Genomic DNA, 55,028 nt, shown 5'->3' on the forward strand with positions numbered 1-55,028 from the left:
TTGACGCTGAGGAAATCACACCCTGACTCAGTCGTTTTTGTCGTCAGGTTCACCCGGTCCAGTTCAAGCGGGAGGCCCGCCTCCGCGGCCACGATATGAGGGGCGAGAGAGCAAGCTCCTGACGAATAATAGAGCTTCATGATGTTTTCCGGCTCAGCAGCTGATCTTCAAAGCGATCTGGAATTGGCAGAAGCTAATATGACGAGTGAAACGTAGCAATATTCTCTTCTATGTCTACGCAAGGAAACCTTGCAAGGATGCAAGAATTCACAGCAACTCCCGTTCCGCTCCCTCCGCCTGCGTGCCGGCGGATACCTGTGAGCCGGAGCCGACCCGCAGCTCGGCCAGCAGCGGATAATGATCGGATGCGACACGGGTCAGCTCGTTTCGCACCGGCGCCGCCGCGATGATGTCGACGGACTTTGTCACGAAAACATGGTCCAGGCGCAGGACGGGAGCCCGGGTATGGAATGTCGGCTGCGGCTCGCCGGATGGGTTCGACAGCTGGGCATCCTTGAGACGGCTCGCAAAAAGTCGGTAGGAACGCGAATAGGGCGGCGCGTTGAAATCCCCGAGCAGAACGGCCGGATCCGCGCAGTCGGGATGGCCGATCCAGTTTTCCCCCAGAAGCGCAGCCGCCTGGGCTCTCCGCTCCCGGGAGCGCAGGGACAGATGGGCGTTCACCACGTTGAGACTGACACCCTCCACATCGACGCAGACCCAAAGCGCGCTGCGCTTCTCGAACGAGGGCCCTGTGGAGAGGCTCGGAAGACGTTCGGCCCGAATGATCTCCGATGGATGACGCGTCAGGATGGCGATGCCATATTGCTCCCCGAGGATCCGGATCGTCGGCTGGAAGTGCAGATCCATCCCTAAGAGATTCGCGACGATCTCGGCCTGATCCGGATGGCCCTTATGGACCCGTCCGACCCGGACCTCCTGAAGAGCGACGATATCGGGCTGGCAGGACGCGATCACTTCGGCGATGCGTCCCGGGGAGATCTGCCGGTCCGTTCCGAGCCAGCGGTGAACATTATAGGTGAGAATCCGGACGTTCCGCCCTGGCTTGTCAACGTGCTTCAAAGCTTGGTCTCGATCATCTGCGGACCTTGGCGTCCGTCTATGAAAAGTTCGTCTTGGCTCGCGCGCAACTGTGCCGGAACAATGGCCGGAAGAGGCCAAGGTTCCGGGCGAGATTTTCACGATGGCACGGCAAGCCCCGTCACGCGCCCCCAACATTAGGCGAGTTCCGCAGGAAATTAAGCACATCCTGAGTAGACACGGGGCTTTTCGCAACGTAATCTTATAGTCGACGAGGCGTTATCCGAAATGACTGTTTCGGTTTCGGATCGTTTACCTTAACAATGACGCTGCGAAACATGAGGTTTCGCTTCTGCCAAGTTTGATTCGCATGTTCGACCGTTCTGACAAACGCCCGGGCGAGGATATCTTGGCACGCATTCTGGATTGGGCCGGCTTGTCCTTCGGCCTCGGCGTGCTGATCATCTTCGCGACCTACACCATTCAGGTGCATTAGGTTTCTCCGCGCATTTCCGACCGAAGCACGACGGCGTCCTCATTCCCCGCCAGGGCTGTGGCCCTTGGGAAACGGCTGTCGCGCCGGCACAGTGCATTCATCCTTGACCTTCCCATGATGGGAAGGATCATAAAGTCGGCCAGTACGTTGAATCAGGAGATTCGCCATGGCCGAAGCCCATTCATCCAGCGACGTCGTTCTCGACATTCCGGTCGAGGGCATGACCTGCGCGTCCTGCGTCAGCCGTGTCGAGAAAGTTCTTCGGGCCGTGGATGGCGTGACTTCCGCCAGCGTCAACCTCGCGACCGAACGGGCCCGCGTCTCCTACGCCCCGGCCCGCGCCGCGCCCGAGCAGGTGGTGGAGGCGATCAGAAACGCCGGTTACGAGCCCCGCAGCCATAAGATCGACCTTTCCGTCGGGGGCATGACCTGTGCCTCCTGCGTCGCCCGCGTGGAGAAGGCGCTGCGACGCGTGCCGGGCGTCCTGGAGGCGCACGTCAATCTGGCTACGGAGCGGGCGACCATCCGTTATCTCGGCGGGGCGGACATGCCGGCCCGGCTCATCGCGGCCATCGCCGACACCGGTTATGACGCACGCCTTGCCGGCGGGGCGGAGCATCAGGCCGGAACGGAAGCGGCGGCCCGCGAAGCGGAAACGGCGGCGCTCCGGCGCTCCCTCATCCTGGCCGCCATGCTTGCCCTCCCGGTCTTCCTGATCGAAATGGGCTCCCACTTCGTGCCGGGTGTCCACGAATGGGTCCTTGCGACCATCGGACACCAGGAGAGCTGGTATCTGCAATTCGTTCTCACGACGCTCGTCCTCTTCGGCCCAGGTCTGCGCTTCTTCAAGAAAGGCATTCCGGCGCTGCTTCGCCTGGCCCCGGACATGAATTCCCTGGTCGTGCTCGGCACCAGCGCCGCCTACGGATACTCCGTCGTGGCGACATTCCTCCCTGGCCTCCTGCCGGCCGGGACCCACAACGTTTATTACGAGGCCGCCGCCGTTATCGTGGCCCTGATCCTCCTCGGACGCTTCCTCGAGGCGCGAGCCAAGGGACGCACGTCGGAGGCCATCAAGCGGCTCATCGGGCTTCAGGCGAAGACGGCGCGGGTGCTGCGGGACGGCAACCCGCAGGAAATCCCTCTCGACCAAGTTCGCACCGGGGATGTGGTTCAGGTCAGGCCGGGGGAAAAGGTCCCGGTCGACGGTGAGGTCGTCGACGGCTCGTCCTTCGTGGACGAATCGATGATCACGGGCGAGCCGGTCCCGGTCCAGAAGGCGAAGGGCGCCCTTGTCGTGGGCGGCACCATCAACAAGACGGGCAGCTTCACCTTCACCGCGACCAATGTCGGTGCCGACACGGTGCTTGCTCAGATCATCCGCATAGTCGAGGAAGCCCAAGGGTCGAAGCTGCCGATCCAGGGCATGGTCGATCAGGTCACGGCCTGGTTCGTTCCAGCCGTGATGGCGGCTGCCGCCCTCACCTTCCTTCTCTGGCTCTGGCTCGGCCCCGATCCGGCCCTGTCGTTTGCCCTGGTGAACGCCGTCGCGGTCCTGATCATCGCATGCCCCTGCGCCATGGGTCTTGCAACGCCGACTTCGATCATGGTGGGAACGGGACGCGCCGCCGAGCTCGGGGTCCTGTTTCGGCAAGGGGATGCGCTCCAGAAGCTGCGGGACGTGAAAGTCGTGGCTCTCGACAAGACCGGGACCTTGACCCTGGGAAAGCCGCGCCTGACGGACCTGGCGGTCGAGCCGGACTTCCCCGAGGATGAGGTGCTGCGCCTTGTCGCGTCAGTGGAGGATCAATCCGAGCATCCCATCGCCGAAGCCATCGTCGAGGCCGCGCGGAGCCGGGGCTTGCAGCTCGCCAAACCCGATCGGTTCGAAGCGGTCCCCGGCTTTGGCGTCACGGCCTCGGTGAACGGGCGGCTCGTCGCGATCGGCGCCGACCGCTTCATGGCCGAGATGGGACTTGGGGTCGATACCTTCGCGGACACCGCCACGCGCCTCGGGACGGAAGGCAAGAGCCCGCTCTACGCGGCCATCGACGGCAAGCTCGCGGCGATCATCGCCGTCGCGGACCCCATCAAGCCGACAACGCGGGAAGCCATTGCGGCCCTGCACGAGATGAAGCTGAAGGTTGCGGTCATCACGGGGGACAACCGGCGCACCGCACAGGCCATTGCCCGTCAGATCGGGATCGACGAGGTCGTGGCGGAAGTGCTGCCCGATGCGAAGGTGGAGGCCGTGCGGCGTCTCCGGGCGCAGCATGGCAGCGTTGCCTTCGTCGGCGACGGCATCAACGATGCTCCGGCCCTTGCGGAGGCCGATGTGGGTCTTGCCATCGGGACGGGGACGGACATCGCCATCGAGAGCGCCGACGTGGTGCTCATGTCCGGCGACCTGCGCGGCGTCGTCCACGCCATCGCCCTGTCCCAGGCCACCATCCGCAACATCAAGGAGAACCTGTTCTGGGCGTTCGCCTATAACGCCATCCTCATTCCGGTGGCGGCCGGGTTTCTCTATCCGATCAACGGCATGCTTCTCTCACCCATGATCGCCGCTGCCGCCATGGCGCTTTCCAGCGTGTTCGTCGTCGGCAATGCCCTGCGCCTGCGCCGTTTCCGGCCGAGGATCCACCCGCGCGCGGCCGAGGGGCACGCAGAACTCGCAACCGGAGTATCTCGATGAACATCGGACAAGCGGCGGAGCGCTCCGGCGTTTCCGCAAAGATGATCCGCTATTACGAATCCATCGGCCTCATTCCGAAAACCGTGCGCACGGAGGCGGGCTATCGGGTCTATTCCGATACGGACGTTCATACCCTGAAATTCATCCGGCGCGCGCGGGACCTGGGCTTCTCGGTCGAGCAGATCGGGGTTCTGGTCTCGCTCTGGCAGGATCGCGGGCGGGAAAGCACCGATGTGAAGCGCATTGCTCTCGGGCACATCCACGAGCTGGAACGGAAGATCGCCGAACTGCGCTCCATGGCCGAGACCTTGAAGCATCTCGCGCAGCATTGTCACGGCGACAGCCGACCCGAATGCCCTATTCTCGATGAGCTTGCGGGTGAGGATCATCTTCACAATTGCGCGAAGCGTGACGGCAAGATTCTCGCGTCTGCGCCTCGGGGGCCGCGTAAGAACAAGGTGACGTCTCATTCATGACCGAGACGAAAAAAACACTAAGTCATTATTTCTGCTTGAGAAAATTATCACCCCGGGAGCATCTGTGATGTGAACGCAACAGGAGGGGCGTCGCCTTTTTTTGGCCATGAACGATCCACTTTCCGGCCATGCGTAGGTTTTGAACCTTTTCTCCAGTGTTCCTGCCCTATCTGCTCGAACCGAGAGCGTTCTCAAAACCAAGAAACGATGAGTCTCCACTGATGTTTGTTGCCGCCCCATTCCTCCGCGTCATGCGAAAATTCCGTGCGCGTTTCGCTGTTCTGATCCTGCCGCTGGCCATGGCCGGATGCGTATCGACCCAGCAGGCTCCGCAGCCGGTGGCCCGCGCCATCGATCCCACTTATGTGGCCATGTACGGCCCCAAGCCGGACGAGCAGTTCCCGTTGCCCGCGACGGATATTTCCGAAGTCGATCCCCGCTTCCTCAGGCGCGAGGTCGCCTACAACGGTCCGGAGCAACCGGGCACGATCGTTGTCGATACGGATAATCGCTATCTCTACCTCGTCCGTGAGAATGGCCGTGCCGTCCGCTATGGCATCGGCGTCGGCAAGGAAGGGCGCGCATGGGCCGGTCGCGCACAGATAGGGCGCAAGGCAACCTGGCCGCGTTGGACACCGACCCCCGACATGATCCGCCGCGAGCCGGAGCGTAACGCTCCCTGGGCCGGAGGCATGCCTGCGGGTCTCGGCAATCCGCTCGGCGCCCGGGCGCTTTATCTCTATCGGAACGGCCAGGACACCCTTTACCGGATCCACGGCACGTCTGAGCCATGGTCGATCGGGCAATCTGTTTCGAGCGGCTGCATCCGCATGTTCAACCAGGACGTGATCGATCTCTTCAGCCGAGTTCCGACTGGAACCCCGGTGGTCGTGATCAACCGCGGGCGTGAGCCGGCGGACGAGATGCAGGTTTCCGCCAACCGCGACGGCTTCGAGGGCTTCTGACCCTCTGGCATGGACGAAACGATGCAGGGCATCCGCCTCCCCTTTTGGCAAGGCGGGTGCCCTCCTACATCGGATCAATGCTGACCTATGCCATCGGAGACATCCACGGACGGCATGATCTTCTCGAGGAGCTTCTCGAAAAGATCCGTGATCATGCCGGAGACCGGGCACACCGGCTGGTTTTCCTTGGCGATTATATCGACCGTGGTCCGAACAGTGCAGGCGTTATCGCAACGGTTCGCGGATTGCAGCGCGACGATCCAGACCGCGTGGTCTGCCTGACCGGCAATCACGAAGCGATGCTGCTCACGGCGGTGCGCCATCCTTCCTCCCTGACCCATTGGCTGATCAACGGCGGCAGCACGACCCTCGGCTCCTATGGGATCTTGGATCCCCGGGAATTTCCCGCAGAGGTGATCGCATGGCTGAAGACCCTTCCCACCTTCTTCGAGGACGAGTGGCGCTATTTCGTGCATGCGGGGCTTAGACCTGGGCGCGATCTGCGCCATCAGACGGACGTGGATAGGATCTGGATCCGCGAACCCTTCCTCGACACGGATTACGACTTCGGAAAGCATGTGGTGCACGGTCACACGCCCCTTCAGCCGGCAACGCCCGAATCCCTGCCCTACCGCACTAATCTCGACACGGGCGCCGTCTTCGGCGGCGCGTTGACGGCGGGCGTTTTCGAGGACGGCAAGGGCCCTCCGGTCGAATTTCTGCAAACCCTGTAGAGATCCGCCCAATGCTCGGGCCAGCCGATCCGATCGGATGGGAAAAACCCTGGCGGATCACCAGCACAGGGCCGCCGTGACCTGATACTTGGTCCGGCACGAGGGACCGTCTCCGCTCTGGATATGATCGATCGTGCGCGGACGGCAGGAATTGACGCTTGCCGTGTCGATGGCGCGGCCCGCTTCAAATCCTTGAGCCTTGCAGATGCGGATGGCCGCTTCCCCGCAATCGGCCTCGCCATCGTCGGAAATCGTGCAGCGATCCGAGCCGTAGACCACCCGCGACATCCGGGGCAGGTCGGGCGCAGCGTTCTGAATCGCCTCAAGGCTGGATTTGAGCCTCGAGCCCAGATGACTGCTCCAGCTCGTCTTGTCGTCAACGGCCGCCTCGTCGGGCGCCGCGCAGCCGCCGGCGACCAGCAGCGTCGCCAGGATCGGCGTCCTTATCATTTGTCGCCACAAGGCCATATGAATTCCCCGGATCGACTTGAGAAGCCTTGCGGGAAGTTTTTCCACGGGCGGCGCGGGACTTCAAGTGAGGGCCGACGATCTGTCGCGGCCTGCCGACGCGATCCGCAGGGACCGAATCCGGCTGGGGATCGCCTCTCGAACGAATTGACGAAGCGCTCCGGTGTCCCGTATCGCCCGACATTCGATGACATTCGAGGTGAATATGAAGCTCTTCCGTTACTTCACGGGTCCTGATGATGCCAGCTTCTGCGAGCGGGTCACCGCCGCTCTCAACAACGGCTGGCAATTGTACGGCAATCCCACTCTCACCTACAGCGAGGACAAGAAGCGCGTGATCTGCGGGCAAGCGCTCGTGAAGGAGGTCGAAGGCGAGTACACGCCCGAGATCGACCTGTCGCAGCAATAAGCGGCCCCGCTCACTACGGAGAGAGACGGGCCGGACACATCAAGGCAAATCCTGTTGGTATGTCCGGAGTGCATCGCGTCTCGACGCTCCTCCGAAAGCGAGGTCGCGGCGGCAGGACATTGCGCCGCGCCGGACAGCTCGGCTGATCCTTCGGGAGCACTATCCTGTTGAGACAATTGCAGTTTCGTTCTCCGCCCATATGCTGCCTCCCGGCTTTTGAGCCACTAAGGGAGGACCATATGACTAAACTCTCATGGGCCGTTGCTGCTTCAATCAGCCTTCTCATCGCGACACACGCGATGGCGGAGGAAAAGAAGACCACCACCACCCAACAGGCTGCCGAAGCGAAGAAACGGGAAGGCCAAACCGGGACCTCGAACGAGAACGCAGCCCGACAGATGAAGCAGCTTGAGACACAGACGGGCACCGCTCCGTCACCAACCCCAAAGAAGAAATAGTCCAAGCCGACAAGGGGAAGGCTGCTCTCAAAAGCAGCCTTGCTTGTCGCACGCACCGCAGTGGTGCATCGGCTGGTTGATCGCCATCCTGACGAAGATCCGCACATCGGACGGGACCCGGTCCGGTTGCAGGCCGAGCCCACGTGACCGTTGTGGCAAGCATGCCTTCCGAGGCGGACGGCCGAACCCTGCCCTGATGTTTCAGGGTCTGCCCCTCGCAGTTTCAGGGTTTCGCCTCAGTGGCTCGGGCGGCCGGGAGGTATATCCTGTCGTAGGGCCTGGGCTCATCGGACCGGCCGCAAGTGTAAGGCGGGCCTGGCAACCACGTTCGGGAGGCATCTCGATGCGCCGTTATCTCTGCCTCGTCACCTTGAGTGCGTTGCTCACCGCACATCCCGTTAGCGCGCAGGAAACCGGCCGACCGGCTACGCCCTCGGGAGAGATTCAGGTCCCGTCCGGAGCGGCGATTGATCGGATGCTCGACAGCAACACCGTTCCGCCGCCGGACAAAGACTTCTCGGCCGATGATGCAAAGGCCATCCAACAGATGGATCAAAGAGCCAAGCGCATCGATCGCGACGTCATGAAGGGTATCTGCAAAGGGTGTTGATCACTGCCGCGTTGATCGTGACCGAGCTAGGATCATGAGAGTGCTGAACCGCCTCCTGCAACGCCTCATCATCCTTGGGCTGGGCATCCTCTCTGTCTGGCTGATCGTCTTTGTGGTCTTTGAGACGGCGGACCAAAGGCTGCCATGGATCCTGGCCACGGGCCTCACCTACGCCATCGGCGCCTACGTCATTCTCCCGTGGATCGTCCGCATGGGTCTCAAGCTTCTCCATCGGCAACGGGTGCCGAGCTTCACGATAACGAGCGACGGGCTGCCGGGCGATCCCGTCAACGTGGCGCTCATCGGAACACTCCCGCAGCTTCGCGCAGCCTTCGCGGCTCTGGGCTGGTCGGAGGCCGACCGGCTGGGCGTGGTCAGTTCCTGGGAGATGGTTCGAGCTTTCGTGTTCAATTCGCCCTATCCCACGGCCCCGTTCAGCACTCTCTATCTGTTCGGACGTTGCCAGGATGTCGGGTTTCAGAAGGCGATCGACAACAGTCCCCGCAAGCGCCATCACATCCGTTTCTGGTCCCTGAGCCTCGTGCGCGCCGAGAATACGTGGGCAGGAGGATCCGCAAGCTTCTGGCTGAATACCGATCGTCCGCCCGACGACGAACGGGTTCTCTGGATCGGAGCGGGCACGAGAGACACGGGTCTATCCCTGACGCGTCTCACATTCCAGGTCACCCACGCCACGGACTCGGACACGAATGTCGAGCGCGATTTCATCATCGCTGAGCTGGAGACCATCGGATCCATCGCAGACGTGAAAGTTTATCAGGCCGGCCAATGTCTCGCCACGGAGCGCGTCAACCACTACAGGTCCGACGGACGGGTGACGTTGGCCAACCTTGTGGTCCGGGCCAACTGACCGGCCACAGGGATGGCCTTCCCGTTGCATCTCACATCGATGCGGGCCCGCCCGACCCGATGCCGTCGTAGGATGCTCTCTTCAGTAGCAAGGCGGGTAAGGGTAATAGCCGCACAGACCGCTGTCGTATCCAAGGTTCGGGTACGCCGCCTCGGCCGCTCCCATGGCGGTACCGGCGGCGATCCCGGCCGCCGTGGCGCCCGCCCCATACCAGGCACCCCGATAGACCGGGGCATGCCAATAACTGCCGTGCACGACGTTGACGTCACCGACCCGTGCATAGCCGAAGCGGTCCCCACCGAGACGGTCGAAGTCCCCACCGCGGAATCCACCGGCGAATCCGCCATGGAAGCCTCCGAAGCCGCCGCCGAACCCACCAAAGTGGTCGATGAACAGCGCCGCCGGCCCGCTCGCCCCGTTCAGGTTACCCTCGAGCACCACAACGTCGAAGGTGAGATCGCCGCCCTCGAGCTTCGGCGATTTCAAGGTCACCACGGCGTCGCTGACCTTTGAACCGTCACCGCCCAGGACGGAAACGGTGGCATTCGGTGGATCCTTGGCGAAGTTGTCCTTGCCCTCGTCCCATTGCATGATGAACTGCTGGGTGACCACGTGCCCGGCCGCACGCACCGGCCGATCGGCGAACACGATGGAATTCGGTGACACGCCGGTCAAGGTCAGCCTATTGCCCTCGAGCTTCGCACCAGCGGCGTTGAGGACGGCGAGCGACGGGACCGGACCTGTAGGCGTGACCCGCCCGATGGCCTTCGTTAGAGGCATTTGTGGCCGGCTGTCCGCGTCCTGCGCGGCCGCTGCGCCTCCTGTCGAGCAGAGGCCGCCGGTCATCAGGATAAGACAGACGAATTGCTTGCTGGGCATGGCGAGAACTCCCTTTCATATGACCTGACTTCCGTCGGCTTCGCTCGTAACGACATCGGTGCGGGCAGGTGACAGCGCGGTCCGCCGCGGAGGCACGCGATCAGCGCGCCTCCGCCGGAAAGATGACCTTCCAATCGCGTTTCATGTCGACCACCGTCCAACGATCCAGCGCTGCGGCATCGAGCGCCTTGTCGAGCCGGCCGACCTTGGAATCACGGTCGTAGGCATATTCGCGCTCCGCATCGGTGTGATGCACCAGGACACCGAGGCGACGGCCGCCGGCCTCCGTCGTCCATTGCAGCATTTCAAGATCGCCGTCGGAGTTGCCGAAAGCCGCGACGGGACGCAGACCGATGTGCTGGTTGATGCCGATCGGCTTGCCGGGCCCGTCATCCACGAAGTTGACTTTCGGTAGCCGGAACAGGGTCGGCGCGCCATCGCGCCGCTCGAAGGTCGTGACGATGCTGGAACCCACGATCCGCTCGGACGGGATGCTATACCGCTCCGGTCCGAAGGCCCGCATGAACTCGACGCCGCCGCCCGAGACGATGAAAGTCTTGAACCCGTTGGCACGCATGTAGGCCAGGACTTCGAGCATCGGCTGGTACACGAGTTCGTCGTAGCGGCGGCCGAAGCGCGGATGCTTGGCGGTCGCGAGCCACTCCTTGGCAGTTTGTTTGAACTCTGTCGGCGTCATGCCAGCGTGGGTCGCGGCGACGATTTCGACCGCTCCGTGCTCACCGGCAGCGGCGACCGCCGCCATATCGCCTTCGAGAACGGCCTTGAAGGGCTGCGTGTCCCTCCATTCCGGATGCTGCGGCGCCAGCGCCTTGACCCTGTCGAGAGCGAAGGCGAATTGGGTATAGATCGGCTGTTCAACCCACAATGTACCGTCGTTGTCGAACGTGGCGATCCGCTCGGCCTCCGGGATGAAGTCCGGCGAACCCTCCCGGGTCACGTCCGTCACAAAGGCGATGATCGCCTGCTTTACGCTGCCATCGTTCCACGAGGGCAGAGGATCGGTCTGTGCAGCGGCAAGCGAAATCCAGACCGAGAAGAGGGCCAGCGACCATAAGGCTGCAAAGCGCAACTTCAGCAATCGGAGCTTTGTCATGTCATTCTCCATGCGTCGTCTGTCATGCGCCGAGGATCGATACAGGACGGCACATTCCGTTCGCCTGATAAACAGCGGTTCTCTGGCGCCTATCCGTGCAGCTGTTCCCTGGACGCCGAGGTCCTGAGACCCCGGCGTTCCGTATCCGATCCGAGGGACAGCTCACGCGTCGTCCGCTGCTATTTTATCGTCACCTTATAGTTGAGCACGGATGTACCGGGCTTCTGATCGACGCTCTGCCCTGATGCGGTGATCGCGAAGGCATCGGGGCCGCTGTAGCCCGGAGCCGCCGTATAGGTCCATGTATCCTTGTCGACCATGCTCAGGGTGCCGTGCTGCGGCCGCTGGCTGATCTCCGATGTGGTCAACGTGCCTTGAGGGCTGATGTCGGACATGCATCCCTGCCCGGCCTGCACATCGAAGGCGGCATTCATGTTCGCCCCCATGATGGGCCGGTTGCCCTCGACGACGCACATGCTCTGAGCAAGAGCCGGGCCAGCAGACAGGAACGCCAACGGGAATACCAGGATCGAAACCGGCTTCTTCATGACAATCTCCTCTCGATAATCCTCGACGAATCGTCGAGGTGAGCCCCCTTGTGCAGGATCTTCTTGTTGGCTTGCGCTCGGCGGGCACCTGGTCTGAGCGGTGCTCGCCGATCTCTCGCGGCTGATCGCGTGTCGGCGCGTCAGCTCAAGTCATTGGCTCGGGTGCGTCGAAGCGTTTTTCAGCTCATTCATGACCTGATCCAGGTTGTAACTCGCCGGATCCTGAAGCGGGGGGAACTCCCTGTAGGATTCCAGCTCCCTCAGCCACAGCGCCTGCCCGATCGGCAGCAGGTTCCAGTCGTACACCCAGGCCGTGGCCGGCGCGGCGAGCGCGCCTGCCATCCAGAAGTTCGCCTTCTTCCATTCGCCCATACCCGTCTCGAACGGATCGCGCTTGAGGTTGACCATGCCGGCCGCGAACTGAGTCTGGACGCCCGGGACGTTGAATCCCAGCGCGGTTTCGGGCGCGATCGCGAAATACATCTTCCAGTTCTTGTATCGCACCGCCGACGGATGGCTGCTGGAATAGTAGAAGAACGTGTCGCGAGCGGACTTGTCCGAACGACCACTCAGGTATTCGGTCTGATCGACGCCGTCGAGCTTGGTCTTGAGGATGCCTGGATAAGCGCCAGCCATGATCCGCTTGTTCAGCCCATCGCCCTTGTCGCCGCCGGCGATGTTGACAAGCGTGGGCAGCCAGTCAAGCGATGCGAAGATGCCGTCCTTGACCGTGCCGGGCCTGATCACGCCGGGCCAGCGCATGAGTGCCGGGGCGCGCATGCCGCCTTCCCAGGTGGTCATCTTCGAGCCCTTGAACGGGGTGGTGCCGCCGTCCGGGAAAGTGAACGTCTCGGCTCCGTTGTCGGTGGTGAAGACGACGATCGTGTTGTCGAGTTGACCCATCTCCTCAAGCTTCTTCAGCACGTAGCCGATATTATCGTCCATCTGCTTCATGCCGGCTTCGTTGACGCCCCAGTCCTTGCCACCAGGCTCGCCCACCATCGCCATGTACTTGTCCGACAGCACGGTCGTGATGTGCATGCGCGCGGGGTTGTACCAGACGAAGAACGGCTTGTTGGTCTTCCTCGGGTCGTTGCGGTCGAGGAAGTCGATGACCTTGGCCGAGATTTCCTCGTCGACTGTCTTCGAGCGTTCCAACGTCAGCGGGCCTTCGTCTCGGCACATCTGATTACCCGGAGTGCCGTCGGACGATCTGCACGCGATCACCGGCCGCGGTGGTGTCAGGCACGGGGTGGTTCTCGGATCGACCGCCGCGGGATCCTGAGCGAGGCCAGGGATCGGCGTGTTGCGGCAGGCCGGCGCCACCGTCTGCTGGGTCGGCGTCTTGTTGATGTCGGGGAAGCTCACGCCCTGCATCGCGTCGAGGTGATAGAGGTAGCCCCAGAATTCCTGGAATCCGTGCGCCGTCGGCAGTGCATCGGTGTGGTCGCCGAGATGGTTCTTGCCGAACTCGCCGGTGTTGTAGCCGAGATCGAGCAGGAACTTGGCGAGCGCCGGCGTGCCGGGCCGCAGATAGGACGGGCTGCCGGGCAGTTGCGGCGGGATCATGCCAGTGCGCAGGGGATTCATGCCGGTAAAGAAGGCATTGCGACCTGCCGTGCAGCTCTGCTCGGCGTAATAGGTCATGAACTTCGCGCCTTCTAGCCCGATCCGATCGATGTTGGGTGTCTCACCCACCATCAGACCCTGGTGGTAGATGCCCGGTTGCATCCAGCCGATGTCGTCGCCCATGATGAACAGGATGTTGGGCTTCTGCTGCGGCGTCTGGGCCGTGGCCGGACCTACTGTCGCGGCGGCAATCAGGGCCGTCGCCCCGATCAGCGCAGCCCTTGTCTTCGTCCGGCAGACCTTGAATTTCCCGTCTGACGGCCGTGAAGACGCACGATCACTGTTCATTGGTTGCTCCTCTCTGATGATGCACCGGAAGCCGAGATGACTCATGGAACTGGTGACTGGAACTGGCGACTGGAACTTTCGATCGGCTGCGGATGGCGCGGCAGGACGGTGATGCATGTGCGAATCCAATTCTTCGGAGCGGGTGCGCCTGGAACCCGCGGACTCGAGAAGGAATCTCTGTGACATAGCCGTAACTCCCGTCCTGACATGCCGATCGTGTCGGCCCTTTGCGCCGCCAACGGTACGAAGGTCTGCCCCGAAAACCATTGGGGCAGAGCATGATCGTGCGCCCTTGCGGGACCCAGTCCCGGCCCGGATTACTTCGGGGCTGTGATGGTTCCGGTGGTTGGCGTGATGCTGTCGCGGGCAAGAGCCGCCGCTTCCATGAGCCGCCGTTCGTCCTCCGCCGTCAGCCGCGGTCGGTCGATCGTGAGCTCGCCCGTAGCGCTCCGGCCAAGACCACTTATGTTGTCGAAGGTCACAGCGTGCCTGCACGGCGTCAGCGCATCCGTTCCCTCCCAGCGCTCGCGCTTGAGATCAAGCAGGTTCCACGTGTACGTGGGCATGCACACGTGGGTGTACATGGGCTTGCCTTTCAGCAGGTAGAGACCCCAGTCGGAGGTGACCGGCGCACCGAAACCGACATTGATCTTGCCGCCGAAGGGCTGCGGCGGGGTCGGTAGGTAGCGGCCGTCCATGGTGGTCGCGTCGGTAGAACCGGGAACTCCGGATGTCTGCTGGGCCTGCGCGCCGGAAAGCGCCGGAATGCCGATGGAAGCGACAGAAAGGACGAGGCGAAACGCTTTCATGGCTTTCTAATCCTTGAAACCACCGAGGCACAAGCGGCATTCACACAAACGGAACGCTGGCATACGGCCGCCGTGTTGCCCGGCCGTCGCGAACATGGCGTCAGAAGTCGTCGGATCCATCCTTGCAGCGGTAGCCGATGAAGCATTGCGGGTTGTTGGAGCTCGGAACCCAAGCCGGCTCGGGAAACTGGTCGACCAAGCACTCCGCTCCGCTCCTGACGAAGCGGGCATAGGTGGTGGGTCCGGTATCGAGGACGACGGCACCATCTCGCAGGACGAGCTGACGGTTGGCCCCACAGGTTCGCTGCGACGTCGGCGGCCCCACCTGCGCGATCACAGGGGTCGCAACCGCGACGAAAGCAAGGATTGTCAGCACGGATTTCATCGCTGCTTCCTCCCCTGGTTCGAGACGTCGGCACGTCGGCATTCATCGTGCGGCGACAATGTCTTGTAGCCGCCGCGCTCGGGCTCAAAGGCCGGACCTGATCGTTCGAACGGCCATTGATCCCGCCCGACGCGTCGCGAAAGCCCGGCCGAAGGGATGCTCCTCACGGGCCGAATGGCACCGTGAGGCGATAGCCCTGAGGCGTGTGCTTGCGACAGTGCTTGCGACCTGGCGTCTCTCCTGGCAGCCCATAGTATCGTTCAGTGTCCCGGTACCGGGCTATTGGGGTCTGTCCTGAAAATGTGGGAGGCAAACCCTGATTTGCGCCGTTCGGCGCCGACAGCCGTGATGGAGGCCGCCGAGGCCGACCAATGCCTGACACGCTGACGGTGCCGATCACGGGTCGACAGCAAACAGGCTCAGGGTTTAACCTCGGCAACTGGATCGGGGCTGCCCGTCGCGCTCCCTGTCCCGTTGCGTTGCCCTTGCGGCCGGAGGTCGTCGTGGTGACCCAGGGCACCGCCCCGATGGTTGTGCGATCCCCCCAGGGCCCGCTGCCGCGTCTGCGGAGCCGGCTTGCCCTGATCTTTGCCGCCGTGATCCTTGTCACGTGCCTCGTCGCGGCGACACTGATGCTCACGATTGCGCGGAATGAACGCCAGGCGATTCACGATCGCGTCGTGAGTGCGGCAGTCGCGCTTTCCTTCGGGTTCGACCAGGAGGTAGCAGCCGGCAACGCCCTGCTGAAGGGCTTGTCCTCGTCGCCGGCTTTGAAGTCCGGCGACGCGAAGGGCTTCTACGACCAGCTTAAGGCAACAACGCTCCCGGAAGGATCCTGGCTGATCCTTCAGGATCTGGAGGGGCAGGTCGCCAATACGCTCCGCCCCTTCGGGTCACCACTGCCCAAGCACCGCGACTTCCCAAATTACCAGGAACAGCTCGATCGGATCCGGGGACGTGGCTGGTCCGTGTCGGGTCGCATGGCAAGTCTCCTAAAGCCTGGAACGACGGCCATCGCTCTCAGTCTCAGGTTCGATGAGGACGATGGAGCGATGAAGGGTTTCATCACCACCGTGATCTCGCAGGAGCGTCTCGGTGCTATTCTCGACGACCAGAAGGTTCCCGAGGAATGGACGCGGGGTCTCTACGATCGCAAGCTTCAACCCATCGTAACAGGACGAGGGGGTACGACGTCGTCACACATTCCCATGCCGGATGCCCTTGCGGCGCACCTCTCCACCACCGGCGGGAACGAGACGGTCGACGGCTTTGTCGAAGGCGTCGATGAGCGCGGGATTCCGGTCCTGATCGCATACCGCAGTTCCGGGGCGACGAACTGGACGACGCTGGTCGCGGTTCCGCTTGCCCTGGTCGACGCACCGGTCACGGGAGCTCTGCAACAGATCGCCGGAATGGCGACCTTCCTCATTCTGGCAGGCGGTCTTGCGGCCCTGTTCACGGCCCGTCAGGTGGAGCAGCCTCTCCGGGTGCTGTCCGATCAGGTCACAGGAGCGAAAAGGCAGGTCAGCGAGCTGTCCAGCCAATTGCTCGCATTGCAGGAGGACGAGCGGCAGCGGATTGCCCGGGAGCTGCATGACTCGACAGCCCAGCACCTGGTCGCCGCGAACCTCGGTCTCGCGGGCCTTGAGCCGGAGGTCCGGCACAGTTCGCACGGCCGCAAGGTCTTGGCCGACGTCGAAAACCTTCAAAGCGCGGCGCTCCGGGAGCTTCGCATCTTCACCTACCTGCTGCATCCTCCGAACCTGGCTCATGATGGACTCCAGGCGACCTTGCGGGACTTTGCCGAAGGCTTCGCCAGGCGCGCGGGGCTCGACGCAAGGATCCGGATTCCCGAGGAGGTCGATGATCTGACGCCGGACCTTCAACGTGCCGTCCTGCGGGTGGTACAGGAGGCTCTCACCAATGCCCACCGCCATGCCGGAGCCTCCCGCGTGACAGTGGATGTCTGGATCCGGTCCGGACGGCTGCTGGTCCGGATTCGCGACAACGGACACGGGATGACGGACCGGGATCGTCCCGACGGTCCCACCCGGCTCGGTGTCGGCATCGCGGGCATGCGCGCCCGCCTCGAGCAGTTTGGCGGCGGATTGCGGATTCGATCCGGTCCGGGCGGCACATCGGTCATTGCGGTTGTGCCGGTTTCGGCCACCGCTCGAGCCCTGGCCCAGGCGCGGCGCATGCTCGATCCATGGCTCCCGGGCTCGACCAGGATCGATGGCGAGGCCTCCTCCTGATGTTTCAGGGTCTGCATCCAGCAGATTCAGGGTTGTACTCAGCTGGGTTCGGAAGGCCGGGTGGTGTATCCTGCCTCGGGTTCCGGCTTGCCGGAAAAGCCGGGGCCACCGCCGAAGGACGTTGCATGATGACGCGCATCCTGATCGCCGACGATCATGACGTGGTCCGCTCCGGCGTGCGGACGATCCTGGAGGGGCACGACGGCTGGAGCGTGGTCGGCGAGGCCCGGGACGGCAAGGACGCTATCGCCCAGGCTCAGGCGACCCGGCCCGACATTGTCATTCTCGATTACGGTCTTCCGCTGGTGAACGGGGTCGAGGCCACCCGCCAGATCCGCACCCGCGTGCCCGGCGTGGAAGTGCTGATCTTCACCATGCACGACACCGACAGTTTGGTGCGGGATGTGCTCGAGGCCGGGGCCCGAGGCTTCCTGCTCAAGTCCGATGCCAAGCAGTTTCTCGTGTCGGCGGTGGAGAGCCTGGCAGCCCATCGCCCGTTCTTCACCGGCAAGGTCTCCGAAGCGCTGCTCGAAACCTACCTGTCCAGGGGAGCCGCGAACGAGTCGGCGCTGAGCTCACGGGAGAAGGCCGTGGTGCAGCTGATTGCCGAAGGCAGGACCAACAAGCAGATCGCCAATATCCTCAGCATCAGCACCAAGACGGTCGAGACCCATCGCGCCCTGGCCTTGCGCAAGCTCAACCTCGATACCACCGCCGCTCTCATCCGTTACGCCATTCGCAACAAGCTCGTGGAGTGCTGATCATGCCCTTTGGACCGTGGCGCTACCGGCTTTCAGGCGGGGCTTGCCAGTGGCGTGAGAACGGTTCGTCTGCGGGCATGACGTTATCAAGCAGCCGCGAGGGGCCGCTTGTAGCATCATGTAGTTTACGGGATGGCGATCAAGGCGAGCGCCTGGATCAACGGCTGCTCTGAAGATGTTTCCGCGGGCTGTTTCGAACGCACGTTACAGTAAGATACTTCCTTTTCGCCGTCGCTCCGCCGATGATGGCCTTCGCGGACCGGGAACACGCCGTCACTCGTTCCAGCTCCGAGTCGGCAAAGGAGAAGTCGATGCTCGTCAGACTGCCATTTTTCTTGATCCTGTCGCTCCTGGTCTCCGGTTGCGTGTCGAGCACGTCAAGCAGCCGACCGCCGAATTATGTCGAAGCGGGGCTCACCCAGAGCCCTCTCCCGCGAGGATCGATGGTCGCGTCGCCGGATCTGCCCAGTGCCATTGGTGGTCCCGAATAGGCCGCTCCTTCCACCGGGCGCCCATTCGGGATCCAGCATCGGCCTCCAGCCGCGCGGATGATTTTGTCTGCATGCCGGTCACCGCGGATCGAACGGTGACCGGAAGGCAATCGGCTGCCTTCCGGCAAGGCTCTCATCGACATTCAGGTTGAGCCGACACATCTATGAGCCCGGCCCGATGCCGACTTCAGAGCACATCGAACGTCGGAAATCTGGCGGTTGCGCGGACGCATTCCAGTAGGAAGCACGCCAACCCAATATCGCCCGTCCAGAGCGAAAAGCGCCGCTGGCCGAAGTGGGCGGCCTCCATATCGCTCTGCTTGATCGCGTGCATCGCAAATAGGCGAGCTCTGTCGAGCCACATGCCGTCGCCGGTCCGTTCAAACAGTTTAAGGAAGGCAAAGCCGTTTCCGGCCGTTCCGTGACAGAGGTTCGATCCTTTCGCCAAAGGACCGGCTTTCCAGGTCAGTTCACCGCCGCCGAGGAGCAGTTCGTCAATGGGCTCGTCAAGTCCGGCCAGGGCAGTGACCATTCCAGGTGCCCCATGACAATGTTGTACCAACGCGGGAGCCCCGCTCCGAGCTGTTCCGGCCACCGCGCCCCAATTGACGCCCTCGGAGCTTCTGATCGCAGTCACTTCGAGTGTCCGCGCGATCTGAGATGAGAGCCGAGCCCAGCGTTCTTCGCCCAAATAATCCCCCCCCTTAGTGAGGGCGTAGGCATTTCCGGCATACCCGTGCACGGGACCGAGATATTGTGCGCTCCTGCCATATAGAACCTGTGTCCACATGTGAGCGCCCAACGCCTCGTCAGGGTGGAAGGAATCCTCGAGCGCCTTGGCTCCGGCGCGGTAGAGATCTTTCCACTGCGAGGCGCCGGTCGATCGATAGAGCTCGAGAGCGCACAACATCGTGCCGGGAGCTCCCCACATCAGCTCCAGGGCTGGATCGTCCGTATTCGCGGCGATCCTATCCGCCAGCAGCGGGAGGACTTCGTCCGACCCCGAGGTCTTCCATTGGGTGAATAGAATGCCGGAATCGCCCAATAGCCAGGAGCGGGTCTGCCAGCCTGGTCCGAGAGCGTTACGCCAAGCCTCTTCTTCCAAGACCTGGCGGTTCCGGTTGTAGATTTCCGGCAAGAACTCGGAGAAGCACCGGCCTGGCTCTGCCGCGCCCTCCCTGACGAGATGATCAAGTCCCCAGATGACGCCCGCGGCCCCGAAATAGAGAGGTGCATGCGGACCCCGCTCGTCTCCCTCGCGATCATTGGGGTGGATCTGCCACAGCCCTTGCGACGTGAAGCTTTCGCGGGTGTCTGCAACGATCCGCTCGATGGCGTCCTGAGCTTTGCCACAGTCCCAAGCCGTGACCTCGAGAGACTGGTGCCGGGCCGGGTCAAATAATGCCGCCATCGCCTTCGCCACCTCACTTCAAACACACCGTGGGCAACGCCATACATGACCTTCCATAACCCCCCAACAGCGCCTTGCTCCGATAAAACGACATCCCGACCGTCCACGGATTTCCCGTGAGAGCGCTGGAGCTCGCTGCAAATCCCACCCGTTAAAGCGCCTCGCCCACTGAGAGGCGCAGGGACGCCGGGCTGCCTGTTCGGCCCTTGCCCCGAGGAAGGCGGCTCCGGCCCGGCTCGCAGAGCACAAGTACCCGGAGGAGATAAGGGTCATGACAGGCCATCAGGCGTCAAAGGCGGTCAAGCGCATCGCCCCGCCACGCCGCTCTTCACGTGCCCTCGCCCGCGTTGCCCTAGGTGATGATCGGAACAATACCGTTGCCTTGCAGCAGTTCACGTTCAGGGCGACAGCCTCCCGGCCGTCCGAACAACCCGCGCTGCACGATGATTGCGCGCAGCGGGCCGGATCAGTGCTCCGCGTGCTGGCACTGTCCGTGGTCGGCCAGCACCTCGATGATCCGGCATTCGGATATCTTGCGATGATCGCAGGCAACCATGGCCTCCAACTCGTCCCGCAGGGCCGTGAGCCGGACGATCTTGTCCTTGATCTCCGTGAGATGGGCCTTGGTGATTTCATGGACTTCGCCGCACGAGCGGCTCGGCGCGGCCGTCAGATCCAAGAGCTGCCGGATGGCGTCGACCTCGAAACCCAATTCACGGGCATGGCGGATAAAGTTGAGCCGACGGACATCATCGGAGCCGTACCGCCGCTGCTGCCCCACCGTTCGCGCCGGCTCGGCCAGCAGGCCAATCTGCTCGTAGTACCGGATCGTCGGCACTTTCACCTGGGTCTGCCGCGACAGCTCGCCGATCGTCAGGGACATGGAAGAAACCTCTTGAACCTCTAGCCGCTAGAGGATGTAGCCTCCGTCCGAATCAATGTGAAGAGGTTTGTCATGTCTGAGGCAACCAACCCGCCCAGCGGCCCTGAAGGCGGATCCGAAGCCCTGCTCGCGCGACGCACCCGCTACCGGGTTTCGGGGATGGACTGCGCCTCCTGCGCGGCCAAGATCGACAACGCCCTGCGGCGTGCCCCCGGCGTGGGCCGCGTCAATGTCTCAGTCCCCGCCGGAACCGTGACGGTTGACCACGCCGACACGGTCATCCCGGCCGCACTCTCCAAGCGGATCACCACGCTCGGGTACAAGGTGATGGAGCAGGAGCCGACGACCTCCCACGAGAATGGCCATCACGACCATGGGCATGGCCCCGGTTGCGGCCACGACCATGACCATGACCACGATCACCGGCACGACTCCGATGAGGAGCCTGCGGCCGGACTGCACGGGCACCTGCACGATCATGGTCCCAGCGACGTTTCTTGGTGGAAAAGCACGCGTGGCCTTCTGACCATCGCCTGCGGCGCCGCGCTCGTGGCGGCCTACCTCGTCGGGCGGGCGGTGCCGCAGACCGGGCACTGGACCTTCATCCTCGCCATGGCCGTGGGCCTTGCGCCGATTGCCCGGCGAGCGCTCGTGGCAGCCCGCTTCGGCACTCCGTTCTCGATCGAGATGCTGATGACCATCGCAGCCGTCGGCGCCGTGATCATTGGCGCGACCGAAGAGGCCGCTATGGTGGTCTTCCTGTTTCTTGTCGGCGAGCTGCTGGAGGGCGTCGCCGCGGGACGTGCGCGCGCCAGCATCCAGGGCTTGACGAAGCTGGTGCCCAAGACCGCGCTCCTCGAGCGCGACGGCAGGACCGAGGAGGTCCCGGCCGAGATCCTCGCCGTCGGGTCGATCATCCTCGTACGGCCCGGCGACCGGGTTCCGGCCGATGGCGAAATCGTCTCGGGCGAGAGCGCCGTCGACGAGGCTCCGGTCACCGGGGAGAGCGTGCCCAAACGCAAGGGTGCCGGGGACAGGGTGTTCGCCGGCACGATCAATGGCAGCGGCGCTTTGCGCGTACACGTCACCGCGGCCGCGCAGGACAACACCATCGCGCGCATCGTGCGGCTCGTGGAGGAGGCGCAGGAGAGCAAGGCTCCGACCGAGCGCTTCATCGACCGCTTCTCGCGCTACTACACGCCCGCCGTACTGGTCGTCGGCGCGTTGGTCGCCATCGTGCCACCACTCACCGTCGGCGCCTCGTGGAGCGAGTGGGTCTACAAGGGCCTGGCGATACTGCTGATCGGGTGCCCGTGCGCGCTCGTCATCTCGACCCCTGCCGCCATCGCCGCCGGCCTGTCGGCCGGGGCCCGTCGCGGCCTGCTGATGAAGGGCGGAGTCGTGCTGGAGAACCTCGGCAAGGTCACCATGGCGGCCTTCGACAAGACCGGCACGCTGACCGAGGGCAAGCCCAAGGTCACCGATGTGATCCCGGTCGGCCGTTCGGAGCCGGAAGTCCTGTCACTTGCCGCCGCCCTGGAGATGGGGTCGAGCCATCCGCTCGCCACCGCCATCCTGGCCAAGGCCGCGGAGGCCGGACTCGCAGTGACTCCGGCGGCGAACGCCGGCGCCGTCGGCGGCAAGGGCGTGACCGGCAGCGTCGGCGGCGTGTCGCTCTTCCTCGGCTCGGCCAAGGCCGTTGATGAGAGAGTTCCCCTCACGAGCGAGCAGACGGCCCGCATCATCGCGCTGAACGACGAGGGCAAGACCGTTTCCGTGCTCCTCGCCGCGGATCAGGTGGCCGGGATGATCGCCATGCGAGACGAGCCACGGCCTGACGCCAAAGCGGGCCTCGATGCCCTCAGGAGCGCAGGTGTGAAGGCCCTGATGGTCACCGGCGACAACCGCCGTACGGCCCAGGCCATTGCCGGCAGTCTCGGCATCGAGCCGCGGGCAGAACTGCTGCCGCAAGACAAGCAGGCCATCGTGCGCGAACTCCAGGCCCAAGGCTTCGTGGTTGCCAAGATCGGCGATGGGATCAACGATGCCCCGGGCCTGGCCGCTGCCGATGTCGGTATCACCATGGGCGGCGGCACGGACGTAGCGCTGGAGACCGCCGACGCCGCGGTGCTCCACGGGCGCGTCCTCGACGTGGCTCGCATGGTGCGCCTATCGCGGGACAGCATGGCGAACATCCGCCAGAACATCACCATCGCGCTCGGCCTCAAGGCGGTGTTCCTGGTGACGACTATCCTCGGTATCACGGGCCTGTGGCCGGCGATCCTGGCGGACACCGGGGCGACGGTGCTGGTCACCGCCAACGCCATGCGCCTGCTCGGAGCCGGAGGACGGGTGTGACGTTGTCGCCCTGGATGTACGAGCTGGGGGTGAACAGGGGCCGTCTCACCGACTTTGCCGCAGGTCGGCTTCGAACAGTATGGCGAAAGGAAAATCTCGCTTCTGCAAACTTTCACCCCGATAGCCATGACAGCATTGTCCGAGGCGCTTCACCTGCACGCGCAGGTGGACTGGCTGCGAGGCCGGGCAGCCTCGGCAATGATGCTTACTGAACGTGCCCTTCCGAGTTTCCGGAACGAGGGCGGGACTGCGGGCAGAGCCAAGGCGCAATGCAGTTCTGGACGTCCTGCTACTGGGTTCTGACGGGCGGAGCCGTCATTGGCGTAGCCCAAACTGGATCTCGATCTGATTGTCCCTCAGATCCGGCCCCTGCCAACGGTGGTAAATCTCGCGGCTCTCGCCCGAGAGCACGTGTCCGGCGGACGTGATTGATCGGAGCAAAGGACCATACCCATCAGAGAACAAATCTTGGAGTGGCCCATTGTATCGACCCGACGCGCACAGAATCGGCGCGAGGGACTTGAGAGCATAATTGCCTTGATAGGGAATGCCGGCAGACACCGGCAGGCAGAATTCGACCCTGAACTCTGTGTGCTGGTCCGTTGGCAGATCATGGGACACGAAGATCCACGGGCCGTCGATCAGAAACCCATGCTGCTCAGCCTCCCTCAGCAGGGCGGGACAAAGCTGCGCGCTCGCGTGTGCGATCATAGGGATCGTGATTGTCCGCTCGGCACTCAGCACGGTCATTCGACAAGTTGTCTTGATATCCAAAGCGGATTCCTCTCCCTCAACCTCGACCCGGTGTATAGTCCAGTCAGTCGGCCCGCTCCATAGGTGGGGTTTTTCAGGACTCGCGATGAGCGTCCCGCGCGCAAACTCGATTTCTGTGATTATCCTGGTCTGCTCGGTTCGATACGGCAAGCTCATGGACGAGCGGGTGTTGAAGGCTTACCTGTCGCTGCTCCGCAGTGGTCGCGTGCGCATGAACCTGCTTGCTAATCGGATCCGTTGCGCGAAAAGCCGTTCGCCTCGATTGCGATACTGCTTGGTTCCCAGCGGGAAATAGGCTTGATCCACTTCCCTTCGGCCCATTCGTCTCCGGTTGGCAAAGGGCCGTGACTCATGTATCTCGATGCCAGTCCGAAATCATTCCAGGGAGGCGCGCTATGACTGAATTATACGACATATTCGCGCTCGCTGGATTAAGGTATTTCTTCAACCGGTAGGTCCTGCGAGCATCGCTGGAAGCGCATTGCCACGTCGTATTGGTCCGACGAACGTCGTTGGCTGCGCAGATCTAATTATCCACGTGTCAAGATTGGCGCAACGTCAAGCGCCATCACAGGAACTGCTATCGTGAAACATGAAGAACAGCCTTACGCTGTCAAAGCAGCTTTGATTGCTGTTGAAAAACTGCACCGCGATGAACACGATTGTGTTCGTTCATTGCGCGTGCCTGCCAACCAGTCTTCGTTCGTTGCGAGCAATGACGATTCACTCGAAGAGGCCGAGGACAACCCCGCCTGCGTACCACTCATCATTCGCGCGGCAGGCAAACCAGTCGGGTTCGCCATGTATGCTCTTGATGAGGACGATGGAAACTATTGGATCTATCGCCTTATGGTTGACGCCCGTTTCCAGGGTAACGGATACGGACGAGCTGCACTCATGCAGATCATTAGGATGCTGGCGGAGCACGCGGGCTGCTCATGCGTCGTTTTGGGGGTGAAGCCCAAGAACGAGCGAGCGCGTCGTCTCTATGAGGCTGTTGGCTTTCGAGCCACAGGCGACATCATAGAGGGCGAGATCGTGATGAGGTACGAGGTCTAACCTCCGACGGCCGAGGGCTGCGACAGCCTCCCTCGGCCGTTCGCTCGGACTGGCAGGCGCCGGAGGGAGCCGAGGTCCTTCCGCTGAGCCGCTGGCGGGCAGCAATTCCAATGCTGCATATCCGCCCAGATTGAGAGCCCTCTCCTTAGGGGCCACCCGAACGGAAAAACATATTCGCGGGTCGTTTCGGTCGATGGCCGCGCCGAACCCGGTATTTCTTGACTGATGTTGCCGGGTTGTCGCTTCGCCCGCCTGAGTGACGAAGAGCCTGATCCCAGCACGATGGCGCCACGCTCACCCTGGCTGATAAGATTGAACGACCTCATGACGGACCGAACGAGCGTACCGCGCTGGCTGGTATCGCCCAGACCTCTCGGGGACGCTGAGGAGATCCGAAGGATCTGCCTGAACGGTTGCGACACGGCCTGCAGCAACTTGAGCCCCGCTTCGAGTGGATCAAACCCATTGACCCTCCAGAATCCGAACTTCGCCGGCCTTGCTGCCCCGTTTGGTCAAGTGGACGTCCCGTTCTGTCAAGCTGAGCGCTGGCCTTTGTGGAAATCTGTTGGCATCGACGGAACCATTTCCGTAGCGATTCCGGCCGCCTGGAGAGAAGCAATGCAATTCACATCGATCCTGTCGCTTGGCGCGATCAGTCTGGCCCTGGCCGCGTGCCAAACCCAGCAGCAGGCAAATCAGAATAAAGAGAACCTGCTCGCGGCAGCCGGCTTCACGCTTCAGCCCGCCAATTCACCGGCGCGGATTGCCGCTATGAAAAAGCTCCCGCCCAACAGGTTCGTTCGCCAGACATCGGGTGGAACAGTCGTCTATGTCTATGCCGATCCCGCCGGGTGCCAGTGCGTCTATTTCGGCGACCAGACGGCGTGGTCGAGCTACCGTGCCGCCGTCTTTGCCAAGCAATTGGCCGATGAGCAGCAGATGACCGCGATGATGAACCAGAACGCCTTCGACTTCGGGCCGTGGGGCCCCGGCTTCTGGTAGGTCGTCCCTCGCAATCAAATGCGCTGAGCTGATACAGGCCTTATGGCGATCAGGAGCCCGGATGTGCGCCGGACGTTCGTCAATCTTGCGAAGGCTGCAGCTGAAGATGCCGAGGTCTGTCTTGAGACAGAATGAACCTTTTTGCTGCAAACCCTTCGCCCGCATTCTGCGAAATGGTGAGGTTTTCTCCCTACCTCTGATGAATGTCGGCTTTTGACCTCACGGAGACCTTAGGCGGATGGAAAGTGGATGGGCAACAAGCCTGTCTTGTTCGCAGGAAGCTTACGTGGTCTGCCTGCACATCATTCCTTGTGAAGGGACGACCCTAGCCAGCCTGGTTTGCCGCACGTTCTCAAGCCGCGACACCGCTAGTTCGGTTTTCGGTGTCGGAGATCAGCTCAACCACTCCATGGGCGATTGCGTCCGGCTGATCTTCCTGAAGATAATGTGCACCAGCTCCGACATGGGCCACGCGGCAGTGCCTCAGAGTTGACGCGAAAGTTTCCGCAAAGGCAGGTGAGACGAGCGCCCCAGGATCGCCAACAAACAGCGTTTTTGGATAATCAGAGTTGCGCAAGGCGCCATGAGCAGCTTCGAGCGTTGACCAAACGTCAGCCGGCTCTCCCGCGATCGGCAACTCGTTCGGCAGACGCCAAGTTGGCCTGCGTGTTTCAGGAGTGGGGAAAGGTGCACGGTAGACAGCCATTTCCTCGTCGGTAAGCTGACGCTTGACCGAACCAGGAAGTATGCGCTCAACAAACGCATTGCCCTCCAGTATCATGGTCTCACCCAATCCGGGCGTCCTGAATTTCTGGAAAATCTCACGGGCTGCGGCAAGCTGGTGAAAGTCCTCCCAGCTCGGCATTGGTCGGATGAACTCCATGAACGCGAGCCCACGGACGAACTCTGGTCGTCTTGCTGCAAGCTCAAACGCGAGCGCCGTGCCCCAATCCTGCGCGATGAGGTAAGCGGACGTAATCCCGCAAGCGTTAATGAAAGCGTCGAGGTAACGAACGTGATCCGCGAACCGGTATGCGATATCCGGTTTGCCCGATTGTCCGAAGCCAACAAGGTCCGGAGCAATACAATGCGCCACGTTCGCCACGTGAGGAATGATATTGCGCCAGATATAGGATGAGGTCGGGTTGCCGTGCAGGAACAGTGCGACGGGTGCGCCGACAAGACCAGCTTCGCGATAGGCCATCGTCGTGTCGAGGACTGCTCGACGCGGTAGGGTGACATCAGGGATCATGGGTTCCGTCCTTATTGAAGACAGTGGCAAAGGCGATGCGCTTAAAGCGCTCGAGAGGAGCGGCATTACGCTCGACCTTCATGCGAAGGATGGCCCCCTCCCAGGAAGAGATCAGGAAGTCTGCGAGCTCCTCAGCCGGAAACGTCGAGGCGATGGAGCCGTCACGCTGGCCTTCCGCAATACAGGCCGCGAAGGGGCGCAGCCACTCGCGATAGATCACAACCAGCTTCTCACGCAGCACTTCGCTGACCTGCGCCGTCTCAAGGCTGAAGTCGCCGATGAGGCACCCGCGCGTGAAGCCATCGTGAGCGAGTCGATCGGTAATGAGATCCAAGTAGCGACGCAGGCGCTCCCGGGGTGAAATATCGGGATCATCGAGAGCTTGGCTCACCAACGCCCGGGTGTGTTCGAAGTATCGGTCGAGCACTTCACCCGCGAAGGCTTCCTTGGAGCGGAAGTGGTTTGTGAAGGATCCCTGGGGGGCCGACGCCTCGCTGACGATGTCGCGCACACCCGAACCGTGAAAGCCTTTTCGGAACATCACGTTTAGCCCGGCCGAAAGGATAGTTTCTCTGAGCGATTCTTTTGCCATGGTGTTTTAATACGCACGTACGTATTGAAATACAACCCCTAAAGATGTGCTTGGCCGAGGGGTTCGGCGCATTGAAAACATCGAAGCCTGCCTGGAATCCTGGCGTGGGGCCGCGGCTCGCCCAACCCTGTTGGCCTATGTCCCTAACCGAAGGCTTTCTCCGCCGGTCGCGGCCCGAGCCAATCGCCGCCTGCTCTTTTGGCTCTGTTGCCATAAGATCAAGTGATGCCGATGGTCGTTGGAGGAATGATCAACGCCCCTATGAAAGTGCTATAGTACTTCGTCGCCGCTGAGAGCCGGTTCCAGACGAGGGGCTCTACCGACTGTCAGGGTCTCGCTGCCGTCCCGAGCTGAGGGAGGGGTAAGATGCTCCCGAAGAACGATCCGAGTTCCGTCCAGGTTCTCCATCCCACTATTACGGTGCCGGTGTTTCCGGCCACCTCGACAGAATTCATCACTGTTCTGGTGCATTATCATCGCGCTGAGATCGCCCGCATGGCCGGCTGGCGCGACCGGATCGACCGCACAACCAACTGGGCCATCACCGTGGTGGCCGCCATGCTCTCCGTTTCGCTCTCCACGCCGACCGCTCATCATGGCGTTCTGCTCTTCGCCATGGTGCTGGTGTTGCTGCTGTTGGTCATCGAGGCGCGCCGCTACCGCTTCTTTGACGTCTACCGCAACCGCGTGCGCCGGCTGGAGCGCAACTACTACGCTCAGATCTTTGCTCCCGAAGAGGGAACAACGGACGAGTGGATCCACAGGCTGGGTGATGACCTTAGGCGGCCCCTCTTCCTGACCAGTCAAAGCCAGGCGATCTCGCGTCGTCTCCGGCGCAACTATTGCTGGATGTTTCTGATCCTGCTGTTTGCGTGGCTCGTGAAGACCACCTTCATCAGAATGCAGGAGAGCGCCGCCGAGACTCATCTGGTCGCCTCCGTGGGGGAGTGGGTGCGGAATGCCGCAATCGGCCCGGCTCCTGGCTGGCTTGTGATCGCCGCTGTTACGATCTTCTATGGCTGGATTCTCCACGCCACCTTGCGCAAACCGATGGGCGAAGGTGAACTGGCCTTCGGAGACGTGCATGTCTGAAGAGCGATCGGTTGCTTCCTGCCAGGCGCATTTCCAGCCTGCTCTTCGCCGCAAGCCATCATCGGCAAAGGGAAACCCGTCTGCTTGGAGAATCTAAAGGTGGCAGCTTGCAACCGTGCAGAAAAACCGGACACTCGTTGTGGATGCTGTCGAATTGGCCCGGGTTCAATCGACATTGGTGTGTCAGCCCAGTCCGGGCTGCCCACATCAGGAGAACAGCCTTGAAATACATGCTCATGATCTATCGCGACGAAGCAGCCTTCGCTCCCGGCCAAACGAGCGGCGCCCATTCCGGCGCTTACATTGCGTACGCGGATGCCCTTAAGGCAGCAGGCGTCCTGATCGGGGGGGACCGCCTCCAGCCGTCGTCAACGGCCAGCACCCTGCGGGCCGGCGATGGGGCACCCGAAATCCTCGATGGACCCTATGCCGACACGAAAGAGCAGTTCGGCGGCTTTTACATCATCGATGTCCCCGATCTTGACGCGGCCCTGCAATGGGCGGCTCGATGCCCTGCTACGACGCAGGGTGCCGTCGAGGTCCGTCCGATGTGGGTCGTCTGACGGTATGGGCGCGACCAGTCGCGCTTCGCAGGCCAGGGAGGCGGCAGAACGGGTCGCCAGGCACTCCTACGGCAAACTGGTCGCCTACCTCTCCGCCCGAACCCGGGACATCGCGGGGGCCGAGGACGCCTTGTCCGAAGCCTTCGCGGCCGCCCTCGACCAGTGGGATGCCGTTGGCATCCCGGCCAACCCGGAGGCATGGCTCCTGACCGTCGCCCGTCGGCGAATGGTCGATACGGCACGGCAGAGGGAAACCCGAGCAGGCGCGGCCGAACACCTCAAGCTGCTCGCAGACGAACTGCGGGACGCTGGCGAGGGCTCGGACATCCCCGATGAGCGCCTGCGGCTGATGTTCGCCTGCGCCCATCCGGCCATCGACCGCCAGATCCGAAGCCCCCTCATCCTTCAGACGGTCCTCGGCTTCGATGCCGCTACGATTGCAGGCTGTTACCTGGTCTCCCCGACCACGATGGGGCAGCGCCTTGTCCGAGCCAAGACCAAGATCAAGCAGGCCGGGATCGCCTTTCGGCTGCCGGAGCACCTGGAGATGCCTGAGCGGCTCGACGCCGTGCTGGAGGCGATCTATGCGGCCTTCACGGAAGGTTGGTCCGATCCTGCGGGAACGGAACAGCGCCGAAGGGAGCTCGCGCAAGAGGCGCTCTGGCTCGGCCGACTGGTCGCGAGGCTTCTGCCTGATGAACCCGAGGTGCTTGGCCTGCTCGCCCTCATGCTTCACCTTGAGGCGCGCCGACGCGCGCGTCGCGACCACCAGGGCGGCTATATTCCCCTGAATGACCAGGATCCGTCCAAGTGGGACACCATGCTCATCGCCGAGGCCGAGGACATTCTGCTCGGTGCAAGCCATAGGGGCCGGATCGGTCGCTATCAGCTCGAGGCGGCCGTGCAATCCGCCCATGCGATCCGGCGGTTCGGCCGGGCTCCGGACTGGACAGTGTTGTAAACCCTGTACGACGCGCTCCTGGCGATTACCGGTTCCCCCGTTGTGGCCATCAACCGCGCGATGGTGATCGCAGAAGCCCGGAGCCCTGAGGACGGGTTGGCTGTCCTATGCGAAGTCGACAACGATCATCGCCTGTCCCAATACCAGCCTTATTGGGCCGCCCGAGCGGAACTCCTGGCCCGCTGCGGACAAGCAGCAGTGGCCGATCAGGCCTATGCATGCGCAATCAGGCTGGAACCCGACCCGAGCGTTCGCCGCTTCCTGCAAGCTCGAAGAGAACGCATTTCGACTGCATCTGCCGCTATTGGGCCGAGCGGCGCGGTCGCCTCACCCAAGCCTCGTCGCTTTTTATGATCGCAAACGGGAAAATGCCCCGCTCGTTTAGGCACCTGCCCGACTCTTGATGGTTTTTGCTTCCGAATGCCGCTCTGAATTCTCGTTCAATGCACGTTCCGTCATAGTGCGAAGATGAACTGTGAGAGTTCCCATGGAAGTGCGTGCGATCGCCGGTCAGGAGCATGCAAAGGAACAAGCCCCAAACAGCGGCGGTAACGCATTCGGCACCATCGGCTCGCATATTATATCTTGTACGACCGACTTAAACGCTGGTTTTGCAACGAGATTCAGAACCGCGCCAACCATTGAACAATCGGGGACGGCACTACGACACCGAACAGCGAACCATCAGCCGACACCACATTCCATCACGTTTGCTTATTCGCGGATGAACGTCCCATACACACGGGTGTCACCTGGCTTGGCACCACTGGCAAGATCCATGAACAAAATCGATTTCAAAAAGGACCTCTCGACGATCTACACGGCGCCAACCGGCAGCTTTGCTGCCGTGAACGTACCAACTCTGCAATACATCAAGGTCGACGGAAAAGGCGACCCAAACTGCGGGCACCGCTATAGGAACGCAATCGAATGGCTTTATTCAGTAAGCTCCGCGATGAAATTTGCGGCCAAGACAAATTGGGAAGGGACTACGTCGTTCCGCTGCTTAAAGGCCTTTGATGGGTGATGCTGTGAGCAGTCTGGATCGTGAACCGCAGCCAGGGCTGGCACGAGCGCGGAGTCGGGCACTCGGCCGCATCGATCACCGGTCGGTGGACGCGTGGCAACAGGGAGACGGGTGGCCGTGGTCAGGACGATTCCGGCCCAAAATCCGCCGGAGGAGGATGGGAGATGGCCCTCTCATGCCGGGCAATCGCATCCAGGATGAGTTGGCGGTGGCCCCGCCAAGTCACCATGGTCTCTTCCAGCAACCGCAGTAACTCCCTGGCCACGACCGTGTCGTAGCCCTGCTCGGTCATTCTGCGGATCAGGGTGATCTGCTCGGCGATCCGCTGCTCGCCCCCGGAAAGATGTCGATCTGCCATGATCAGGTCTTCGCGCTCTCGTTGGAGGTCGCTCATGGCGCCATACCTCAACCATCAGGCGGGAGCGCGCTTATCTCTCAGCCATCAGCGCCTACGGTTCGGATCGGCTGATGGTGGAGCCAGTATGCGCCTGTTCGGGCATACGTCCAAACGCTGCAGTATCGAATGCGCCGGATGAAGTCGGGATGAGCCAAGCGGAGCCGGGGCTGCGGCGACACTCCAGCCAATCTGCCTCAGCGTGTTCATGGCCGCGGCATGTGCATCATGTCTTGGATGTGCCGGATGAGGGTGGCCGCCCCTTAGGACTTCGGAATGAACTGTCCGTGGTCCGGGATCTCGTCGGGATGCGGTCGGGCGTTGCCGGAGGAGATCAGCAACAGGACGTGTGGCCAGCGTCGGTAAACCTGCTCGGCGAGAGCCATGCCGTCCATCGAGCCGGGCATGTCGACGTCGGTGAACAGCACATGGACTTCGTCTGAACGCACCTCCAGCACTGCCAGGGCAACGTCCGCGTTCCCAGCCTCCAGAACCTGGAAGCCCGCCTCCTCAAGTTCATCGGCCGCCGCCATGCGCACCAGCGGCTCGTCTTCCACCAGAAGAACGACGAGAGGGGCGCCGGTTCCGGACGATCCCATGTCACATCACCGGTGGCTGCGGGTCGTGGATGGCCTTCTCGGCTTGGACCAGCACGTCGAGGCCACGCCACGGCTTGGGCATGAAGGTGACGCCCTCCGGCAAATCGTCGGACATTGCGCCTGGATCGCCCGACGTGAGCACGACCCTGACCGTCGGCCAGAGCTTGCACGCAGCCTTGGCGAGCTGGACTCCGTCCATCTCGCCCGGGAGGCGAACATCGGCGAACATCATTGCCACCTCGCCACCGCGGTTCCGGAGGCAGTCCAAGGCGGCTTCCGCACTCTCGACTTCGACCACATCCAGAGGAGTCTCCTCGAGTAGGACGGCAGCGAGGGCCCGGATGTCGGGATCGTCCTCAACGATCAGCGCGAGGTGAGGTTCAGATTGCATCGCGGTCATGGTCGCCTTTCCCGATTTTCATCTGCCGGAGAATGGCAACGAGTGGTTCAGGGATCGGAGCCTCGGGCACGTCTCTGTAGGTCTCGGCGAATGCGCGAGCGATCATGAAGGTGGCAACATCCGGATGGACGTCGTTGATATGGAGCAGGCGCACGTCGCCTGAGGCGTCGTGGGACATCGGCACTCTCCTTGGGTACGCTCGGCGAGCCCATCGCGGGTGCTCACACCACCCTGGACTAACATACGTTAGTCGAGTGAACCGGTGATCTGGCCACAGGTTTCAGCGTGGCGGCAAAATATCCGTGCACCGTAAGGTATTTCGATAAATCTAGAAATATCAGTTGACGAGCGATTCAGAAATCCGCTTGCTACTTCCATGAATGTCGAACAAGCAGCCAGGCAACTCGAAGCGCTCGGGAACGTCACCCGGCTCCAGATCTACCGAACGCTGGTGCGGGCCGGAGCGGCTGGCCTGCCGGTCGGGCAGATCCAGGATCGCCTTGGCATCCCACCGTCGACGCTGTCGCACCATCTCCAGCGGCTCCTGCTGACCGGGCTGGTGACCCAGGAGCGGCAGGCCACCACCCTAATCTGCCGGGCCAGCGATCCGCCGATGAACAGCCTCATCGGCTTCCTGGCTGACGAGTGCTGCGCCGACGCCGGCTGCTCGACCCAGGCGGAGAATGCTGCGTGATTTATTTTTACCCAGTACTTCGATACTGCCGGAAATAAGAAAGGATACGCAAATGCCTGGCTTCATCTCGTTCGTCGCCTCCCTCACCCGTGGCCCGGAACCGTCGCCAGATTGCCACCCTTGGTGAATGGGATGACCATCTCCTGCGCGAGACAGGCTTCCAGCGGGCGGATGTCCTCACCGTCCTGGCCCAGCCCCGTCACCGCGATCCCTTGCGGATGCTCAAGATCATAGGATGCAACGGCGGCGTGCTCGTCGAGCGCGTACGCGACGGCTTCGCCCCTCGCCCCGCCTTCCACAGCATTCAGGCCGCATCCTTGCGCTCGCTGCGGGGTACGATTTGCAGAGCCCCGTCCGGCAAGGGACGCTGCAAGTTCAGAGCCTCGTCCGCTTTTCTCGCCAGCCGTGAAGGTGTTGAGCCGGCACACGCCTTTATGGCGATCCTGGACCCGGATGTGCGCCGGGGCGTTTGTTAATCTTGCGAAGGCTGCTGCCGACGATTCCCAAGCGCCTCATGACACAGAGTGAGCACGCTCGCTAAGAGGGCTTCACCCGCAAGCCGCGATGTGTGAGATCTCTTCGCAATCTTTGAAGAATGCGGTTCTGGATCGAACCGCGGCCTCGGATCCCGTACAAACGGATCACCTCAGGTCATTTATCAGAAGCGAATTGGCCGCCCATCCCAAGCAAAGAACCGCCCGGTTTGCGCTGGCGTCAGGGTATTCGTGACCGTGAGAAGCCGCTTTGCGGAGTCGACCGGTGAGAGGATCTTGTTGATTTCAATGCCGGCTCGAAAGGGGCGGCTGAGACGTGTATCAACGGTTCCCGGGTGCAGAGCTACACAGATAGCTTCAGGCCTCTGGCGACGAACTTCAATCGCAAAGGTTCGAATGAACTGGTTCAGCGCCGCTTTCGATGCACGATAGCCGTACCACCCCCCAAGCTGGTTATCTTCGATGCTGCCGACGCGTGCAGAGAGCACAGCAAAGACACTTTTGCCCGCTTTCGGCAAAAGCGGCAGCATATGCTTGCCCACGAGAGCAGGGCCAATCGCATTGATGCGAAAGATCTTAAGGAGATGCTCCGGATCAAGGCTGCGATAGGTTTTCTCGGGCTGGAGGGCGGCGTCGTGAAGGAATCCGGTCGCGACTAGGATGAAGCGCAAGGGAGCGCCTTCGATAAGCTCCTTGGCTCTGGCAGCAATGCTCGCCTCGTTCTCGATATCGATTCTTCCCACATGCACACCCGGCGAGCGCTTGTCGGTTACCGTGCGGGAAAACGCGTGAACGGCTTCGAACCCTTCAGACACAAGAAGGTCCGTGACGGCAGATCCGATGCCACCGGACGCGCCAATGACAAGGGCACGGGCCGGTCGCTCGAGGCTGTTCAGGAGCAGCGAACTTGAGTCGCCTGGACGCATTGCGATCCTCTGTTCTTCCCGGCACGCGCCCATTGCTGAATGCTGCGTGCGGGCGGCATCGCGAACTGAGCCGCAACAGCACCAAGGCGCCAAAAGAAGAAGCCTGGAGCACCGGAGGGATGCTCCAGGCCGCAAGATCAGTTGTTCGGTGGAAGGATCACGGTATCGACGACATGAATGACGCCGTTCGAAGCCGCGATATCTGTCTGAGTGACATTGGCATCGTTGATCATGACGCCCGAGCCTTTCGTGCTTATTCTCAGGGCCTTGCCGTTCACCGTTTTCGCTTCCTTGATCTTGACGACATCAGCCGCCGTCACCCGCCCGGGAACGACGTGATAGGTCAGGATTGCGGTAAGCTTGTCTTTATTCTCCGGCTTTAGAAGGTTCTCGACCGTTCCGGCAGGCAGCTTAGCGAAGGCTGCATCGGTGGGCGCGAAGACCGTGAATGGGCCTGAGCCCTTGAGCGTAGAGACGAGACCCGCTTCATTGAGTGCGGCCGCAAGAGTCTTGAACTGGCCGGCTGCGGCGGCCGTTTGGACGATGTCCTGGTCGGCTGCGCGAGCATCATTGCCGGCAGCCACAAGGCCTAGAGCCGCAACAGTCGCGATCACCAAACTCCTGATTTCGAATTTCATTGTTCATGCTCCTTGCACGGGATGGCTCGGTCGCTCAGCGGCGACCGCGGAGAACCATTACGCTGGCCTCGGCTATTATCATTTCATGAAAAACTCTTTGAACGTTACTCACATTTTCGTGACATGAACATTGATTTTCTTGACATGAAAAATGCCGTCGCTTTAATTGATCCAAGAGAAAACGGAGGCGCAAAATGCTGTCGGAGACGCTGGCTGCCGGGCTGGGGCAATACGAGATCGGCCGCAAGATACGTGTGCTGCGCCAGAGTAAGAAGCTTGGCCTCGTGCAACTCGGAGAGCATACGAGCCTGTCGCCGGCTCTGCTCTCGAAGATCGAGCGCGGGCAGATCATCCCGACGTTGCCGACCCTGCTGCGCATTGCTCTTGTGTTCGGCGTTGGTCTCGATCATTTCTTTGCCGAAACGTCCGACCGACCCAAGGTCGCGGTGGTCCGCAAGTCGGAAAGGTTGCGCTTACCGGACCGTCCTGGGGAGCAAGTGCCGTCCTACTTCTTTGAGAGCCTCGATTTCCCCGTCGCCGATCGCAAATTGCAGGCGTTCCTTGCGGAATTTCCGGCGTCGTCGAAGGAATCGAAGCCGCACCAGCACAACGGCGCGGAACTGGTCTACGTGCTCAAGGGGCGGCTCACCATCAACATTGCAGACGGCGACTTCGTCCTTAGCGAGGGTGACGCCATCTATTTCGACTCTAGCGCGCCGCACAGCTACAGGTGCGAGGAACGCACTCCATGCTCGGCCATCGTGGTGACGACGCCGTGAGGTTCAGCGCTCAACACTCATGCTGCACGGGTGCACCCATAGCATCGGGCAAGGAGCCGACATTGTGGTCAGGCTGCGTCCTTCCGCTCGCTGCGGGCGACGATTTGGAGAGTTCCATCGGGTAAGGGCCGCTGAAGCTTCATGGCCTCCTAGAGACGCCCCATTCATCGACGGGCGGAGCCACGGCGCTTCTCGCCTTCCGAGAAGGTGTCGAGCTGGCGCAGGCCTTTATGGCGATCAGGAGCCCAGATGTCCTGCGGGCGTTCGTTAATCGTGCGAAGACAGCAGCTGAAGATGCCCAGGCTTTTCACGAGACAGGATGGGGCCTGCCGCCGCGAGCGCTTCACCCGCAGCCTACGAAATGTGTGTCTCCTCCCCACCTCTGACGGGCGTCAGCGTTCGCCCCATTCCTGACCTTGTCCTAAGAAGGGAGATAGCAGGTTCGTCCTCGCGGACAATCCCCGTTGCCATTGGATTACATGCCTCGAGAAATGTTTGGCCAGCCGCGTTCCAAGCTGGATGTCGCGGCTTCTTCTCCTAATGTCCGGAGCGGTCGAAGGAGTGGGTGGTTTGTCTCAAGGCCACCGGCAGGACGCCAAATGCGCCAGCTTTCCCGATCCATTGTGGAGACGTGCGGTCGTCCGGAGCCTCGTTACGTGAGAGGGAGGAGGTACCGGCCCTTCGTCATTCTCGTGCTGGGCTCTGTCTCAGCCTCCATCCTGCTCTCTTCCACTCGGGTTGAGGCACAAACCTATATCAATGGGGTCTGGGGGCTTCGTGTGGAATAACCCAAGTGCGTGGAACGGGGCGGCTATCCGGATAGCGCAACCGCGAACGTATCATTGCTGGCACCCATCAGTGCCTCTTATGGCTTCCTGATCCGCACCTATACGGTCAACAGCTTGTTCCTCCCGGGCGGATCCCTCCTGGACCCTGATGCCCGCTACATCTTCAGGGATGGCGGTTTGATCATGACCGGCAGTGCGCCGCGCATCGTTTACGGCTCTTCGCCGTCGCCACAGGTCAGTACGGCGGAGTTCAGTGGCTCGATGACGCTGGAACTGCAAAGTACCACAACGTTCAATGGCACTGCCGGAACGGCGTCGTTCTGGGCCCCCAGCCCCATCAGCGGCGCAGGAGGATTGACCAAATCGGGTCTTGGACGACTGGTCCTTGCAGGGCCAAACATCTATACGGGCGGAACGCGCATTGAGGGCGGCACGCTCCAAGTCGATGGGGCGGGCACTCTGACGCTCTCGGGCGACAACACCCCTTCCGGCACCACGACCATCAACTCGGGCACGATCCAGGTCGGCGATGGCGGCAGCACCGGAACGCTGGATTCGGGCAATGTGATCAACAATGCCACGCTGGTCTTCAACCGCTCGAATGATCAGACGGTATCGAACGTCATCTCCGGCACCAGATGACTCCGCCAGATAGGCACTGGACGGCTGGAGCTGACGGGCGCCAACTCCTATACCGGCGACATGTTCATCGGCGGAGAACTGCTGGCCTCGGCCGATTGCAATCTCGGTGCGCCGACCGGCGACATGACGTTCAGCAACGGTACGCTCCTGCTCGGCTCGCCCTTCGATCTGGCTGCGGGCCGCAGGCTCGTTATGAACCTTGGGTTTGGCGTCATCGACACCAATGGCCATGACATGACCGTGCGCTCCGCGATTACAGGCAACGCTTCCTTCGTCAAGGACGGACTCGGGACCTTGACTCTGGTCGGCCCGAACACGTTCACGGGTCGGACGATCCTCGCTCAGGGCGCGATCGAGAACAGGTCTGAGCTGGTTATCAATCAACAAACCGACGGCGCGATGGCGCAGTCCATCGACGGAGCGGGAATCCTGACCAAGCGCGGCGTGGGGCGCCTAGATCTGACAGGCACGAGCACGATGACCGGCAACAGCTTCGTGCGCGACGGCAACCTTGCGGTGAACGGGTCCATTTTGGCCGGATGAAGCTCGAGCCAGTCCTCGGCGCCACGGTCATGCGTCCGCATCTGGACGGCTTCCAGGAGGACGGTGGCGCGGCAGCCCTGACCGGCTACGGCCGCAACTACGAACTCGGCACGACCACGCTCGGTATCCGCGCCGAGGCTCGGCTTGGTGCGGATCTTCCGCTCAGCGTGCACGGGCTGGTGGGCTGGCGGCATTCCGTTGGGGACATGCATCCCTCTGCGTTGCTGGCCCTTTCGGGCGGTTTGTCGGCATTCAACGTTGCGGGCATCCCGGTCGACCGCGATGCCTTGGTGGCCGAGTCAGGCCTCGAATGGGAGATGGGCAGGGACATGACGCTTGGCGTATCTTACTCGGATCAGGTCGGACAGCGGGCGCAGGAGCATGCGGTGAAGGGCAACTTCACCTGGCGCTTCGAGACGAAATGAAGGCCAACTGGCGGGCCTGCCGATGGTGGTCGAAAACAACAAATCCAAGGGAGCGCATACGCATCGCCCTTGAACCCTTGTGCGCCGTGTAACGCGAGTGCGATTACGGGAAGGTCCGTTCCTGGCACGAAGCCGGCCTTTTGATTGTGCCGCATCCTTGCGCTTGCCGCGGGCGATGATCTGCAGAGCGCCATCGGGCAAAGGCCGCTGGAGGTTTAAGGCTTTCTCTGTCGGCGCATTCAGCCAAGCGTCGTATGCGTCCGCTGTTGTGGGAATGAGGTGAGCGGCACCAGGCAACGATACTGCGGTTTGAGCCAGCCGCGCCAAAAAGGGCTCTTGACGTTCCGCACGTTCGTCACTGGTGGACCATTGACGTTCGGCGGGGATGGAGAGCCTCAGCGCATCATCAGCAGTTCGCGCTCGCCATCGTGGTCCCTGGCAACCGGCGCCATCTGATCCGGGAAGATCCCGGGCATGGGCGGAAGGTTGCCGGTGCGGTCATGCCGGATCCGGAACAGCTGCCGGATCGCGTCCTGCGCCTTGGTGATCGAGTAGAGATTGCACATACGGGCAGGTTAGCAAACCAAGGAGACACTGCAAGTTACGCACTTTCGCTTCAGTATCATCAGCGCCGAGACTTCCAAGCTGGTGCCGCAATTCGAAAAGCGCTGTTGGTAGCTTGACCGCCACCCGCCTCGGAACTTCAATGTTCACGGTGCGGCGATATCCCAACTACGTTCTCACACGCCATAGAGCAGACATGTCGACGTATGCCTGTGAAATCATGGGAGAAGGTCGGTTCGTTCGACATCTGGGTCGGCCAAAAGCGATCTGGGTTCTTTACCCGCGGTCGTGTGGATTAGAACCCCTCTCCGTTTAGAGAGTTGAACACACGTTGTAACTGTATAATTTGCTAGATGCTAGCCCTGATTGAAAATCAGACGTCATCTCATGAGCGAGCAGAAAGAGCAAGAAAGCGGAAAGGGATTGCTGTACACGGGAAGTGGTTCATTCGCGAACGTATAAATACAATATTAGCGAATTTTCTACTCATAGACATCTCTAATACTCATGCGCAGCTATTTTAGATAACGCACATGCCAGAAAATTACAACGAAACTCCAGGTCAACGTGCAATAGACACAATGCCCACAATAATATTCATCAAGGCGTTTCTTATCTACGGCTTTGTATTCCCACTTACGTTGATATGGCTATCGAACTCCCTTCCTTCATCGTCGCTTCTCGAGAAACTACTTTACTATTTATGGCCAGCGTCTCAATATCATATCAAAGCTATAATTGACGCTGGCAGCCTCTTCTCAAACACCTACATATACAATTTCTTCTTATTTAACGTAATATTCGGAATAGGTATATTTATTACCACATTGTATTCGCTAAAATATCCCTTACACATAATAAATACATATTTATCAAAATTCAAACTGATAGATTATCGCCTTCTTTATATATATATATCCCTCTTTCTCTGTTTTTAATTTTCCTAGACTCACCTAGTACAAAATCCCTTTATGGCTTCAATCCTAATTGGTTTTACCACACAATAATTAGAATGTGGCTAGTCTATATCTTATGTCTCGCCCCCATCTACATATTTTTTCACCTTGCATTACTAAAGATCAGCGCGACAATAAGCGAAAATAGGCAGCACTCCAATGTCTGAATGGTTTGGCAAGGTGGCTATACAACAAATGGCGGCCCGTTCAGTGTTGGACTGGGATACATCGACTTCGATGACCTTGGCCACGTCGTCAATCAGGATTTGGATCGCCTAGGGCAAGGCTACAGGGCCATCGACACAGTATTTGGGTTGGGCTCTATCGGATATGCTGCCTACAACGAAGGAATGTGGGGAGCGACACGTGTGACAGCGGCCGTGGGAAGAATAGTTAGCTCCTTCTCGGCAACAGTCCACCAGCGGCGCAGGGCAAGAGCCGTGACACCGGAGGCTTGCGCCGCCAGTTGGAGACGTCGTGAGGATGTCAGACCAAGCCGCGTCACCTCGCCGATGACCGCGGCCAAGCTTTTCTCGCGAAGTCCCTCCTCCATGCTGGGAAGAATGTCGCGCTCGCGAAAGGCCTCCGCATAAATGATGCGATCAGGGTGAAGGCCGGCTCCCGCGAGGCTGGGGGCAAACAGATCTCGCCGGTTAAGACACCACAGCACCGGCCCTTTGAGCCGAGCGGCAATGCCAGCCACGAACAGGGTCGCAGAACCGGCAAACTCCGCAGCAAGCCCGCCTTCTATGACCTCGTGCAAAGCTCCCCGCGCCAGACCATGGCCCGGAAGGTCAGCATCGAGTTCCGCGAGACCGAACGGCAGATGAAGCTTTCGCACAGAGCCGGCGCCAAGGCTTTCGAGCTGGTGCCGTAACTCGGCAAGCACTGTCTGTTGCCTGGCCCGCATGCGCCTTGCACCCCTCACCGTCTGCAATGTGTCGATGTTCCTATTATGTTCTCACATGCCGTAGAGTCGCCCTGTCGCAGAAAGCCTGTGAAATCTGGGGAGAAACTTGTTACGATTGATCGTTAAGTCATCTGAAAACAATTTGAAACCTGGGTTTATCAGCACCCGCAAAACATTGCTTCCTCCCTGTTTAGAGAGTTGTATGCACGTTTTGGTTGCGTAATTCTAGCAACACCATTCTTGGTTGGATTGATGGTTCAGCCTCAGCACCTGCCTGCTATATCCAAGAGGACTATGTGATCCGCGCGATGCGCTAATTGGACAAGATGTAAACGTTACATAAAACCTTGGAAGCGGCTCAAGATCTAAAAAATGATAGTACCTGACATCATATGGCCCGACATCCTGTATTCCCGTGAAATCAATCACTCGATGATAACAGGTAAATTCTACGTTGAAGCACAAAGCACGACATTTGACGGCAAATTGATTCTTCTGTCGTACTATAGCGGCCTAAGCCAAAGGATCGGTTTCACACTTCAGCAGAGTCTACAGCTAATCTCAGCCATCAAAGAAGCCAATACTTATTGTCAAGAACGCAGTTCATCTTCAGACCGCAGCTGGAAAACACTAAGTATAAAGCAAAAATTACGTACTATCCCTCAGCTTATTGCTTACTATTTCTATCCAGACGTGCTTTTCAGCAGAGAAGTTCCTAGCTCTTTTGAGAATGGCCGTGTTTTCATACAAGTAGAAAGCAACTTCTTTGAAAATATACATTTAGTCTTTGTTCTAAAGACCGGAATATCTGCCATCCCCAAGATTCACTTCCCGCCCGCGGCGGTCAGTAAATTTGTCGAGGCACTAGAAGAAGCATACCAAACCGCGAGCAACAAAAATGGCTGACAATGATCGACAGAACGGCTCATTAAATTTTGATGGTGAGGTCATTGGCGGATTTGTAGTTGGAGCACCTTTTGTAGGTGGGATTGACATAAGCGTCACAGTAGCAGTGGGCAATCCACGCAATCCTAGTATCGACGTCTCTTGGGAAGCTACAGTAAATGTGCTTGGCGTAAGTGTTGAGCTCGGACACTCAATTTTAAATGGTTGGAGCGGATACGTAGGATATGGAGAGCTATCGGGCGCTGTAGCTGGTGTGAAAGGCTTTGCAGGCTTAGGCTATACCGAGTTCAACGGTTTTGAAGTGAAGTCCTCCTGGACTTCGCACGTAACTCCAGCAATTGGATACGGCTTTACTATTTCGGCACAGCCCGATTTTGGAAATGATGTCAAAGTACAATCCCCCGGTCCAACAGAAATCTCACCTAATCGCTACGGCAGCCTTCAGGATGTTTATGACGCTCGCTTCGCGGATGCCTTCGATGCAGCCAATGCTGCAAAAGCGTACAGCGACCGCGTCCAAGATCAAGCTCCGTCTTTCTCCAACGATATGAGGTCTGCAGCTCTTGCAGAAGGCGAAAAGACCAGCTTCGCGGAACGGGATCCGACAACGGTAGGCAGAGACTACGACAAGGCGATTGCCGATGCGATCGACAGGGCTGTAACAGCACCCGATAGCTGGGACTCCATCGCCGACCGGGTCCAACAAGATCTCGGAAGCCTACAGAACGATCTCAGCGAAGCACAAAACGTAGCTTCCTCTTTTGGCGGGTTTGAAAGCACAGATGCTCTTGGCAGTGCGACAACAAACGACTCTCTCAACGATGCGCAAACCAGCGGTGGTCTGCCTGGTGCATCCGATCCTTTCGGGGGGCTTGGTCCCGAAACCTCAAGCCCCGATGCTTCAGCGGAATCGTCCCCACCGGGTGGAGACGTGTCGGACGATGGCACGACGGGGGCGGACCCGAATGGCGGAGATCCGAATAATCCTGGCGGACAAGCGGAAAGCGATGATGGGGATAACTATGAAATCCCTGATCCTCCTGAACCACCAGCGGAAGGCGATCCGCCGGCAGGAGACGATAGCGACACGGACAGTGATCCCGATGCAAATAGCGACAGTCCGAGTGGAGGGCTGATCATTTCACCGGCTGTGTATGTACAGCCCAAAACCGCACCTCTGGCAGCACCCATCATCATTGATCTTGATGGCGACGGGATCGAGATCATTGACCAAAGCGCTTCTCATGTGTTGATGGATTTCGATAACGACGGCTACCGGGAACCCACGGCGTGGGCGGGGCCGCAAGACAGCGTTCTCGTCATTGATCTTGCTGCCGACGGCAAGGCTGGACCAGACGGCAAAATTACCGGCATCAACGAAGTTGTTTTCACGCGCTGGTTTGACGGCGCAAAGACCGACTTAATGGGCCTGCGTAAAGCCTTTGACAAGAATGGCGACTACAAACTCGACAGCAGCGACGCCCGGTTCAGCGAATTTCGCATCTGGCGGGATGCCAACAACAATGGCGCCACTGACGCGGGAGAAATGCGCAGCCTGGCTGATCTCGGAATTACATCGATCGGGCTTAAGTCAAACGGTATCCGTCAGACAAAGCCAGACGGCAGCGTCATCCTTGGTCAAACGACATTTACCCGAAGCAATGGGACCACGGGCCTTATCGCGGACGCTGTATTGCAATACAGTTTGCTGGGTACCCGTCGCGTGCAAGGCACCGGCTCGAACGACACGATCCTTGGTGGGTCCGACATTGATGTCGTAAATGGTGGCGATGGGAACGACCTGCTCAGCGGAGCCGCCAGTAACGACACGCTGAATGGCGGCGATGGCAAGGATTCACTTCACGGCGGCTCCGGTGATGACCGGGTTCGAGGCGGATCCGCCAACGACGTTCTTTATGGCCTCAAGGGAAACGATGTCCTCTATGGAGAGGATGGCAATGACCAGATCGTCGGGGGTGTCGGAATTGATGCTCTTCTCGGGGGCACAGGAGACGACAAGCTCTGGGGCGAGTCAGGAAATGACACACTTTATGGTGGAGAAGGACAGGATTTCCTCATCGGCGGAACAGGGAATGACGGTCTGCGCGGAGAAAATGGCAATGACAGTCTCTCAGGCGGGAGCGGGACAGACGTCTTGGTCGGCGGCGGCGGTGCAGATCTGCTGCTTGGGGATTCCGGAGACGATACTCTTTATGGCGATGCTAACGACGATCGCCTGATCGGCGGGACTGGCGAGGATACTCTCTGGGGCGGAGACGGCAATGACCTGCTCGGCGGCGGCGACAGCGGCGACACATTACACGGCGAAGCGGGGAACGACACGATTGCGGGAGGAGCCGGCGCAGACTCACTCGCCGGAGCTGCAGGTTCAGATGAACTTTTCGGAGATGATGGCAACGATACCCTCGAGGGTGGAGACGGCAACGACTCCCTCATCGGAGGCCAAGGTGACGACACTCTCAGCGGAAGCCTGGGGGCCGACTACCTGTCAGGCGGCAGCAACAACGATATTCTCACGGGTGACATTGGAAGCGACACTCTTGGTGGCGGCGACGGCAACGACACCCTGGATGGCGGGCAGGATGACGATCAACTGAGTGGTGGATCAGGCATCGACCAGCTGACAGGAGGGGAAGGCAACGATGTCATTCGAGGGGACGAGCAAAACGACTTCCTTCGCGGCGATGACGGCAACGACACTCTGGATGGCGGCTCCGGTGAAGATCAAATCCTCGGCGGGCAAGGAAATGACATCCTCGTAGGACAGGACGGAGACGATGATCTCCTCGGAGAGAATGGCGATGACGCCCTCTTTGGAGGAGCAGGAGCAGATACACTCCTCGGCCATGACGGCCATGATAGCATTCGGGGTGGTCAAGGATACGATAGTTTGATCGGCGGCCTCGGCAACGACGACGTGTTTGGCGACGAGGGCAACGATTACATCGAAGGAAACATAGGAGACGACTTACTCGTCGGCGGCACCGGCAATGACTCCCTCGTCGGAGGAGACGGCCTGAACGTACTGATCGGCGAGGATGGAGACGATACGCTCCTTGGCGGTATGGACGACGATAGCCTTAATGGCGGCATCGGGGCCGACATCCTGGACGGAAAGGCAGGAAATAACGAACTAAGCGGCGGAGATGGGAACGATCACCTGACATCAGAAGACGGAAGTGACCTGCTTTCCGGCGACGCGGGAGATGATACCCTCACGGCTGGCGCTGGAATTGATACTGTTATTGGCGCTGCAGGCGATGATCTCCTTCGAGGGGAAGATGGGGACGATCAGCTGATTGGCGGACAAGGTGATGACACGCTCATCGCTTCCGCCGGAAATGACTTTCTCGCAGGGGGCGATGGCTCCGACCGTCTTGAAGGTGGCGACAATGATGATACGCTAAGCGGCGGCGGAGCGGACGACAGACTGTTCGGCCAGGATGGCAATGATCGCCTCGCCGGCAACGAAGGCGAAGATATCCTTGAAGGCTACGACGGCAACGATGAGTTGTTTGGCGGTGATGGCAATGATCATCTCCTGGGCGAAACCGGCGATGACTCTCTGAGTGGCGGCCTCGGCGCGGATTTACTCGTTGGCCATCTCGGCGACGATTCAGCCTTCGGTGGAGCAGGCGATGACACCCTCTTCGGCGGCGACGGAAACGATGTTCTTGGTGGGAACAGCGACAATGACTCGCTGGAGGGAGCTTCCGGCGCCGATACCCTGGATGGTGGTGCAGGTAATGACATCCTCTTAGGGCAAGATGGCAGCGACATAATTCGCGGCGGAGCCGGAACGGACGTCCTCGATGGTTCAAGTGGGGATGATACACTTTCGGGTGGCGAGGATGTTGACCAACTGATCGGCGGCCTTGGTCGTGACCTGCTGAATGGAGGCTCAGGAAATGATAGTCTTCATGGCGGGGCTGGGAATGATCGCCTCCTTGGCGGATCCGGCCTGGACGCTCTTAATGGCGGCTCCGGCGATGATTTGATTAATGGGGGCGCTGATAATGATATCCTCGCTGGCGGCGCTGGACAGGATCGTCTTTACGGCAGCATCGGCAATGACGTTCTAACCGGTGACGCTGGTGATGACCGACTAGTCGGAGGACGCGGCCAAGACAGCTTGTTGGGTGGTCACGGAAACGATGTCCTGCTTGGCCATGTGGGCAATGATACTCTCAAGGGCGAGGCTGGATCAGACTACCTGGCCGCCGGTGCCGGATCAGACACTCTGTTCGGTGGACTCGAAGCAGACACTCTGCTCGGTGGGAAAGGGAACGACCGGCTGCTCGGGAACGAAGGCAACGATTATCTGCATGGCGGCTCCGGCAACGACCAAATGACTGGTGGCGTTGGTCAAGACACGCTTTCCGGAAGTTCAGGAAATGATACCCTCGATGGTGGCAAAGCCGATGATGATCTTCTCGGCGGACTAGGACAGGATCGAATGATTGGCGGCGAGGGCAATGATGTCATGTCAGGCGGCGCCGGCCACGATTGGCTTGACGGCAGCACAGGCGACGACGCTTTGAACGGCGGCAACGGTGACGATACCTTGATCGGCGGCCGAGGGACAGACGCTTTGGACGGAGGTGAAGGAAACGACACGGTGGACTACACCGCTGCCCGCAAAGCGATCTTTGTTGCTCTTGGCAAGATCGATCTTACTCCATCACCATTTAAGCCGGTGCCGAAGCCTGGAACTGGGTTAGGAGCAGATATCGGCAACGACTACCTCTCCAATATCGAGAATGTGACAGGGTCAAATTACGAAGACTTTATCGTCGGCAATGATGCCGGCAACATCCTCACAGGTGGCAAGAAGAACGATGCTCTCTATGGCGGGAAAGGTCGAGATACATTCATATTCCGCAAGGGAGACGGCCAGGACTTCATTGGCGACTTCGAAATCAGGAATGACCTTAGCCCTGGCGATCTCATCCGGATCGAAGACAGACGAATTCGTTCGTTTGCTGATCTGAAGGCTCACGCCATTGAGAAATCCGATCACACACTGATAAAGCTCGACAGCCATGACTCGATAATCCTCATGAACGTCAAACTAGCATCGCTAATGGCGACCCAGTTCATGTTTACATGATCTAACTCGAAGCAAGTGGATCCAAATCTCACCGACCTACCTCCGAAATCCTCAAAAGAAATAGGCACCACTTTGCTCAGGTCCCTCTGCAAAAAGTCCTGTATTCTGTAAGAGGACGGATTGTCCCCAAGGCGTGGTCGATGCCTTAAGGAGACCTCATATAGGAACTGGGGGCTCGCTACAGAGGCGGGACCGTGATCGGCGGCAGGTCCTGCCAGATCGTCCAGAACCCGTGCGGTACGGCATAGTTGGCCTGCCCACGCAGAAGAAGTCCTTTGACGGGGTCGAGCTCAGCCGGGATCCGGGCACAGAGCTCATTCGAGCTTGGCCCTAAGCTCGCAGTTTTGACATCCTTGATAATCTCGCCGTCCCGCCGACGGGCGACGACAGCGGGATATTCAACAGCGGTCCCATCCACCACCAAGGACCAGGCAATCACGGTCGGCTGTGCGTATCGCTCCTTAGGCCACGCCCATTGTCAGCAAACGCGTCCGGGCTCCCGAAGCGGCACCTCCACCTTTTGATGCGTCAGAGCGGGCGCGAAGTGCGCTTCAAGCGAAGGGCTAACGTAAAGGAACAAGGAGGTGCCGACGAATGCCGCGACGAGCCACACGGCCGCCGCGGCGAAGATCTTGCGCACCGTCATTTGATGCCGCCTCCCCTGAGAAGGAACATGATGGCCGTTCTGATCCCGCCGAGCAGAATGGTCATCACGGCAAGGAAACCTTGCTTGACGATAGCCTCCTTGATTTCCCGCGAGGAACGCATGGAGGCGAAGTCCTTGCGCAGGTTCGCCATATCGTTCGGGTCGATCCCCGCCCTTTCGAGGAAGCGCTCGATGCCATGCTCGACCGCGCTTTCAGCGGCCTCATTCGCCGCCGCTTTCGCGATTTGCTCCACTTCTTCCTTCGTGGGAGCCCGGGCCACGACTTGGGAAGCCGCGTGGTCGGCGGCCAACCTTGCGAGGTTCTCGAGCTGGCTGACCGGGAGGGTCGCCTGAGCGCCTATACCGAGGTCGGGGATCTCCATGTGCTCAGGCCCCGATCGGTCTACGGGCCTTCCAGCGGCCATACAGGGTCAGGGCGGCACCGATCCCGGTTCCGACCATCGTCAAGACACTCGTCCAGAGGGCTTGCTCCTCAGGCGAGAGGGCCCTTCCGATGATCGGCGCAAGGATGGGCGAAGCAGCAGCAATGATGGCGCCCCAGGTCACCCGGCTCTGATACCAAGGCTCGTTATTGGTCAGATGCGCGACGATGGGGCCGACCTCCTCGATCACCTCCTTGGTGATGGCCGGTGCCGCGGCAGGCTTTGCCGGCACTTCCGGCCGCTGGACCGGCGTATCGACGGCTCCGGCAATGGCGCCGAAACAGACAGGACGATTAGACCTGACGTATCAAGGCCGGAAAGATCGGGCTGGGTTGTGACGGCGCCAGCGCCGGTCGCCTTGCCGGCTTCGGTCTTGGCTTTCGCGGCATTCCGGCTGCCGTAGTCGTCGAGCGTTTTTGCCACGGCCGCGGGAGCAAGACCGGCCGCCGCGAGAGCCAAAGCCACTGCATGGGCTTCGACCTCGGCAACGCGCTCCATCCAGCCCTTGCCGAAGATGGCGAAGGTTTTCAGGCCCTTGAGGAACGAGCGGCGCCGTTCGCAGGCCTTGCGGGCCATGGCTGCCAGAAACACACCATGAGCGGCTAATGGGTCAGGAGGACAAAGTGAACCTCATCCGTCTTCCATCCCATGCGGTCTACCGCACCGATACCATCATCAGGCTGCTGGCAGATTCCCCGATCCCCGCCCTCTCCGAAGAGCGTTACTTCGAATACCTCTGGATGTGTCACGGCATCGGCCGCGATCAGATCAAGGGCAGCTTCCTGAATATCAGGATCGCAGCGAACAACCTTCGCGCCTCCCGCTACCGGCGCAGCAAGTTCCTGCCAGTCTTTCACGTATCCACTGTGCCCGGTGCCAACGTTCATCCGTCACGCGTTCCAGTTGCCGGGCATAGTGGGCCTGCCATTGATGCGCGGTCATGAGCACAAGACATTGATTTTGAAAGGTATAATTTTCTCTGTGGCAGCAAAAGTCCTCTTTGCTACGGTCATAGGAGGGTAGACGTTTGGAACAGGCACAACCACGGCACCCCCTGCCGCTCTCCCTGCCCCCTCGTGGGCTGTCCAGGGTTGAGGCCGCCGCACTCATTGGAGTCTCGCCCGCTATGTTCGACATCATGGTCAAGGATGCTCGCATGCCCAGGCCGAAAAGGATCGGCAGCCGGGTCGTTTGGGACCGCTTGAAAATTGAGTCCAGTTTCGCCGCTCTCCCTGACGGCGATGAGGATGGAGGCCACAACCCCTTTGATGACACCGAGCTTTGAGAATGCGCCGAAGGCTGCCGAAATACTGTGTCGAGGATGAGGACCGGCACGGCAGCATCCGGGTCCATTTTCGCAAACCCGGGCAACGCAAGGTCTGCCTGGAGGGCATCCCGAGGACTCCTGCCTTTATGGAGCTATACGGGAAGGCCCTTGCGGGGGCTCTCCAGTCCAAAGAGCCTGACGGGCGGCCGCCACTATCCCGGGCTCCATCAAGGCCCTCTGTGAGGCTTACTATAAGTCTGCAGAGTATAAGCGGCTCGACGCCAGAACCCAGCGGGTGCGCGGGGGCATTCTCGACAAGGTGTGCGACAAGGCCGGACCCCTCCCCTTTAACAAGCTGGAGGCCCGAAACATCCGTAAATGGTGCGATGGCAAGGCTGAAACGCCGGAAGCCGCTAATGGCCTTGTAAAGGCTCTGCGTCAGGTCTTTGCCTTCGCCATCGAGAACGACCTTTCTGATCGCAACCCGGCAAAGGATGTACCGCACCTCAAGAACGCCAGTCAGGGCTTCCATTCATGGTCTTTGGAGGAGGTTGAGCGGTACGAGGAGAAGCACCGCATTGGCACCCGGGCTCGGCTGGCCCTGGCCCTTCTGCGCTACACCGGGCAACGGCGCTCGGATCTCGTTCTCTTCGGCAAGCAGCACGTCCGGGCCGGCTGGCTGAAGTTTACTCAGCAATAGAACCGGAACCGCAGGCCAATCATCCTGGAGCTTCCGATCATCCCAGAGCTGTAGAAGATGATCGACGCCTCGCCGTGCGGGGATCTGACGTTTCTCGTGACGGAGTTCGGGAAGCCGTTCACTCCCAATGGATTCGGCAATCGCATGCGGAAGTGGTGCGATGATGCCGGACTGCCGGAATGCTCGGCGCACGGACTTAGAAAGGCGGCAGCGACCCGGCTCGCAGAGCTTGGAAAGTCAGAGGAGGAAATTAAAGCGGTGACGGGGCATCAGACCTCAAAGGAGGTGGCCCGTTACACGAAGGCAGCGCGTCAGAAGGTGCCGGCAGCACGGGCGCTGGGTGTCCCACTTCCGCAGGCTAAGCCATAGCAGTGGGACAATTCTTTAGAATTGTTGAGGGATTTCAATGCTTCAAAAAAGAAGTGGTGCCCAGGGGCGGAATCGAACCACCGACACTGCGATTTTCAGTCGCATGCTCTACCAACTGAGCTACCTGGGCGTCCGTCGCGGGCGAGGCCCGTTTGCGTCGGAGGCCGGTTGTATAGTCAGAGCTGGCGCGCATGTCCAGCCACCTTGAGCCGTCTTGGCGAGGAAATTTTTTCGGCTCAGGATTCCCGGTCGTTCTCGTCCCGGTCCTCGTCGTCCTCGACGGCCGGAATCGCATACCGGCCGGACAGCCAGCGCTGGAGATCCACATCGGCGCAGCGCTTGGAACAGAAGGGCCTGTAATCGGGGTTCGTCGGCTTTGCGCAGATCGGACAAAGGTCCGCGGAATCCTTCGGTCTGTTCTCGTTGGCAGGTTTCATGACGATCATTCCTGCTTCAAGCGGCGTTGAGCCAGCTGAAACGCACCGGATACCCCTCCCCGTCCAGAAGAGCGACGGTCTCGTAGAGCGGCAACCCGACGACGTTCGAATAAGATCCGACGAGCTTCACCACAAAGGTCCCCGCGAGGCCCTGGATGGCGTAGCCGCCCGCCTTGCCGCGCCACTCGCCCGAGGCGAGATAGCGCTCGAACTCGTCCCGGGACAAACGCTTGAAGCGCACGCGGGTCTCCACCATGCGCTGGCGCACCCCGTCCTTCGGCGTGACGAGGCAGATCGCCGTGTAAACCCGGTGGGCGCGGCCCGAGAGCAGGCGCAGGCAGGCCGCAGCCTCGTCCACCACCTCCGCCTTGGGGAGGACACGCCCGCCCGCCACCACCACCGTGTCGGCGGAAAGGATGAAGGAATCCCGCAGGTCCTCCCGGTTGCGCGCCGCCCGCCGGGCGACCTCGGCCTTCTCCCTGGCGAGGCGCTTGGCGAGCTCGCGGGGATTTTCGGATTTGTGCGGAGTCTCATCGACGTCCGCCGGAAGGAGCGCGTCCGGCTCGATACCCGCCTGCTGCAGAAGGGCCAGACGGCGGGGTGAGGCCGAAGCCAGAACGAGCTTGGGACGCCAGCCGGCATTCGACATCTCGGAAGAGGACGCCACGATTTTCTCCAGGCTCTGAGGAGCCCTTAGCCGGCTCCTTCCGATAAACAACACGATCGAGGGGCACTGGCGCGCCCCGCCACAAGATGGAACCGCCGAACGGCGATTCAAGCGCCGGGCAAGGGCAAGTCGGGCTCGACCTTCGTCGCGCTGGCGTCCAGTCGCTCGAGACGCCGGTAGCGCATGACGCTGACCGGGATCGACGCCAGGAACAGCACCGTGATCACGGTGAGCATCTCGAACGGGAAGCTGACCAGGAGGCCGAAGAGCGCCACCGACACGACGAAGATGGGCAGGACGTAATGGCGCGGCACGTACTTGCCGATGGTCTTGCCTGAATAAACCGGGATGGTGGACACCATCAGGAACGCGAGACCGAGGAGGTAAACCAGGACCACCGGGGCGACCGAGGCGCCCACGACCGGCACCCCGAGGAAATGCAGGTAGATCGGCAGCAGCGAGGTGATGGCCCCGGCCGGGGCCGGCATCCCGGTGAAGAAGTTCTTCTGCCATTCGGGCCGGTTGGGCGTGTCGAGCATCACGTTGAAGCGCGCAAGCCGCAGCACCATGGCGATGGCGAACACCAGCACGGCGATCCAGCCTACGGATTTCAGCTCGTGCAGGATGAAGCTGTAGAGCACCAGGGCCGGGGTCACGCCGAAATTGACGAAATCGGCCAGGGAATCGAGCTCGGCGCCGAACCGGGAGGTTCCCTTGAGCATCCGGGCCACCCGGCCGTCCACCCCGTCGAGCGCCGCCGCCACGATGATGGCGAACACCGCGGGCTCCAGCCGCCCCTCATAGGCGAGGCGGATCGCCGTCAGGCCGAGGCAGAGCGCCACCAGCGTGATGATGTTGGGGACGATGACGCGAAACGGCACCGGCTTGAACAGGCGCTTTCGCGGCTCGTCCGGATCGGGGGCGAAGGGGGGAAAAAGATCGCTCATGACCGGTTTGTAAGGGTGCCCTCTCCCGGCCGCAAGATCGGCTTTCGTTTTGCCCTCACACTTCCCGCACCGGATCCCATGAGAGTCATGCGAGAGGTACGGTCAAGGACGGTCTCAGGTACGCCCTCGGCGAGCGAGGAGGCTGCCCCTACCCCACCCGGTACTGCCGCCCCGGTTCCTTGGCCGAGAGGTCGGCCAGCACGGTTTCGCCCGCCACGGAATTCTGCCCGAGGCCGACCAGGACCTGAGCGGTCAGCGGCACATAGATATCGAGGCGGGAGCCGAAGCGGATCAGGCCGAAGCGCTCGCCGGTGCTCAAGGAATCGCCGGTCTTCACGAAGGACACGATGCGGCGGGCCACGAGACCGGCGATCTGGACGACGCCGATCCGGGTGTCCGCCGTTTCGATCACCAGGGCGTTGCGCTCGTTGTCTTCGCTCGCCTTGTCGAGTTCCGCGTTGAGGAAAAGCCCCGGCGTATAGAGGATCTGGACGATCCGCCCCGTGACCGGCGAGCGGTTCACGTGGCAGTCGAACACGTTCATGAAAACCGAGATCCGGGTCATCGGCTCCTGCGGCAGATCGAGCTCGATCGGCGGCACTGCCGTGGTGATGAGGTTCACGCGCCCATCGGCGGGCGAGATCACCAGACCCTCGCGGATGGGCGTCACCCGTGGCGGATCGCGGAAGAAATAGCAGACCCAGACCGTCAGGATGGTGCCGATCCACCCGAGCGGCGACCACAGCATGGCCAGCAGGATCGTCGCGATCAGCGCGATCAGGATGAAGGGATACCCCTCCTTGTGGATCGGGACGAAGATGCGACGCATCGATTCCAGAATATCGGACATTCTCGGCAGGCCTCTGTGACGATCAGGGGGATGGCAGGGCGGGCGGGTTCCGTCAACCCGCCACGCTTTCCGTGCTGCGCTCTTCTTCCTCGGCCCGCTTGAGGGTTTCGCGGGCCTGATCGGCCTCGCGCTGGCGGTTCCACATGGCCGCATAGACGCCGCCATGGGCAAGCAGGCTCGCATGGGTGCCCCGTTCGACGATGCGGCCATGGTCGAGAACGATGATCTCGTCCGCGCCGATGATCGTGGACAGGCGGTGCGCGATCACCAGGGTCGTGCGCCCGCGGCTGACCCGGTCGAGGGCATCCTGGATTTCCTTCTCGGTGAAGGAATCGAGGGCGGAGGTCGCCTCGTCGAGCACGAGGATCGGCGGGCCTTTCAGGATCGTCCGCGCGATGGCCACCCGCTGCTTCTCGCCGCCCGACAGCTTGAGGCCACGCTCGCCCACTGGCGTCTCGTAGCCTTCCGGAAGATAGCTGATGAAGCGGTCGATCTGCGCAAGGCGCGCGGCCTCCTTCACCTCCTCGGCGGCCGCGTCCCAGCGCCCGTACTGCACGTTGTAGCCGATGGTGTCGTTGAACAGCACGGTGTCCTGGGGCACCATGCCGATGACCTTCCGCAGGGATGCTTGCTGCACGTCGGCGATATTCTGGCCGTCGATGAGGATCCGTCCGCTGGTCGGCTCGTAAAAGCGGAACAGCAGGCGCGAAATGGTCGATTTGCCGGCCCCCGACGGGCCGACGATCGCCACCGTATGCCCGGCCGGAACGTCGAAGCTGACACCCTTCAGGATCGGACGCTCGGGGGTATAGGCGAAGTGCACGTCCTCGAACCGGACGATGCCTTGTCCCACATGAAGCGGCTTCGCATCGGGGCAGTCCTCGATCTCCGGATTGCTGTCGAGAATCCGGAACATGTCGTCGATGTCGATGAGCGCCTGTTTGATCTCGCGATACAGCATGCCCATGAAGTTGAGCGGAATGTAAAGCTGCACCAGCATGGCGTTGACGAGCACGAAACTGCCGATGGAGGCGCGCCCGGCCATGATGTCCCGCGCCGCGAGCACCATCACGACGCTCATGCCGATGGTGAAGATGATCGCCTGCCCGGCATTCAGCACGGCGAGCGACGTGTAGGTCTGCGTCGAGGCCTTTTCGAACCGCTCCATGGACTGGTCGTAGCGGATCGCCTCCCGGGCTTCGGCCCCGAAATACTTCACGGTTTCGTAGTTCAGGAGGGAATCCACGGCCTTCGTGTTGGCGTCCGTATCCGACTCGTTCATCCGCTTGCGGATGGAGATGCGCCACTGCGTCGCCTGATAGGTGTAGCCGAGGTAGATCACCACCATTACGAACACCACGGCGGAGTACAGCCAGTCGAATTCCCAGGCCAGGATCCCGAGCACCATCACGAACTCGACGATGGTGGGAATCAGCGTCAGAACCGCCAGGCGCGACAATTCCTCGATGCCGTTGCGGCCGCGCTCCAGCACGCGGGTCAGGCCGCCCGTCTTGCGCTCCAGGTGAAACCGGAGGGACAGGCGGTGCATGTGCTCGA

At 61.0% G+C, this 55,028-nt stretch carries 61 protein-coding genes, 1 tRNA gene and 2 pseudogenes (2 of these 64 running past the window's edge); 30 read left to right on the forward strand and 34 right to left on the reverse strand.

Annotated elements, in window-relative coordinates:
• Both gstA and LJD17_RS05100 read right to left on the reverse strand, forming a co-directional pair.
• Positions 1-140, reverse strand: the 5' portion of a protein-coding gene (gstA, locus tag LJD17_RS05095; protein WP_227383077.1) for a glutathione transferase GstA. 472 nt of this gene lie to the left of the window's left edge; the window shows 140 of its 612 coding nt (coding positions 1-140); its start codon is at positions 138-140; the stop codon falls past the left edge of the window.
• 127 nt (positions 141-267) lie between these two features.
• Positions 268-1,083: an endonuclease/exonuclease/phosphatase family protein gene (locus LJD17_RS05100; RefSeq protein ID WP_227383078.1), complete on the reverse strand. Its 816-nt coding sequence runs from the start codon at positions 1,081-1,083 to the stop codon at positions 268-270.
• Positions 1,084-1,411: 328 nt separating this feature from the next.
• Here LJD17_RS05100 and LJD17_RS23990 point away from each other — a divergent pair, with 328 nt between their 5' ends.
• The 5 genes from LJD17_RS23990 (at position 1,412) to LJD17_RS05120 (ending at position 6,407) form a co-directional block, all read left to right on the forward strand.
• The gene (locus LJD17_RS23990; protein WP_264478274.1) at positions 1,412-1,537 is read left to right on the forward strand and encodes a hypothetical protein; all 126 of its coding nucleotides are present in this window, start codon (positions 1,412-1,414) and stop codon (positions 1,535-1,537) included.
• 166 nt (positions 1,538-1,703) lie between these two features.
• Positions 1,704-4,232, forward strand: a complete 2,529-nt coding sequence (locus LJD17_RS05105) for a heavy metal translocating P-type ATPase (protein ID WP_227383079.1) — start codon at positions 1,704-1,706, stop codon at positions 4,230-4,232.
• A complete protein-coding gene (gene cueR / locus LJD17_RS05110; protein WP_227383080.1) occupies positions 4,229-4,708 on the forward strand; it encodes a Cu(I)-responsive transcriptional regulator in 480 nt (159 codons plus the stop codon). Before LJD17_RS05105 ends, cueR begins: the two co-directional genes overlap by 4 nt.
• Before the next feature lie 221 nt (positions 4,709-4,929).
• A complete protein-coding gene (locus tag LJD17_RS05115) occupies positions 4,930-5,673 on the forward strand; it encodes a L,D-transpeptidase (RefSeq protein ID WP_227383081.1) in 744 nt (247 codons plus the stop codon).
• A gap of 77 nt (positions 5,674-5,750) precedes the next feature.
• The gene (locus LJD17_RS05120) at positions 5,751-6,407 is read left to right on the forward strand and encodes a metallophosphoesterase family protein (RefSeq protein WP_227383651.1); all 657 of its coding nucleotides are present in this window, start codon (positions 5,751-5,753) and stop codon (positions 6,405-6,407) included.
• Positions 6,408-6,464: 57 nt separating this feature from the next.
• On the opposite strand, the gene LJD17_RS05125 is transcribed toward LJD17_RS05120, so the two are convergent.
• Positions 6,465-6,857, reverse strand: a complete 393-nt coding sequence (locus LJD17_RS05125; protein WP_227383082.1) for a hypothetical protein — start codon at positions 6,855-6,857, stop codon at positions 6,465-6,467.
• 223 nt (positions 6,858-7,080) lie between these two features.
• Here LJD17_RS05125 and LJD17_RS05130 point away from each other — a divergent pair, with 223 nt between their 5' ends.
• From LJD17_RS05130 to LJD17_RS05145, 4 genes are all read left to right on the forward strand, one after another.
• Complete coding sequence (locus LJD17_RS05130; RefSeq protein WP_227383083.1) at positions 7,081-7,284, forward strand: DUF1737 domain-containing protein; 204 nt, start codon at positions 7,081-7,083, stop codon at positions 7,282-7,284.
• 239 nt (positions 7,285-7,523) lie between these two features.
• Positions 7,524-7,742, forward strand: a complete 219-nt coding sequence (locus tag LJD17_RS05135) for a hypothetical protein (protein ID WP_227383084.1) — start codon at positions 7,524-7,526, stop codon at positions 7,740-7,742.
• Between the two features lie 343 nt (positions 7,743-8,085).
• On the forward strand, positions 8,086-8,352 hold the full coding sequence (locus LJD17_RS05140) for a hypothetical protein (protein WP_227383085.1): 267 nt from the start codon (positions 8,086-8,088) through the stop codon (positions 8,350-8,352).
• A gap of 34 nt (positions 8,353-8,386) precedes the next feature.
• Positions 8,387-9,223 carry an LssY C-terminal domain-containing protein gene (locus tag LJD17_RS05145; RefSeq protein WP_227383086.1) on the forward strand — a complete coding sequence of 279 codons (837 nt, stop codon included), beginning with the start codon at positions 8,387-8,389 and terminating at the stop codon, positions 9,221-9,223.
• 81 nt (positions 9,224-9,304) lie between these two features.
• Here the strand turns inward: LJD17_RS05145 and LJD17_RS05150 are convergent, their stop codons facing one another.
• From LJD17_RS05150 to LJD17_RS05175, 6 genes are all read right to left on the reverse strand, one after another.
• Positions 9,305-10,102: a hypothetical protein gene (locus LJD17_RS05150; RefSeq protein ID WP_227383087.1), complete on the reverse strand. Its 798-nt coding sequence runs from the start codon at positions 10,100-10,102 to the stop codon at positions 9,305-9,307.
• Between the two features lie 100 nt (positions 10,103-10,202).
• Positions 10,203-11,216 carry an HAD family hydrolase gene (locus LJD17_RS05155; RefSeq protein ID WP_227383088.1) on the reverse strand — a complete coding sequence of 338 codons (1,014 nt, stop codon included), beginning with the start codon at positions 11,214-11,216 and terminating at the stop codon, positions 10,203-10,205.
• Between the two features lie 179 nt (positions 11,217-11,395).
• Positions 11,396-11,764, reverse strand: coding sequence for an Ig-like domain-containing protein (locus LJD17_RS05160; RefSeq protein ID WP_227383089.1), 369 nt, complete (start codon positions 11,762-11,764; stop codon positions 11,396-11,398).
• A 150-nt stretch (positions 11,765-11,914) separates the two neighbouring features.
• Positions 11,915-13,516, reverse strand: coding sequence for an arylsulfatase (locus LJD17_RS05165; RefSeq protein ID WP_406600772.1), 1,602 nt, complete (start codon positions 13,514-13,516; stop codon positions 11,915-11,917).
• 482 nt (positions 13,517-13,998) lie between these two features.
• Positions 13,999-14,490 carry a hypothetical protein gene (locus tag LJD17_RS05170; RefSeq protein ID WP_227383091.1) on the reverse strand — a complete coding sequence of 164 codons (492 nt, stop codon included), beginning with the start codon at positions 14,488-14,490 and terminating at the stop codon, positions 13,999-14,001.
• A 100-nt stretch (positions 14,491-14,590) separates the two neighbouring features.
• On the reverse strand, positions 14,591-14,875 hold the full coding sequence (locus LJD17_RS05175) for a hypothetical protein (protein ID WP_227383092.1): 285 nt from the start codon (positions 14,873-14,875) through the stop codon (positions 14,591-14,593).
• 371 nt (positions 14,876-15,246) lie between these two features.
• Between LJD17_RS05175 and LJD17_RS05180 the strand changes: the two genes are divergently transcribed.
• Positions 15,247-17,130 (forward strand): ATP-binding protein, encoded by a 1,884-nt coding sequence (locus tag LJD17_RS05180; RefSeq protein ID WP_227383093.1) that lies wholly within the window; start codon positions 15,247-15,249, stop codon positions 17,128-17,130.
• Positions 17,131-17,258: 128 nt separating this feature from the next.
• Positions 17,259-17,891: a response regulator gene (locus LJD17_RS05185; protein WP_227383652.1), complete on the forward strand. Its 633-nt coding sequence runs from the start codon at positions 17,259-17,261 to the stop codon at positions 17,889-17,891.
• A 678-nt stretch (positions 17,892-18,569) separates the two neighbouring features.
• Here the strand turns inward: LJD17_RS05185 and LJD17_RS05190 are convergent.
• Positions 18,570-19,793, reverse strand: a complete 1,224-nt coding sequence (locus LJD17_RS05190) for a lanthionine synthetase C family protein (protein WP_227383094.1) — start codon at positions 19,791-19,793, stop codon at positions 18,570-18,572.
• 466 nt (positions 19,794-20,259) lie between these two features.
• A complete protein-coding gene (locus LJD17_RS05195; protein WP_227383095.1) occupies positions 20,260-20,676 on the reverse strand; it encodes a MerR family transcriptional regulator in 417 nt (138 codons plus the stop codon).
• 72 nt (positions 20,677-20,748) lie between these two features.
• Here LJD17_RS05195 and LJD17_RS05200 point away from each other — a divergent pair, with 72 nt between their 5' ends.
• Positions 20,749-23,034: a heavy metal translocating P-type ATPase gene (locus tag LJD17_RS05200; protein ID WP_264478275.1), complete on the forward strand. Its 2,286-nt coding sequence runs from the start codon at positions 20,749-20,751 to the stop codon at positions 23,032-23,034.
• Between the two features lie 315 nt (positions 23,035-23,349).
• Here LJD17_RS05200 and LJD17_RS05205 read toward each other — a convergent pair whose 3' ends face one another.
• Positions 23,350-23,784, reverse strand: a complete 435-nt coding sequence (locus LJD17_RS05205; protein ID WP_227383096.1) for a hypothetical protein — start codon at positions 23,782-23,784, stop codon at positions 23,350-23,352.
• 609 nt (positions 23,785-24,393) lie between these two features.
• Here LJD17_RS05205 and LJD17_RS05210 point away from each other — a divergent pair.
• Both LJD17_RS05210 and LJD17_RS05215 read left to right on the forward strand, forming a co-directional pair.
• The gene (locus LJD17_RS05210) at positions 24,394-24,867 is read left to right on the forward strand and encodes a GNAT family N-acetyltransferase (protein ID WP_227383097.1); all 474 of its coding nucleotides are present in this window, start codon (positions 24,394-24,396) and stop codon (positions 24,865-24,867) included.
• 465 nt (positions 24,868-25,332) lie between these two features.
• Complete coding sequence (locus LJD17_RS05215) at positions 25,333-25,869, forward strand: hypothetical protein (protein WP_227383098.1); 537 nt, start codon at positions 25,333-25,335, stop codon at positions 25,867-25,869.
• Positions 25,870-26,221: 352 nt separating this feature from the next.
• Here the strand turns inward: LJD17_RS05215 and LJD17_RS05220 are convergent, their stop codons facing one another.
• Positions 26,222-27,121 carry a haloalkane dehalogenase gene (locus LJD17_RS05220; protein ID WP_227383099.1) on the reverse strand — a complete coding sequence of 300 codons (900 nt, stop codon included), beginning with the start codon at positions 27,119-27,121 and terminating at the stop codon, positions 26,222-26,224.
• Complete coding sequence (locus LJD17_RS05225; protein WP_227383100.1) at positions 27,111-27,713, reverse strand: TetR/AcrR family transcriptional regulator; 603 nt, start codon at positions 27,711-27,713, stop codon at positions 27,111-27,113. The genes LJD17_RS05220 and LJD17_RS05225 overlap by 11 nt, the downstream gene beginning before the upstream one ends.
• 366 nt (positions 27,714-28,079) lie before the next feature.
• Between LJD17_RS05225 and LJD17_RS05230 the strand changes: the two genes are divergently transcribed.
• The 4 genes from LJD17_RS05230 (at position 28,080) to LJD17_RS05245 (ending at position 31,356) form a co-directional block, all read left to right on the forward strand.
• Entirely contained in the window at positions 28,080-28,805 is a 726-nt protein-coding gene (locus tag LJD17_RS05230) for a DUF2270 domain-containing protein (protein WP_227383101.1), read from the forward strand.
• A gap of 230 nt (positions 28,806-29,035) precedes the next feature.
• Positions 29,036-29,368 (forward strand): YciI family protein, encoded by a 333-nt coding sequence (locus LJD17_RS05235; RefSeq protein WP_319799684.1) that lies wholly within the window; start codon positions 29,036-29,038, stop codon positions 29,366-29,368.
• Positions 29,369-29,372: 4 nt separating this feature from the next.
• Positions 29,373-30,329: an RNA polymerase sigma factor gene (locus tag LJD17_RS05240; RefSeq protein ID WP_319799677.1), complete on the forward strand. Its 957-nt coding sequence runs from the start codon at positions 29,373-29,375 to the stop codon at positions 30,327-30,329.
• A 487-nt stretch (positions 30,330-30,816) separates the two neighbouring features.
• Positions 30,817-31,356, forward strand: coding sequence for a hypothetical protein (locus LJD17_RS05245; RefSeq protein ID WP_227383103.1), 540 nt, complete (start codon positions 30,817-30,819; stop codon positions 31,354-31,356).
• A 121-nt stretch (positions 31,357-31,477) separates the two neighbouring features.
• Here the strand turns inward: LJD17_RS05245 and LJD17_RS05250 are convergent, their stop codons facing one another.
• The 4 genes from LJD17_RS05250 to LJD17_RS05265 all read right to left on the reverse strand — a co-directional run bounded on the left by LJD17_RS05250 (position 31,478) and on the right by LJD17_RS05265 (position 32,927).
• Positions 31,478-31,750 (reverse strand): hypothetical protein, encoded by a 273-nt coding sequence (locus tag LJD17_RS05250; RefSeq protein WP_227383104.1) that lies wholly within the window; start codon positions 31,748-31,750, stop codon positions 31,478-31,480.
• 263 nt (positions 31,751-32,013) lie between these two features.
• Complete coding sequence (locus LJD17_RS05255; protein ID WP_227383105.1) at positions 32,014-32,349, reverse strand: response regulator; 336 nt, start codon at positions 32,347-32,349, stop codon at positions 32,014-32,016.
• A gap of 1 nt (position 32,350) precedes the next feature.
• Complete coding sequence (locus LJD17_RS05260; RefSeq protein ID WP_227383106.1) at positions 32,351-32,749, reverse strand: response regulator; 399 nt, start codon at positions 32,747-32,749, stop codon at positions 32,351-32,353.
• Positions 32,730-32,927: a hypothetical protein gene (locus LJD17_RS05265; protein ID WP_227383107.1), complete on the reverse strand. Its 198-nt coding sequence runs from the start codon at positions 32,925-32,927 to the stop codon at positions 32,730-32,732. Before LJD17_RS05265 ends, LJD17_RS05260 begins: the two co-directional genes overlap by 20 nt.
• A gap of 198 nt (positions 32,928-33,125) precedes the next feature.
• Between LJD17_RS05265 and LJD17_RS05270 the strand changes: the two genes are divergently transcribed.
• Positions 33,126-33,443, forward strand: a complete 318-nt coding sequence (locus LJD17_RS05270; RefSeq protein ID WP_227383108.1) for an ArsR/SmtB family transcription factor — start codon at positions 33,126-33,128, stop codon at positions 33,441-33,443.
• An 83-nt stretch (positions 33,444-33,526) separates the two neighbouring features.
• Here LJD17_RS05270 and LJD17_RS05275 read toward each other — a convergent pair whose 3' ends face one another.
• The 3 genes from LJD17_RS05275 to LJD17_RS05285 all read right to left on the reverse strand — a co-directional run bounded on the left by LJD17_RS05275 (position 33,527) and on the right by LJD17_RS05285 (position 35,501).
• Positions 33,527-33,871, reverse strand: coding sequence for a hypothetical protein (locus LJD17_RS05275; RefSeq protein WP_227383109.1), 345 nt, complete (start codon positions 33,869-33,871; stop codon positions 33,527-33,529).
• A gap of 230 nt (positions 33,872-34,101) precedes the next feature.
• Positions 34,102-34,863 carry an SDR family NAD(P)-dependent oxidoreductase gene (locus LJD17_RS05280; RefSeq protein WP_227383110.1) on the reverse strand — a complete coding sequence of 254 codons (762 nt, stop codon included), beginning with the start codon at positions 34,861-34,863 and terminating at the stop codon, positions 34,102-34,104.
• 137 nt (positions 34,864-35,000) lie between these two features.
• Positions 35,001-35,501 carry a fasciclin domain-containing protein gene (locus tag LJD17_RS05285; protein WP_227383111.1) on the reverse strand — a complete coding sequence of 167 codons (501 nt, stop codon included), beginning with the start codon at positions 35,499-35,501 and terminating at the stop codon, positions 35,001-35,003.
• Positions 35,502-35,695: 194 nt separating this feature from the next.
• Here LJD17_RS05285 and LJD17_RS05290 point away from each other — a divergent pair, with 194 nt between their 5' ends.
• The 5 genes and pseudogenes from LJD17_RS05290 (at position 35,696) to LJD17_RS05305 (ending at position 38,678) form a co-directional block, all read left to right on the forward strand.
• Positions 35,696-36,280: a helix-turn-helix domain-containing protein gene (locus LJD17_RS05290; RefSeq protein ID WP_227383112.1), complete on the forward strand. Its 585-nt coding sequence runs from the start codon at positions 35,696-35,698 to the stop codon at positions 36,278-36,280.
• A gap of 842 nt (positions 36,281-37,122) precedes the next feature.
• A complete protein-coding gene (locus LJD17_RS05295) occupies positions 37,123-37,710 on the forward strand; it encodes an autotransporter-associated beta strand repeat-containing protein (protein WP_227383113.1) in 588 nt (195 codons plus the stop codon).
• A 6-nt stretch (positions 37,711-37,716) separates the two neighbouring features.
• Positions 37,717-38,052 (forward strand): annotated as a pseudogene (locus LJD17_RS24330) (autotransporter-associated beta strand repeat-containing protein); the annotation flags it as partial.
• A gap of 57 nt (positions 38,053-38,109) precedes the next feature.
• Entirely contained in the window at positions 38,110-38,253 is a 144-nt protein-coding gene (locus LJD17_RS24335; protein ID WP_264478294.1) for an autotransporter-associated beta strand repeat-containing protein, read from the forward strand.
• Positions 38,250-38,678, forward strand: a complete 429-nt coding sequence (locus LJD17_RS05305) for an autotransporter outer membrane beta-barrel domain-containing protein (RefSeq protein WP_227383114.1) — start codon at positions 38,250-38,252, stop codon at positions 38,676-38,678. Before LJD17_RS24335 ends, LJD17_RS05305 begins: the two co-directional genes overlap by 4 nt.
• 147 nt (positions 38,679-38,825) lie before the next feature.
• Here the strand turns inward: LJD17_RS05305 and LJD17_RS05310 are convergent.
• Together LJD17_RS05310 and LJD17_RS05315 are read right to left on the reverse strand one after the other, a co-directional pair.
• A pseudogene (locus LJD17_RS05310) lies at positions 38,826-39,244 on the reverse strand (hypothetical protein); the annotation flags it as partial.
• Between the two features lie 1,291 nt (positions 39,245-40,535).
• On the reverse strand, positions 40,536-41,087 hold the full coding sequence (locus LJD17_RS05315; protein WP_319799678.1) for an ImuA family protein: 552 nt from the start codon (positions 41,085-41,087) through the stop codon (positions 40,536-40,538).
• A gap of 393 nt (positions 41,088-41,480) precedes the next feature.
• On the opposite strand from LJD17_RS05315, the gene LJD17_RS05320 reads away from it, so the two are divergent.
• Both LJD17_RS05320 and LJD17_RS05325 read left to right on the forward strand, forming a co-directional pair.
• Positions 41,481-42,014 (forward strand): hypothetical protein, encoded by a 534-nt coding sequence (locus LJD17_RS05320; RefSeq protein ID WP_227383115.1) that lies wholly within the window; start codon positions 41,481-41,483, stop codon positions 42,012-42,014.
• Positions 42,007-47,145 carry a calcium-binding protein gene (locus LJD17_RS05325; RefSeq protein WP_227383116.1) on the forward strand — a complete coding sequence of 1,713 codons (5,139 nt, stop codon included), beginning with the start codon at positions 42,007-42,009 and terminating at the stop codon, positions 47,143-47,145. Before LJD17_RS05320 ends, LJD17_RS05325 begins: the two co-directional genes overlap by 8 nt.
• 178 nt (positions 47,146-47,323) lie before the next feature.
• On the opposite strand, the gene LJD17_RS05330 is transcribed toward LJD17_RS05325, so the two are convergent.
• Genes LJD17_RS05330 through LJD17_RS05350 form a run of 5 tightly spaced genes read right to left on the reverse strand, consistent with a single transcriptional unit; the run spans position 47,324 to position 48,810 of the window.
• Positions 47,324-47,584 (reverse strand): hypothetical protein, encoded by a 261-nt coding sequence (locus LJD17_RS05330; protein WP_227383117.1) that lies wholly within the window; start codon positions 47,582-47,584, stop codon positions 47,324-47,326.
• Positions 47,585-47,623: 39 nt separating this feature from the next.
• Positions 47,624-47,791, reverse strand: a complete 168-nt coding sequence (locus LJD17_RS05335) for a hypothetical protein (RefSeq protein WP_227383118.1) — start codon at positions 47,789-47,791, stop codon at positions 47,624-47,626.
• A complete protein-coding gene (locus LJD17_RS05340) occupies positions 47,788-48,174 on the reverse strand; it encodes a hypothetical protein (protein ID WP_227383119.1) in 387 nt (128 codons plus the stop codon). The genes LJD17_RS05335 and LJD17_RS05340 overlap by 4 nt, the downstream gene beginning before the upstream one ends.
• A gap of 4 nt (positions 48,175-48,178) precedes the next feature.
• Positions 48,179-48,466 (reverse strand): hypothetical protein, encoded by a 288-nt coding sequence (locus LJD17_RS05345; RefSeq protein WP_227383120.1) that lies wholly within the window; start codon positions 48,464-48,466, stop codon positions 48,179-48,181.
• The gene (locus LJD17_RS05350; RefSeq protein ID WP_227383121.1) at positions 48,421-48,810 is read right to left on the reverse strand and encodes a hypothetical protein; all 390 of its coding nucleotides are present in this window, start codon (positions 48,808-48,810) and stop codon (positions 48,421-48,423) included. The genes LJD17_RS05345 and LJD17_RS05350 overlap by 46 nt, the downstream gene beginning before the upstream one ends.
• A gap of 47 nt (positions 48,811-48,857) precedes the next feature.
• Between LJD17_RS05350 and LJD17_RS05355 the strand changes: the two genes are divergently transcribed.
• From LJD17_RS05355 to LJD17_RS05370, 4 genes are all read left to right on the forward strand, one after another.
• The gene (locus LJD17_RS05355; protein WP_227383122.1) at positions 48,858-49,178 is read left to right on the forward strand and encodes a hypothetical protein; all 321 of its coding nucleotides are present in this window, start codon (positions 48,858-48,860) and stop codon (positions 49,176-49,178) included.
• Between the two features lie 182 nt (positions 49,179-49,360).
• On the forward strand, positions 49,361-49,519 hold the full coding sequence (locus LJD17_RS24225; protein WP_319799679.1) for a hypothetical protein: 159 nt from the start codon (positions 49,361-49,363) through the stop codon (positions 49,517-49,519).
• A gap of 277 nt (positions 49,520-49,796) precedes the next feature.
• A complete protein-coding gene (locus LJD17_RS05365) occupies positions 49,797-50,201 on the forward strand; it encodes a hypothetical protein (protein WP_227383124.1) in 405 nt (134 codons plus the stop codon).
• A 57-nt stretch (positions 50,202-50,258) separates the two neighbouring features.
• A complete protein-coding gene (locus LJD17_RS05370) occupies positions 50,259-50,570 on the forward strand; it encodes a tyrosine-type recombinase/integrase (RefSeq protein ID WP_227383125.1) in 312 nt (103 codons plus the stop codon).
• Between the two features lie 54 nt (positions 50,571-50,624).
• On the opposite strand, the gene LJD17_RS05375 is transcribed toward LJD17_RS05370, so the two are convergent.
• The 6 genes from LJD17_RS05375 to LJD17_RS05400 all read right to left on the reverse strand — a co-directional run.
• Positions 50,625-50,700 (reverse strand) — tRNA-Phe (locus LJD17_RS05375).
• A 106-nt stretch (positions 50,701-50,806) separates the two neighbouring features.
• Positions 50,807-51,007 (reverse strand): DNA gyrase inhibitor YacG, encoded by a 201-nt coding sequence (locus LJD17_RS05380; RefSeq protein WP_227383126.1) that lies wholly within the window; start codon positions 51,005-51,007, stop codon positions 50,807-50,809.
• Positions 51,008-51,023: 16 nt separating this feature from the next.
• The gene (locus tag LJD17_RS05385; RefSeq protein ID WP_227383655.1) at positions 51,024-51,656 is read right to left on the reverse strand and encodes a Maf-like protein; all 633 of its coding nucleotides are present in this window, start codon (positions 51,654-51,656) and stop codon (positions 51,024-51,026) included.
• A gap of 125 nt (positions 51,657-51,781) precedes the next feature.
• Positions 51,782-52,621 carry a CDP-alcohol phosphatidyltransferase family protein gene (locus tag LJD17_RS05390; RefSeq protein ID WP_227383127.1) on the reverse strand — a complete coding sequence of 280 codons (840 nt, stop codon included), beginning with the start codon at positions 52,619-52,621 and terminating at the stop codon, positions 51,782-51,784.
• A gap of 148 nt (positions 52,622-52,769) precedes the next feature.
• Positions 52,770-53,471, reverse strand: coding sequence for a phosphatidylserine decarboxylase (locus LJD17_RS05395; RefSeq protein WP_227383128.1), 702 nt, complete (start codon positions 53,469-53,471; stop codon positions 52,770-52,772).
• A 52-nt stretch (positions 53,472-53,523) separates the two neighbouring features.
• Positions 53,524-55,028, reverse strand: partial view of an ABCB family ABC transporter ATP-binding protein/permease gene (locus LJD17_RS05400; RefSeq protein ID WP_406600773.1) — the 3' portion only. It continues 352 nt past the right edge of the window; the window shows 1,505 of its 1,857 coding nt (coding positions 353-1,857); its start codon lies beyond the right edge, outside the window; its stop codon occupies positions 53,524-53,526.

This window comes from Microvirga rosea, assembly GCF_020595095.1.
GTDB lineage: Bacteria > Pseudomonadota > Alphaproteobacteria > Rhizobiales > Beijerinckiaceae > Microvirga > Microvirga rosea.

Bases quoted from the DNA above. Each gene is read 5' to 3' on its own strand.
- LJD17_RS05305 (WP_227383114.1), top strand. From the start codon at position 38,250: ATGAAGCTCGAGCCAGTCCTCGGCGCCACGGTCATGCGTCCGCATCTG.
- LJD17_RS05255 (WP_227383105.1), bottom strand. From the start codon at position 32,349: ATGGGATCGTCCGGAACCGGCGCCCCTCTCGTCGTTCTTCTGGTGGAA.
- cueR (WP_227383080.1), top strand. From the start codon at position 4,229: ATGAACATCGGACAAGCGGCGGAGCGCTCCGGCGTTTCCGCAAAGATG.
- LJD17_RS05130 (WP_227383083.1), top strand. From the start codon at position 7,081: ATGAAGCTCTTCCGTTACTTCACGGGTCCTGATGATGCCAGCTTCTGC.
- LJD17_RS05135 (WP_227383084.1), top strand. From the start codon at position 7,524: ATGACTAAACTCTCATGGGCCGTTGCTGCTTCAATCAGCCTTCTCATC.
- LJD17_RS05140 (WP_227383085.1), top strand. From the start codon at position 8,086: ATGCGCCGTTATCTCTGCCTCGTCACCTTGAGTGCGTTGCTCACCGCA.
- LJD17_RS05190 (WP_227383094.1), bottom strand. From the start codon at position 19,793: ATGGCGGCATTATTTGACCCGGCCCGGCACCAGTCTCTCGAGGTCACG.
- LJD17_RS05185 (WP_227383652.1), top strand. From the start codon at position 17,259: ATGACGCGCATCCTGATCGCCGACGATCATGACGTGGTCCGCTCCGGC.
- LJD17_RS05380 (WP_227383126.1), bottom strand. From the start codon at position 51,007: ATGAAACCTGCCAACGAGAACAGACCGAAGGATTCCGCGGACCTTTGT.
- LJD17_RS05260 (WP_227383106.1), bottom strand. From the start codon at position 32,749: ATGACCGCGATGCAATCTGAACCTCACCTCGCGCTGATCGTTGAGGAC.
- LJD17_RS05155 (WP_227383088.1), bottom strand. From the start codon at position 11,216: ATGACAAAGCTCCGATTGCTGAAGTTGCGCTTTGCAGCCTTATGGTCG.
- LJD17_RS05385 (WP_227383655.1), bottom strand. From the start codon at position 51,656: ATGTCGAATGCCGGCTGGCGTCCCAAGCTCGTTCTGGCTTCGGCCTCA.
- LJD17_RS05350 (WP_227383121.1), bottom strand. From the start codon at position 48,810: ATGGCCCGCAAGGCCTGCGAACGGCGCCGCTCGTTCCTCAAGGGCCTG.
- LJD17_RS05205 (WP_227383096.1), bottom strand. From the start codon at position 23,784: ATGACCGTGCTGAGTGCCGAGCGGACAATCACGATCCCTATGATCGCA.
- LJD17_RS05230 (WP_227383101.1), top strand. From the start codon at position 28,080: ATGCTCCCGAAGAACGATCCGAGTTCCGTCCAGGTTCTCCATCCCACT.
- LJD17_RS05250 (WP_227383104.1), bottom strand. From the start codon at position 31,750: ATGAGCGACCTCCAACGAGAGCGCGAAGACCTGATCATGGCAGATCGA.
- LJD17_RS05320 (WP_227383115.1), top strand. From the start codon at position 41,481: ATGATAGTACCTGACATCATATGGCCCGACATCCTGTATTCCCGTGAA.
- LJD17_RS05390 (WP_227383127.1), bottom strand. From the start codon at position 52,621: ATGAGCGATCTTTTTCCCCCCTTCGCCCCCGATCCGGACGAGCCGCGA.
- LJD17_RS05290 (WP_227383112.1), top strand. From the start codon at position 35,696: ATGCTGTCGGAGACGCTGGCTGCCGGGCTGGGGCAATACGAGATCGGC.
- LJD17_RS05200 (WP_264478275.1), top strand. From the start codon at position 20,749: ATGTCTGAGGCAACCAACCCGCCCAGCGGCCCTGAAGGCGGATCCGAA.
- LJD17_RS05370 (WP_227383125.1), top strand. From the start codon at position 50,259: ATGATCGACGCCTCGCCGTGCGGGGATCTGACGTTTCTCGTGACGGAG.
- LJD17_RS24335 (WP_264478294.1), top strand. From the start codon at position 38,110: ATGGCGCAGTCCATCGACGGAGCGGGAATCCTGACCAAGCGCGGCGTG.
- LJD17_RS05180 (WP_227383093.1), top strand. From the start codon at position 15,247: ATGCCTGACACGCTGACGGTGCCGATCACGGGTCGACAGCAAACAGGC.
- LJD17_RS05195 (WP_227383095.1), bottom strand. From the start codon at position 20,676: ATGTCCCTGACGATCGGCGAGCTGTCGCGGCAGACCCAGGTGAAAGTG.
- LJD17_RS05150 (WP_227383087.1), bottom strand. From the start codon at position 10,102: ATGCCCAGCAAGCAATTCGTCTGTCTTATCCTGATGACCGGCGGCCTC.
- LJD17_RS23990 (WP_264478274.1), top strand. From the start codon at position 1,412: ATGTTCGACCGTTCTGACAAACGCCCGGGCGAGGATATCTTGGCACGC.
- LJD17_RS05245 (WP_227383103.1), top strand. From the start codon at position 30,817: ATGGAAGTGCGTGCGATCGCCGGTCAGGAGCATGCAAAGGAACAAGCC.
- LJD17_RS05225 (WP_227383100.1), bottom strand. From the start codon at position 27,713: ATGGCAAAAGAATCGCTCAGAGAAACTATCCTTTCGGCCGGGCTAAAC.
- LJD17_RS05325 (WP_227383116.1), top strand. From the start codon at position 42,007: ATGGCTGACAATGATCGACAGAACGGCTCATTAAATTTTGATGGTGAG.
- LJD17_RS05235 (WP_319799684.1), top strand. From the start codon at position 29,036: ATGCTCATGATCTATCGCGACGAAGCAGCCTTCGCTCCCGGCCAAACG.
- LJD17_RS05105 (WP_227383079.1), top strand. From the start codon at position 1,704: ATGGCCGAAGCCCATTCATCCAGCGACGTCGTTCTCGACATTCCGGTC.
- LJD17_RS05220 (WP_227383099.1), bottom strand. From the start codon at position 27,121: ATGATCCCTGATGTCACCCTACCGCGTCGAGCAGTCCTCGACACGACG.
- LJD17_RS05340 (WP_227383119.1), bottom strand. From the start codon at position 48,174: ATGGAGATCCCCGACCTCGGTATAGGCGCTCAGGCGACCCTCCCGGTC.
- LJD17_RS05165 (WP_406600772.1), bottom strand. From the start codon at position 13,516: ATGGGCGACGACATCGGCTGGATGCAACCGGGCATCTACCACCAGGGT.
- LJD17_RS05120 (WP_227383651.1), top strand. From the start codon at position 5,751: ATGCTGACCTATGCCATCGGAGACATCCACGGACGGCATGATCTTCTC.
- LJD17_RS05285 (WP_227383111.1), bottom strand. From the start codon at position 35,501: ATGAAATTCGAAATCAGGAGTTTGGTGATCGCGACTGTTGCGGCTCTA.
- LJD17_RS05145 (WP_227383086.1), top strand. From the start codon at position 8,387: ATGAGAGTGCTGAACCGCCTCCTGCAACGCCTCATCATCCTTGGGCTG.
- LJD17_RS05170 (WP_227383091.1), bottom strand. From the start codon at position 14,490: ATGAAAGCGTTTCGCCTCGTCCTTTCTGTCGCTTCCATCGGCATTCCG.
- LJD17_RS05335 (WP_227383118.1), bottom strand. From the start codon at position 47,791: ATGACGGTGCGCAAGATCTTCGCCGCGGCGGCCGTGTGGCTCGTCGCG.
- LJD17_RS05265 (WP_227383107.1), bottom strand. From the start codon at position 32,927: ATGTCCCACGACGCCTCAGGCGACGTGCGCCTGCTCCATATCAACGAC.
- LJD17_RS05115 (WP_227383081.1), top strand. From the start codon at position 4,930: ATGTTTGTTGCCGCCCCATTCCTCCGCGTCATGCGAAAATTCCGTGCG.
- LJD17_RS05280 (WP_227383110.1), bottom strand. From the start codon at position 34,863: ATGCGTCCAGGCGACTCAAGTTCGCTGCTCCTGAACAGCCTCGAGCGA.
- LJD17_RS05270 (WP_227383108.1), top strand. From the start codon at position 33,126: ATGAATGTCGAACAAGCAGCCAGGCAACTCGAAGCGCTCGGGAACGTC.
- LJD17_RS05395 (WP_227383128.1), bottom strand. From the start codon at position 53,471: ATGTCCGATATTCTGGAATCGATGCGTCGCATCTTCGTCCCGATCCAC.
- LJD17_RS05160 (WP_227383089.1), bottom strand. From the start codon at position 11,764: ATGAAGAAGCCGGTTTCGATCCTGGTATTCCCGTTGGCGTTCCTGTCT.
- LJD17_RS05240 (WP_319799677.1), top strand. From the start codon at position 29,373: ATGGGCGCGACCAGTCGCGCTTCGCAGGCCAGGGAGGCGGCAGAACGG.
- LJD17_RS05175 (WP_227383092.1), bottom strand. From the start codon at position 14,875: ATGAAATCCGTGCTGACAATCCTTGCTTTCGTCGCGGTTGCGACCCCT.
- LJD17_RS05125 (WP_227383082.1), bottom strand. From the start codon at position 6,857: ATGATAAGGACGCCGATCCTGGCGACGCTGCTGGTCGCCGGCGGCTGC.
- LJD17_RS24225 (WP_319799679.1), top strand. From the start codon at position 49,361: ATGTTCGACATCATGGTCAAGGATGCTCGCATGCCCAGGCCGAAAAGG.